At 63.0% G+C, this 45030-nt stretch carries 47 protein-coding genes (1 of these 47 running past the window's edge); 29 read left to right on the plus strand and 18 right to left on the minus strand.

Going from position 1 to position 45030, the window contains the following annotated elements:
• The 6 genes from NKJ72_RS25565 to lpxK form a co-directional block, all read left to right on the plus strand.
• Nucleotides 1-548, plus strand: the end of a protein-coding gene (locus tag NKJ72_RS25565; protein ID WP_352479936.1) for a TldD/PmbA family protein. The gene continues 796 nt to the left of window position 1, outside the view; only the last 548 of its 1344 coding nucleotides appear in the window; the start codon falls outside the window, past its left edge; it ends in the stop codon at nucleotides 546-548.
• Nucleotides 535-1341 (plus strand): 3'(2'),5'-bisphosphate nucleotidase CysQ, encoded by an 807-nt coding sequence (locus tag NKJ72_RS25570; protein WP_352479937.1) that lies wholly within the window; start codon nucleotides 535-537, stop codon nucleotides 1339-1341. Before NKJ72_RS25565 ends, NKJ72_RS25570 begins: the two co-directional genes overlap by 14 nt.
• A 74-nt stretch (nucleotides 1342-1415) precedes the next feature.
• The gene (locus NKJ72_RS25575; RefSeq protein WP_023674378.1) at nucleotides 1416-1661 is read left to right on the plus strand and encodes a DUF4170 domain-containing protein; all 246 of its coding nucleotides are present in this window, start codon (nucleotides 1416-1418) and stop codon (nucleotides 1659-1661) included.
• A 5-nt stretch (nucleotides 1662-1666) separates the two neighbouring features.
• Nucleotides 1667-2446, plus strand: coding sequence for a lysophospholipid acyltransferase family protein (locus tag NKJ72_RS25580; protein WP_023717166.1), 780 nt, complete (start codon nucleotides 1667-1669; stop codon nucleotides 2444-2446).
• A complete protein-coding gene (gene waaA / locus NKJ72_RS25585; protein WP_254817457.1) occupies nucleotides 2443-3759 on the plus strand; it encodes a lipid IV(A) 3-deoxy-D-manno-octulosonic acid transferase in 1317 nt (438 codons plus the stop codon). Before NKJ72_RS25580 ends, waaA begins: the two co-directional genes overlap by 4 nt.
• 1 nt (nucleotide 3760) lies before the next feature.
• On the plus strand, nucleotides 3761-4801 hold the full coding sequence (gene lpxK / locus NKJ72_RS25590) for a tetraacyldisaccharide 4'-kinase (RefSeq protein ID WP_352479938.1): 1041 nt from the start codon (nucleotides 3761-3763) through the stop codon (nucleotides 4799-4801).
• 242 nt (nucleotides 4802-5043) lie between these two features.
• Here the strand turns inward: lpxK and NKJ72_RS25595 are convergent, their stop codons facing one another.
• Both NKJ72_RS25595 and NKJ72_RS25600 read right to left on the minus strand, forming a co-directional pair.
• A complete protein-coding gene (locus NKJ72_RS25595) occupies nucleotides 5044-5277 on the minus strand; it encodes a DUF2093 domain-containing protein (RefSeq protein WP_031211156.1) in 234 nt (77 codons plus the stop codon).
• A 220-nt stretch (nucleotides 5278-5497) separates the two neighbouring features.
• Nucleotides 5498-6433 carry a LysR family transcriptional regulator gene (locus tag NKJ72_RS25600; RefSeq protein WP_352479939.1) on the minus strand — a complete coding sequence of 312 codons (936 nt, stop codon included), beginning with the start codon at nucleotides 6431-6433 and terminating at the stop codon, nucleotides 5498-5500.
• Nucleotides 6434-6523: 90 nt separating this feature from the next.
• On the opposite strand from NKJ72_RS25600, the gene NKJ72_RS25605 reads away from it, so the two are divergent.
• Nucleotides 6524-7417, plus strand: a complete 894-nt coding sequence (locus NKJ72_RS25605; RefSeq protein ID WP_352479940.1) for a DMT family transporter — start codon at nucleotides 6524-6526, stop codon at nucleotides 7415-7417.
• Nucleotides 7418-7541: 124 nt separating this feature from the next.
• On the plus strand, nucleotides 7542-8297 hold the full coding sequence (locus NKJ72_RS25610; RefSeq protein ID WP_352479941.1) for a hypothetical protein: 756 nt from the start codon (nucleotides 7542-7544) through the stop codon (nucleotides 8295-8297).
• 34 nt (nucleotides 8298-8331) lie between these two features.
• On the opposite strand, the gene mutL is transcribed toward NKJ72_RS25610, so the two are convergent.
• Entirely contained in the window at nucleotides 8332-10182 is a 1851-nt protein-coding gene (gene mutL / locus NKJ72_RS25615; protein WP_352479969.1) for a DNA mismatch repair endonuclease MutL, read from the minus strand.
• Nucleotides 10183-10785: 603 nt separating this feature from the next.
• Complete coding sequence (locus NKJ72_RS25620; protein WP_352479942.1) at nucleotides 10786-11688, minus strand: LysR family transcriptional regulator; 903 nt, start codon at nucleotides 11686-11688, stop codon at nucleotides 10786-10788.
• 103 nt (nucleotides 11689-11791) lie between these two features.
• Between NKJ72_RS25620 and NKJ72_RS25625 the strand changes: the two genes are divergently transcribed.
• A complete protein-coding gene (locus tag NKJ72_RS25625) occupies nucleotides 11792-12781 on the plus strand; it encodes a zinc-dependent alcohol dehydrogenase family protein (protein ID WP_352479943.1) in 990 nt (329 codons plus the stop codon).
• Between the two features lie 22 nt (nucleotides 12782-12803).
• On the opposite strand, the gene NKJ72_RS25630 is transcribed toward NKJ72_RS25625, so the two are convergent.
• Nucleotides 12804-13706: a LysR substrate-binding domain-containing protein gene (locus NKJ72_RS25630; protein ID WP_254817464.1), complete on the minus strand. Its 903-nt coding sequence runs from the start codon at nucleotides 13704-13706 to the stop codon at nucleotides 12804-12806.
• A gap of 91 nt (nucleotides 13707-13797) precedes the next feature.
• On the opposite strand from NKJ72_RS25630, the gene NKJ72_RS25635 reads away from it, so the two are divergent.
• From NKJ72_RS25635 to NKJ72_RS25660, 6 genes are all read left to right on the plus strand, one after another.
• Nucleotides 13798-15348, plus strand: coding sequence for a trimethylamine methyltransferase family protein (locus tag NKJ72_RS25635; RefSeq protein WP_352479944.1), 1551 nt, complete (start codon nucleotides 13798-13800; stop codon nucleotides 15346-15348).
• Nucleotides 15349-15389: 41 nt separating this feature from the next.
• Complete coding sequence (locus NKJ72_RS25640) at nucleotides 15390-17039, plus strand: ABC transporter substrate-binding protein (protein ID WP_352479945.1); 1650 nt, start codon at nucleotides 15390-15392, stop codon at nucleotides 17037-17039.
• A gap of 105 nt (nucleotides 17040-17144) precedes the next feature.
• Nucleotides 17145-17624, plus strand: coding sequence for a DUF3828 domain-containing protein (locus NKJ72_RS25645; protein WP_352479946.1), 480 nt, complete (start codon nucleotides 17145-17147; stop codon nucleotides 17622-17624).
• Between the two features lie 4 nt (nucleotides 17625-17628).
• Nucleotides 17629-18186: a hypothetical protein gene (locus NKJ72_RS25650; protein WP_352479947.1), complete on the plus strand. Its 558-nt coding sequence runs from the start codon at nucleotides 17629-17631 to the stop codon at nucleotides 18184-18186.
• Nucleotides 18187-18197: 11 nt separating this feature from the next.
• On the plus strand, nucleotides 18198-19382 hold the full coding sequence (locus NKJ72_RS25655) for a mandelate racemase/muconate lactonizing enzyme family protein (protein WP_352479948.1): 1185 nt from the start codon (nucleotides 18198-18200) through the stop codon (nucleotides 19380-19382).
• A gap of 23 nt (nucleotides 19383-19405) precedes the next feature.
• Complete coding sequence (locus NKJ72_RS25660; RefSeq protein WP_352479949.1) at nucleotides 19406-20278, plus strand: alpha/beta hydrolase; 873 nt, start codon at nucleotides 19406-19408, stop codon at nucleotides 20276-20278.
• 14 nt (nucleotides 20279-20292) lie between these two features.
• Here NKJ72_RS25660 and queF read toward each other — a convergent pair whose 3' ends face one another.
• The gene (queF, locus tag NKJ72_RS25665) at nucleotides 20293-20754 is read right to left on the minus strand and encodes a preQ(1) synthase (RefSeq protein ID WP_023674394.1); all 462 of its coding nucleotides are present in this window, start codon (nucleotides 20752-20754) and stop codon (nucleotides 20293-20295) included.
• Nucleotides 20755-20868: 114 nt separating this feature from the next.
• On the opposite strand from queF, the gene NKJ72_RS25670 reads away from it, so the two are divergent.
• On the plus strand, nucleotides 20869-22914 hold the full coding sequence (locus NKJ72_RS25670; protein ID WP_352479950.1) for an oxidoreductase: 2046 nt from the start codon (nucleotides 20869-20871) through the stop codon (nucleotides 22912-22914).
• Between the two features lie 140 nt (nucleotides 22915-23054).
• Here the strand turns inward: NKJ72_RS25670 and NKJ72_RS25675 are convergent, their stop codons facing one another.
• Nucleotides 23055-23462, minus strand: coding sequence for a hypothetical protein (locus NKJ72_RS25675; protein ID WP_023674396.1), 408 nt, complete (start codon nucleotides 23460-23462; stop codon nucleotides 23055-23057).
• 147 nt (nucleotides 23463-23609) lie between these two features.
• On the opposite strand from NKJ72_RS25675, the gene NKJ72_RS25680 reads away from it, so the two are divergent.
• The gene (locus tag NKJ72_RS25680; protein WP_352479951.1) at nucleotides 23610-24008 is read left to right on the plus strand and encodes a MarR family winged helix-turn-helix transcriptional regulator; all 399 of its coding nucleotides are present in this window, start codon (nucleotides 23610-23612) and stop codon (nucleotides 24006-24008) included.
• 20 nt (nucleotides 24009-24028) lie between these two features.
• Entirely contained in the window at nucleotides 24029-24271 is a 243-nt protein-coding gene (locus NKJ72_RS25685; RefSeq protein ID WP_352479952.1) for a type II toxin-antitoxin system Phd/YefM family antitoxin, read from the plus strand.
• Between the two features lie 5 nt (nucleotides 24272-24276).
• Here the strand turns inward: NKJ72_RS25685 and NKJ72_RS25690 are convergent, their stop codons facing one another.
• Nucleotides 24277-26349, minus strand: a complete 2073-nt coding sequence (locus tag NKJ72_RS25690) for a putative bifunctional diguanylate cyclase/phosphodiesterase (RefSeq protein WP_352479953.1) — start codon at nucleotides 26347-26349, stop codon at nucleotides 24277-24279.
• A 264-nt stretch (nucleotides 26350-26613) separates the two neighbouring features.
• Between NKJ72_RS25690 and NKJ72_RS25695 the strand changes: the two genes are divergently transcribed.
• On the plus strand, nucleotides 26614-27801 hold the full coding sequence (locus NKJ72_RS25695; protein WP_352479954.1) for a glycine C-acetyltransferase: 1188 nt from the start codon (nucleotides 26614-26616) through the stop codon (nucleotides 27799-27801).
• Between the two features lie 53 nt (nucleotides 27802-27854).
• Nucleotides 27855-28889 (plus strand): L-threonine 3-dehydrogenase, encoded by a 1035-nt coding sequence (tdh, locus tag NKJ72_RS25700; RefSeq protein WP_254817478.1) that lies wholly within the window; start codon nucleotides 27855-27857, stop codon nucleotides 28887-28889.
• Nucleotides 28890-28956: 67 nt separating this feature from the next.
• On the opposite strand, the gene NKJ72_RS25705 is transcribed toward tdh, so the two are convergent.
• Nucleotides 28957-29394, minus strand: coding sequence for a MarR family winged helix-turn-helix transcriptional regulator (locus NKJ72_RS25705; RefSeq protein WP_352479970.1), 438 nt, complete (start codon nucleotides 29392-29394; stop codon nucleotides 28957-28959).
• Between the two features lie 153 nt (nucleotides 29395-29547).
• Here NKJ72_RS25705 and hmgA point away from each other — a divergent pair, with 153 nt between their 5' ends.
• From hmgA to NKJ72_RS25730, 5 genes are read left to right on the plus strand one after another with little or no spacing between them, the layout of a single operon-like run.
• Nucleotides 29548-30861: a homogentisate 1,2-dioxygenase gene (hmgA, locus tag NKJ72_RS25710; protein ID WP_352479955.1), complete on the plus strand. Its 1314-nt coding sequence runs from the start codon at nucleotides 29548-29550 to the stop codon at nucleotides 30859-30861.
• Between the two features lie 10 nt (nucleotides 30862-30871).
• Nucleotides 30872-31771, plus strand: coding sequence for an MBL fold metallo-hydrolase (locus NKJ72_RS25715; RefSeq protein ID WP_352479956.1), 900 nt, complete (start codon nucleotides 30872-30874; stop codon nucleotides 31769-31771).
• A gap of 48 nt (nucleotides 31772-31819) precedes the next feature.
• A complete protein-coding gene (locus NKJ72_RS25720; protein WP_352479957.1) occupies nucleotides 31820-32842 on the plus strand; it encodes a fumarylacetoacetate hydrolase family protein in 1023 nt (340 codons plus the stop codon).
• Nucleotides 32839-33132: a hypothetical protein gene (locus NKJ72_RS25725; protein WP_352479958.1), complete on the plus strand. Its 294-nt coding sequence runs from the start codon at nucleotides 32839-32841 to the stop codon at nucleotides 33130-33132. Before NKJ72_RS25720 ends, NKJ72_RS25725 begins: the two co-directional genes overlap by 4 nt.
• A gap of 4 nt (nucleotides 33133-33136) precedes the next feature.
• Complete coding sequence (locus NKJ72_RS25730) at nucleotides 33137-33691, plus strand: DinB family protein (RefSeq protein WP_352479959.1); 555 nt, start codon at nucleotides 33137-33139, stop codon at nucleotides 33689-33691.
• Here NKJ72_RS25730 and NKJ72_RS25735 read toward each other — a convergent pair whose 3' ends face one another.
• The 3 genes from NKJ72_RS25735 to hppD all read right to left on the minus strand — a co-directional run bounded on the left by NKJ72_RS25735 (nucleotide 33692) and on the right by hppD (nucleotide 35475).
• Nucleotides 33692-34069 carry a type II toxin-antitoxin system VapC family toxin gene (locus NKJ72_RS25735; protein WP_352479960.1) on the minus strand — a complete coding sequence of 126 codons (378 nt, stop codon included), beginning with the start codon at nucleotides 34067-34069 and terminating at the stop codon, nucleotides 33692-33694.
• Nucleotides 34066-34290 (minus strand): type II toxin-antitoxin system Phd/YefM family antitoxin, encoded by a 225-nt coding sequence (locus NKJ72_RS25740; protein WP_254817725.1) that lies wholly within the window; start codon nucleotides 34288-34290, stop codon nucleotides 34066-34068. The genes NKJ72_RS25735 and NKJ72_RS25740 overlap by 4 nt, the downstream gene beginning before the upstream one ends.
• A 69-nt stretch (nucleotides 34291-34359) precedes the next feature.
• A complete protein-coding gene (gene hppD / locus NKJ72_RS25745; protein ID WP_352479961.1) occupies nucleotides 34360-35475 on the minus strand; it encodes a 4-hydroxyphenylpyruvate dioxygenase in 1116 nt (371 codons plus the stop codon).
• A 139-nt stretch (nucleotides 35476-35614) separates the two neighbouring features.
• On the opposite strand from hppD, the gene NKJ72_RS25750 reads away from it, so the two are divergent.
• Nucleotides 35615-36082 carry an Lrp/AsnC family transcriptional regulator gene (locus tag NKJ72_RS25750; protein WP_254817488.1) on the plus strand — a complete coding sequence of 156 codons (468 nt, stop codon included), beginning with the start codon at nucleotides 35615-35617 and terminating at the stop codon, nucleotides 36080-36082.
• Nucleotides 36083-36091: 9 nt separating this feature from the next.
• On the opposite strand, the gene NKJ72_RS25755 is transcribed toward NKJ72_RS25750, so the two are convergent.
• From NKJ72_RS25755 to aztA, 4 genes are all read right to left on the minus strand, one after another.
• Nucleotides 36092-36430 carry a protein tyrosine phosphatase family protein gene (locus NKJ72_RS25755; RefSeq protein WP_254817489.1) on the minus strand — a complete coding sequence of 113 codons (339 nt, stop codon included), beginning with the start codon at nucleotides 36428-36430 and terminating at the stop codon, nucleotides 36092-36094.
• Nucleotides 36431-36612: 182 nt separating this feature from the next.
• Nucleotides 36613-37554 carry a zinc ABC transporter substrate-binding protein AztC gene (gene aztC / locus NKJ72_RS25760; protein WP_352479962.1) on the minus strand — a complete coding sequence of 314 codons (942 nt, stop codon included), beginning with the start codon at nucleotides 37552-37554 and terminating at the stop codon, nucleotides 36613-36615.
• A gap of 22 nt (nucleotides 37555-37576) precedes the next feature.
• Entirely contained in the window at nucleotides 37577-38452 is an 876-nt protein-coding gene (gene aztB / locus NKJ72_RS25765) for a zinc ABC transporter permease AztB (RefSeq protein WP_352479971.1), read from the minus strand.
• The gene (gene aztA / locus NKJ72_RS25770; protein ID WP_352479963.1) at nucleotides 38452-39258 is read right to left on the minus strand and encodes a zinc ABC transporter ATP-binding protein AztA; all 807 of its coding nucleotides are present in this window, start codon (nucleotides 39256-39258) and stop codon (nucleotides 38452-38454) included. The genes aztB and aztA overlap by 1 nt, the downstream gene beginning before the upstream one ends.
• Nucleotides 39259-39469: 211 nt before the next feature.
• Here aztA and NKJ72_RS25775 point away from each other — a divergent pair, with 211 nt between their 5' ends.
• Nucleotides 39470-39814, plus strand: coding sequence for a RidA family protein (locus NKJ72_RS25775; protein ID WP_023674415.1), 345 nt, complete (start codon nucleotides 39470-39472; stop codon nucleotides 39812-39814).
• 176 nt (nucleotides 39815-39990) lie between these two features.
• On the opposite strand, the gene hutC is transcribed toward NKJ72_RS25775, so the two are convergent.
• Both hutC and NKJ72_RS25785 read right to left on the minus strand, forming a co-directional pair.
• Nucleotides 39991-40752, minus strand: a complete 762-nt coding sequence (gene hutC, locus NKJ72_RS25780) for a histidine utilization transcriptional repressor HutC (RefSeq protein ID WP_352479964.1) — start codon at nucleotides 40750-40752, stop codon at nucleotides 39991-39993.
• Nucleotides 40749-42101, minus strand: a complete 1353-nt coding sequence (locus tag NKJ72_RS25785) for a formimidoylglutamate deiminase (RefSeq protein ID WP_352479965.1) — start codon at nucleotides 42099-42101, stop codon at nucleotides 40749-40751. The genes hutC and NKJ72_RS25785 overlap by 4 nt, the downstream gene beginning before the upstream one ends.
• Nucleotides 42102-42199: 98 nt before the next feature.
• Here NKJ72_RS25785 and hutI point away from each other — a divergent pair, with 98 nt between their 5' ends.
• Together hutI and hutH are read left to right on the plus strand one after the other, a co-directional pair.
• Nucleotides 42200-43435, plus strand: a complete 1236-nt coding sequence (gene hutI / locus NKJ72_RS25790; protein ID WP_352479966.1) for an imidazolonepropionase — start codon at nucleotides 42200-42202, stop codon at nucleotides 43433-43435.
• On the plus strand, nucleotides 43432-44967 hold the full coding sequence (hutH, locus tag NKJ72_RS25795) for a histidine ammonia-lyase (protein WP_352479967.1): 1536 nt from the start codon (nucleotides 43432-43434) through the stop codon (nucleotides 44965-44967). Before hutI ends, hutH begins: the two co-directional genes overlap by 4 nt.
• The last annotated feature ends 63 nt before the right edge of the window (nucleotides 44968-45030 follow it).

The following is a 45030-nucleotide window of genomic DNA, read 5'->3' on the forward strand; positions in this document are numbered from 1 at the left end:
TGCGCGACATGATGGGCAAGAAGGTGGCTTCGGCCGCAATTACCGTCACCGACGAGCCGCTCCGGCGCCGCGGCCAGGCCTCGCGCCCGTTCGACGGCGAAGGCGTCGAGGGCGAAAAACTGTTCATGGTCGACAAGGGCGTGCTCAACCACTGGTTCCTGTCGACTTCCGCAGCGCGGGAACTCGGCCTCGTCACCAATGGGCGCGGCTCGCGCAACGGCTCGTCGGTCTCCCCGTCATCGACCAATCTTGCAATCGAGCCTGGCGAACGGACGCCGGAAGAGCTGATCAAGTCGCTCAAGACCGGCTTCTACGTCACCGAAGTGTTCGGCCAGGGCGTCGACATGGTGACGGGCGAATATAGCCGCGGCGCTTCCGGCTTCTGGATCGATAACGGCGAGCTGGCCTATCCCGTCGCCGAGGTGACCATCGCCTCCAATTTGAAAACCATGTTCCTCAACATGGTTCCGGCGAGCGATCTCGACCGCAATTTCGGCACTGCCGCGCCCACGCTTTTGATCGAAGGAATGACCCTTGCCGGAGCTTGATCCGGCCGTCTCGGCCGGCGCTACTGAAGACCTGCAGCTGCTGCTCGACGCTGCCCGCGAGGCAGGGCTCATCGTCATGCAGTACTTCAACAACAATCCGCAGGTGTGGATGAAGGGCGGCACCTCGCCGGTCAGCGAAGCCGATCACGCCGCCGACAAATATCTGCGCGAAACCTTGCTGGCGGCCCGGCCGGACTATGGCTGGCTGTCCGAGGAAACCGTCGACGACCCGGTAAGGCTTATCGCGCGCCGCACCTTCGTCGTCGATCCGATCGACGGCACGCGCGGCTTCCTCGAGGGCTTGCCCACATGGTGCGTCAGCGTCGCGGTGGTCGAGAACGGCCGCACGCTTGCCGGCGTGCTCGACTGCCCGGCGAAGGGCGAGATCTATTGGGCGCTGCCCGGCGAGGGCGCGTTCCTGAATGGCAAGCGCATCAGCGTGCGTCCGCCGGCGGAAACGGCCGAAATCGCCGGACCGAAGCCGATGATCGACCTGCTGCCGGCGAAATGGCACAAACGGCTGAAGCGGGTGCCCTATATTCCGTCGCTCGCCTACCGGCTGGCCATGATCGCCGGCGGCCAGCTCGATGCCACCTTCGTCAAGGCCAACGCGCATGACTGGGACATCGCCGCGGCCGATCTCATCCTGCGCGAGGCAGGCGGCGCCGTGCTCGATCGGCACGGCCGCGCGCCGCTCTATGCCGGCGAAGTGATCCGTCACGGACCGCTCGCCGCCGGCAGCGGCGAACTCCTCGCCGTGCTCGCCGGCGTCATCGCCGGGCTGGACAATTGAACATTATCAATAGTTCCAAAGTCGGCGGCTTTGGTCTAGACCTGTCCCAAACTCACGATATGTGAAGGATCGACATGGCCGCTGAAGACGGAAAGAAACAGCTTTTGCACCTGGTGTTCGGCGGCGAACTCAAGAAGCTGGGCGGCACCGAATTCCGCGATCTCGACGCGCTCGACATCGTCGGCATTTATCCGGACTATCAATCGGCGCACGCCGTCTGGAAGGCCAAGGCGCAAGCTAGTGTCGACAATGCCCATATGCGCTATTTCGTCGTTCACCTGCACCGCCTGCTCGACCCCGAAAACAAGGCTGTCGGTTGACATCGATGAACCATGAAGCGGTCAAGCGTTCAGCCCCGCGGTCGGCGGTCAGACGTCGCAAGCCGAAGACGTTCTGGCGCAAGATCCGCGAACCGCTGGCGCAGTCGCGATTCGTCAAGAATGCGCTTGCCGCGCTGTTTGCGTATTTCGTCCGCCTTGTCCGCTTGACCAACCGCATGGTCGACGGATCGGCCAAGTTTTCCGGCGGCGCCTATGCGCAGCTCGAGCCTGGCATCATCGCGCTTTGGCACGGCCAGCATTTGCTGACCCCGGCCTATTATCCCAAGGGACGGCCGCTGGTTGCCATGGTGTCGCGCAGCGCCGATGCCGAGCTCAACGCGCTGATGGTCGAGAAATTCGGCATCGAGGCGGTGCGCGGCTCTGGCGGGCGTGAAAGCGCAAGGCATCTCGACAAGGGCGGGGCCAAGGCGCTCATCGCCCTCAAAAAGTCGCTCGCCACCGGTAAGAATGTCGCCATGATTGCTGATATTCCCCACGGCACGCCGCGCGATGCGGGGCTCGGTGTCGTCCTCCTGGCGCGGCTGTCCGGCCGGCCGATCCTGCCTGCCGCGATAGCCACCAGCCGCCGCAAGGTGATCGAGGGCAGCTGGGACAAGACGACGATCAACTTGCCCTTCGGCCGCTCCTCGATCGTCGTCGGCACGCCTGTCTTCGTGCCGGCCAACGCCGACGCCGCGGAAATGGAACGCAAGCGCCAGGAGGTCACGGCCTCGCTCAATGCCGCGACTGCCGAGGCCTATCGCCTTGTGGACGGTTCGAAATGAGTATGCGCTGGGCGCGCGCCTTCCTGACGGCATACCGTTTCGCCGGCGCCGCCGCTTACCCGCTGGTCGGACCTTACGTCGCCTGGCGCACATCCAGAGGCAAGGAGGACCGCATTCGCCGGCGTGAACGCTACGGCGTCGCCGGACGCGAGCGCCCCGAAGGCCCGGTGATCTGGATCCATGCAGCCAGCGTCGGCGAGACCATCGCCGTCGTGCCGCTGGTCGAGAGCATTCTCGATTACGGCGTCAACATCGTGCTGACCACAGGCACCGTCACCTCGGCGCAGGTCGCCGAAGAACGGCTGGGCGACCGCATCATCCACCAATATGTGCCGCTCGACCTCAAGCCGGCGGTCAGCCGCTTCCTCGACCATTGGCAGCCGGACCTGGCGATCATCGCCGAATCGGAGATCTGGCCGATGACCATCCTGGAACTCGGCGCCCGCCGCGTGCCGCAGGTTCTGGTCAACGGCAGGCTGTCCGACCGCTCTTTCAAATCCTGGAAGAAGCGCGCCAACATTGCCGAAGCATTGTTCGAAAATCTCGCCCATGTCGTTGCCCAATCGGATCTCGATGGCGAGCGCTTCCTTTCGCTCGGCGCCCGGCCGGTCACCGTGTCCGGCAATCTCAAGGTCGACACCGCGCCGCCGCCGGCCGACGAGCGAGCACTGGCGGCGCTGAAACGCCAGATCGGCGGTCGCCCGACCTGGGCGGCGATCTCGACCCATGATGGCGAAGAGGCGGTCGCCGCCGAAGTTCATGCGATGCTGCACAAGCGCCACCACGGGCTTTTGACGATCATCGTGCCGCGCCATCCCGATCGCGCCGGGCAGCTGGCCGCCCAGATTTCCGGCATGGGCCTGAAGCTGGCGCAGCGCAGCAAGGGCGACAGGATCACTGCCGACACCGATATACTGCTCGGCGACACGATCGGCGAAATGGGGCTTTATCTGAGACTGACGGAAATCGCCTTTGTCGGCCGTTCGCTGACTTCCGAGGGCGGTCAGAACCCGCTGGAACCGGCCATGCTGGAGACGGCGGTGCTTGCCGGCCGCAATGTCCAGAATTTTCGCGAGGCCTATCAGCGCCTGCTCGATAGCGGCGGCGCTAAGCTGGTGCGCGACCGCGATATGCTGGCCGGCGCCGTCAATTTCCTTTTGACCAACGAGGCGGCCCGCCATGAGATGATGGCGGCGGGCGCGGCGACCGTCGACGAGATGCGCGGTGCGCTGGCACATACGCTCAGGTCGCTCGAGCCCTATATCCAGCCGCTGGTCGTCAAGTCGCGCCTGAAGGGCGCGAACGGGCGCTGACGTGACCTCGGAAGCGCCGCCCTTCTGGTGGGAAGAGCCCGACTGGCGGGTCACGGCGCTGTCGCCGCTCTCCGCCATCTATGCGCTTGTCGCCGGTCGCCGCATGCGGCATGCACCGCGCGAAAAGGTCGAGGCGCCGGTGCTCTGCGTCGGCAACTTCACCGTCGGCGGCACCGGCAAGACGCCGGTGGCCATCGCATTGGCCGAGCAGGCCCGGCGCATGCAGCTCAATCCGGGTTTCCTGTCACGCGGCCATGGCGGCTCCTTCGCGCAGCCGCATATCGTCGATCCGCACCACGACGCCGCCAAGCATGTCGGCGACGAGCCGCTGCTTCTGGCCGAACACGCGCCGGTCGCGGTGACGCCGAATCGGGCCGCCGGCGCCAGGCTTCTGCTGGAGAAGCTCGGCTGCGATTTCCTGATCATGGATGACGGTTTTCAGAGCGCGCGCATCCACATCGACTATGCGCTCGTCGTCGTCGACGCGCGCCATGGCATCGGCAATGGCCGCGTCATCCCCGGTGGGCCGCTGCGGGCAAACATCGTCGACCAATTGGTCTTCACCAGCGCCTTGCTGAAAATGGGCGAGGGCACAGCGGCCGATACGGTTGTGCGCCAGGCAGCGCGCGCCGGCAGGCCGATCTTCGAGGCGCATACCGTGCCGAGCAGCAAGGTGACGCTGGCCGGCAGGCGGTTCCTGGCGTTCGCCGGCATCGGTCATCCCGACAGGTTTTTCGACACCGTAAGCGAGGCCGGGGGCGAGCTTGCGCTGACCCGACCATTTCCAGACCATCATTTCTACAGTGCGGACGAGCTTGCCGAATTGGCGGCGACAGCACGTAAAGCCGGGCTTGGCCTCATTACCACCGCCAAGGACGCTGCCCGCCTGCGTCACGGCGCAGCACCGCCAGAATTCCTCGACGGGCTCGATGTGCTGAAGATCGACACTGTGTTCGAGCTTGACCACGTGCCGCAGCGCATTATCGACGAGACGCTGGATGCCTGGCGGCAGCGCAGGCTGAGGGGTCGATCAGCAGCTTGAGCACCGAGGCGGTGTAGGACTGGAATTTGCAGCTTTCCGCCGGTCGAGCGTATTTTGTTCTTGCTTTGTGCCGGCAGCTATGCTACTGATTTCGGTATGGTGATGATTCGCCGGTGACCCGCCTTCGAGCCTGAGGCGGGTTTTTTATTTCAAGATAGGCTCTAAAGTTTCGGTGTTGCCGGCCTGACCCGGGGGGCAGAGGGCGCAGGATCGCAACGGGGCGACTCCCCATCTGCGCTAGACTAGCGTCGGCGGCGCAGTTCCGGATGCGCTTCGATCTCGCGGCGCAGCGAGGCGGCGGCATTCACATAGGGTTCCTGCCTGGCGACACTCCAGTATTTGAGCTCGTCGAGCGGGATGCTCTCGCCGGTCACCGCGCAGCGCACGAAGGCGCCGGGGCTGGTCACCTGGAAGTCGCCATCGAGATAGCGGATGCGGGCTTCCTTGCCGCCGGGACCTTCGAAACGGTTCATCATGGGGTGGTGCCGAAATTCATGACGATGTCATCGCCACAAATTGCGGCGAGGTCAAGCTTGGTTGGCCTTGCCTGGTTCTGTTTCTGGTGACACTTGCTCAAACAAGCCGGCAAAGCGAATGCCAATGCATGTCGCGCAAAGTGTGCGGCGGTTTTGCGCGACATGCATAAACACAAGAACCTGAAGCACGTCGCATGATGCCGGTCGAACGCGACGCGTCTTAGGCATCTCCTTCCTCGGCCGTGATAAACTGCTCGATCTTCTCCGCTGGCAGCCCTGCCTGGACGGCGATGCGCCGGGCGAGCTCGGCGGCGGCTGCGCGCGGCCGCCCCAGCGGCCGGTCGAGCCAGTAGGATATCGGGCTGAGAACGCTGCGTTCGTCGACGGCGACGATGCGGCCCGACTTCAATTGGTCCACCGTCAACGGCGGACGTGCCAGCGCAATGCCGAGCCCGTGCGCGGCGGCGTCGAGCACGAGGTTGTAGTCCTCGAAACGGCGGTCGTGCGGCCGCGGCCGATAGTCCATCTCCTGCGCCGCAAACCAGGCGCGCCAGGCCGAAGCGTCGGAATCGTTGATCACCGGAAATTCGAGCAGCCGGGCAGGATCTCCGCGGCCGATCTCCCTGGCCAATTCCGGCGAGGCGACCGGGAACACATATTCTTCGAAAAGCTGCACCGAGATCCGGCCCGGAATGCGGCCGCGCCCGCAGCGGATCGACAGGTCGATGCCTTCGTCGGCAAGATCGCCCTGGCGGATGTCGACGTCGAGCATGATCCGCAGCTTGGACGGGTGATTCTCCAGCGCCGCCATGCGCGGCATCAGCCACAGCCCGCTGACCGAGGGGATCGAGGTCAGCCGCACCACCGCCGTGCCGCGCGGCTCAACCCAGCGATCCGAATTGCTGGCGATCAGGGCGAAGGCTTCGGTGGTGCGCAGATGCAGGCGGTTGCCTTCGACGGTCAGCGAGACGCCGCGCGCGCCGCGGTCGAAGACTTTCAGCCCGAGCCAACCCTCGAGCTTGGCGATCTGCCGGCTGACGGCGCCATGGGTGATATTGAGCTTCTCGGCCGCAGCCGAAAAGCTGCCGGTCCGAGCCGCGGCGTCGAAGGCGCGCAGCGTTTCGAGCGGCAGCATCGGGTCTAAGCTGTGATCCATAGTCACAGGTGATCCTCGATTTGTTCGTTTGTCAACCGACCCGCAATAGCGTTTCTCTACTTCATGGCATTGGATCGCGAGGACACCCAGATGAGCGCTTACACCGGCACGTTGAATACGACACAGCGCATGGATGCCGCGGCTGCCATCGCGGTGGCGCTGACGGTGGTCGGCTGGGCCTCGGCCTTTCCGGCGATCCGCGCCGGCCTTGCCGCTTTCGGGCCGCTGGAACTTGGCGCGCTGCGCTTTGCCATCGCCGCGGTTCCGGCGGCGATCTTTCTCGCTGTCAAGCGGCCGGCACTGCCCAGGCTCGATGAACTCTGGCGCTTTGTCTTCGGTGGCGCCGTCTTCGTCGCGCTGTACACGGTGATGCTCAATTTCGGTGAACTGACCGTTTCGGCCGGTGCCGCCGGCTTCATCATCAATGTCAGTCCGATCTTCACCGCCATCATGGCCATGGCGCTGCTCGGCGAACGCTTCTCGGGCCTGGCCTGGGCCGGCACATTCCTGTCCTTCGCCGGTATCGGCATCATCGCCATGGGCGAGGGGCAAGGGCTCCATTTCAACAGTGGTGCGCTGCTTGTCCTCGGCTCGGCATTGTGCTCGGCCGTCAACACCATCGTCCAGAAGCCGCTGTTTGGCCGCCACCACCCGCTGACGATCTCTGCCTCGAACATGGTGCTTGGCGCGCTCTGCCTGTCGCCCTTCCTGCCGAGCGGTCTGGCGCAGGCGGCGGTCGCCGACACCGCCGGGCTCGGCGCGGTCATCTTTCTTGGCATCGTGCCCAGCCTCATCGCCTATGCCGCGTGGGCAACAGCACTTTCCCGGCTGCCCGCCGCGCGCGCTTCCAATTTCCTCTACCTGGTCTCGCCGGTCGCGACGCTGATCGGCTTCTTCTGGCTGGGCGAAGTGCCGACAGTGCTCGGCATCATCGGCGGCGCGCTGGCGCTTGGTGGCGTCATCGTGGTGAATTTGAAGAGATGAATCAGATGGTTGAGGCCTTTTGCCGACTCAAACCGGCTACTGACGGCCATTGCGATGCAGACACGAGCCAGGCGGGTGTCTATGTTGATCGCGTTGGCGAAGCGCAGTAAGGGTCGACATGGGAATGCAGTTTATCTCCGCAGTGTTTTTCTTGCTGCTGCTCAGCCAAAAAGCCGCCGCGGGTTGGTATCAGGTCGAAAATTACGAAGGTTTCATTGGGCCTAACCCAGTCCATCTGTCGCTGCAGAGGAATGACAGTTTCGGCAGCGGGATTACGGTCGAGGGGAGCTATTTCTACGACGCGAAGCAAAGCCCGATAGCCGTGTACGGCAAGATCAACGGCACCAGCGTGTCCCTTTGCGAGGTTGCGGACGACAAGGAATTCGACCGGGTCCTGGTCATGGGATCGAAAACGCCCGTCGACACTACTGGATGCCCATTTTCTCTGGACATTGGTGAAAGCGGTGCAACGGGGGCATGGAGCAAGGGTGCGGACAAACATCCCGTTACGCTCAAGAAAGTTGCGAGCCTGGACGATACCGGCGACGGGAAGATTGATGGAACCGTTGAGATCCCGTTCTGGGCGCAGACCGCCACCGATAGATTTGCGGGAATCTACGCGAAAACCGACGCCGGCATTTGCATGGAAAAGTTGCTAGTCATCAGCAAGCGCAGCAAGAAAGTCGTTCAAGAGATCGTTTTCGATGACGAAGATTGCGACGCGGGTATGCTGATGACACCAATCTATATGAACGTTCAAAAACACACGGAAAAAACCGTCGAGATTATTTCTGTAAGCTTTCGCGGCGGCGGCGCCGGCTATAGCATGGACTATGCTTTCTCTCCTAAAACCAAAAAGTATCATAAATTGGTGAACTGAGCGGGTGCCCGCTTGGCATTGCGCAGGGTAAGGCTTACCGCCTGCCGAACAGCCTCTCGATATCCGACAGCTTGAGCTCGATGTAGGTGGGGCGGCCGTGGTTGCAGGTGCCGGAGCCGGGCGTCGCCTCCATCTGGCGCAGCAGCGCGTTCATCTCTTCGGGCTTGAGCAGACGGCCGGAACGCACCGAGCCGTGGCAGGCCATGGTCGCGGCTATTTTGTCCAGCCGCTCCTTCAGCGTGTCGACCGTATCGTTGTCGGCGATCTCGTCGGCGAGGTCGCGCACCAGCTGCTGGACGTTGGTCTCACCAAGCATCGACGGCGTCTCGCGCACCGCGACGGCACCGGGGCCGAAGCGCTCGATGCCGAGGCCGAAGCGGGCCAGCGTCTCGGAGTGCATGGCGAGCCGCTCGGCATCTTCCTCCGACAGATCGACGATTTCGGGCAGCAGCAACATCTGTGACGGCACCGCGCGTGAGTGCAGCGCATTTTTCAAGGCCTCATAGACCAGCCGCTCATGCGCCGCATGCTGGTCGACGATGACGAGCGAATCCCTAGTCTGGGCGACGATGTAGTTCTCATGCACTTGTGCGCGCGCCGCGCCCAATGCCGTGCCGAGCAGCGTCTCTGCCGCCTGGTCCTGTCCGGCGCGCGCGTCGGCACTGTGCAGCGGCCCGGCATCGAACGCCGCCTGCTCGTCCTCGCCCAAGCCGCCGCCCATAGCGAGCGGCCGCTGCGGCGAACGGGCCGGATCGAACCCGGCAAAGCCTGAGGCCCGATAGGCGGCCTCGTAACTGCGGTGACCGTTGGCCGGCCCGCCATGCGCATAGGATGCCGCGCCTGGCCGGAACGCCGCCATCATGCCGGCGGCCCCCGTGGTGGCGGCGCGGATGCCGGCATGGGCCAGTGCTTCACGGATGGCGCCGACGATCAGCCCGCGCACCAGCCCCGGGTCGCGGAAGCGCACGTCTGCCTTGGCCGGGTGGACGTTGACGTCGACGATCGCCGGATCGAGCGTCAGGAATAGCACGGTGACGGCATGGCGGTCGCGCGGCAGCACGTCGGCGAAGGCGCCGCGAATGGCGCCGGCGATCAATTTGTCACGCACCGGGCGGCCGTTGACATAGGCGTATTGCTGTAGCGCGTTGGCGCGGGTGAAGGAGGGGACCGAGACATGGCCGGCGAGGTGCACGCCGTCCCGCATCGCGTCGATGGCGATCGCATTGTCCGGAAAGTCGGCGCCCATCACCTGTGCCACCCGGCGCAGCCGGCCTTCCGGGCTGTCGTCGGTCGCCGGCAGTTCCAGCGTCGAGCGGTCCGGGCCGGCCAGAGTGAAGCGCACGGCGGGGAAGGCGATGGCGATGCGCTTGACCACGTCGCCGATGGCCGAGCTTTCGGCGCGCTCGCCCTTCATGAATTTGAGCCGCGCCGGCGTGGCGAAGAACAGGTCGCGCACCTCGACCGTGGTGCCGCGATTGGCGGCGGCCGGCCTGACGGCGGAGACGCGACCGCCGTCGATGCCGATCTCGGCGGCGTTGTCACTGGACACGGTGCGCGAGCGGATCGACAGCCGCGCCACCGAGCCGATCGAAGGCAAGGCCTCGCCGCGAAAGCCGAGCGAGCGGATGTCGTGAATGTCGTCGGCGAGCTTGGAGGTGCAATGGCGCGCGATCGCCAGCGCCAGTTCCTTTTCCGGAATGCCCGAGCCGTCATCGCTGACGCGGATCAGGTTCAGCCCGCCGCCGGCGGTGACGATCTCGACTCTGGTAGCGCCGGCATCGAGCGCGTTCTCGACCAGTTCCTTGACCACGCTTGCCGGACGCTCGATGACTTCGCCGGCGGCGATCTGGTTGATCATCGTTTCGGAAAGCTGGCGGATGGGCATGGCAGCACTATAGGCGGATTCGTGGCCGATGCGGGAGGGGGAGAATAGCGTTGATTGTTGCAAGGCAGGGAGACTGCTCCGTTGCGCTCCGTCCCACCCCCCTCTGGCCTGCCGGCCATCTCCCCCGCAAGGGGGGAGATCGGATGTCGCCTCGGCCTCCGCCAGTCTCCAATGTCTCAAAGGTTGGCGGGACGCATGAACCGCCAATCTCCCCCCTTGCGGGGGAGATGGCCGGCAGGCCAGAGGGGGGTGCTGTCCCGCCACGATGTAGAGATAGGAAAATTGTTGAAGTGAATGGGCTTGGCCCCCAATTGACTTAGTGGATTTAGTCGGGCGAAGGCCAAAATCTGAAGCGAATGGCCGTTGGAGGCGACATTTGGACGTCATCCTAGATTACTTAATGGTAAAGTTCGCTCGATGGATACAGCGTCGAAAGAGTCGTATTGCAAGAGTAATTTTGTTCACTATTTGGACGATTATTTCAATATCGCTAACAGTTGTTCTGGTTTACCTCCTGTATATTCGAAATCTTACCATATAGATTATTGTTCAATCGTCGGGTCGTTCTCGAGGAAATCCGCGCAGCTGACCGCGAGCGTGCCTTCAACTCAGGAGCTTGGGCAGCGCTGCCGCCAGTGCATCGACGGCAAGGCGGACTTTCATCGGCAGATGAGGCGTCTGCAACCAAAGGGCATGAACGTCGTAGAGAAACCGGGATTGTTCCGGCAATAGCAGGACAAGCGCGCCTGCCTGGATGCGCCGGCGAACCAGCCAGTACGGCAGCCAGGCGAGCCCCATGCCAGCGGCCGCGGCATCGGCAATGGCATCGAGATCGTCGAGCCGCAATCTGCTGACGGGCCGGATCTCCATCGCGGGCTGGCCGTTGCGCGGAAACAGCCACGGCTGAACGGCGCGCCCGGAACGGCGGTAGATGATCGCGTGATGGCGGCCCAGGTCATCTATTTCCTGCGGCTGGCCGTGCCGGTCGAGATAGGACGGCGACGCGCAGACGACCATGTGCTGGCGCGCGATGCGACGCGCCATTGCCTCGGCCTGGTCCTCCAGGTCGCCCGTTCTAATGGCAAGATCGCAGCCGTCCTCGGCGAGGTCGGCGAGGGTGTCGCTGAACGACAGATCAAGTTCCAGCGCCGGATATTGCTGCGCAAGCCCGAACAGGATCGGGGCAACGCAGCGCCGGCCGAAATGCACCGGCATGAGCACGCGCAGCTTTCCGCGCGGTTCGGCAAGCTGGTCGGCGGCGAGTGCATCCGCGGCCTCCGCTTCGGCAAGCACCAGCCGGCAGCGTTCGTAATAGGCGCGCCCGAAATCCGTCAGGCTTTGGCGGCGTGTGGTCCGGTTGATGAGGCGCACGCTCAGGCGCTCCTCGAGAAACCGGACATGTTTGCCGACCATCGGCCCGGACAGATCGAGAGCGGCCGCCGCGGCCGCGAACGAGCCAAGGTCGACGGCTTTGACGAACACGGCCATGCTCGTAAGGCGATCCATATTCAAAACCTACAGTTTCTGCTGATCTACTCAAGCGGCTATTTATCCGCCTGATCGCCACTGGCATAGCTGATTCAGTTCAAATATTTTGGAGTTGTGACCGATGGCGCGTGTCGTTCGTTTTCATGAGCTTGGTGGTCCCGAGGTTCTGCGCATCGAGAATGTCGACATGCCTGCGCCCGGGCGAGGCGAGGTCCAGATCCGTGTCAAGGCGTTGGGTCTCAACCGGGCCGAGGCGCTGCTCCGTTCAGGCAGATACATCCAGACCGCGCCCTTACCTTCGGGTCTTGGGCTTGAGGCGGCGGGGATCGTCGAGGTGGTCGGCCAAGGCGTGAGCGGTTTTGCGCCGGGCGATGCCGTCAGCATCGTGCCGCCATTGTCGATGGTCCGCTGGCCTGCCTATGGTGAGATTGCCACATACCCCGCCGAGCTCGTCGTCAAGCACCCGCCGGCGCTGAGCTGGGAAGAGGCCGCCGCCGCGTGGATGCAATATCTCACGGCCTATGGTGCGCTGATCGACATTGCCCAACTTGGCCGGGACGACTTTGTTGTTATCACTGCGGCCTCGAGCAGTGTCGGACTTGCGGCGATCCAGATCGCCAACCTGGTTGGCGCGACCCCGATCGCGGTCACACGGACGTCTGCCAAGAAGCGGGCTTTGGTTGCATTCGGCGCGGCCCACGTCATCGCTTCGGCGGAAGAAGATCTGGAGGCCAGGCTGAAGCAAATCGCCGGCCCGGACGGCGTGCGCGTGGTGTTCGACGCCGTCGGCGGTCCGATTTTCGAGCCTCTGACGGCAGTGATGGCAGCGGGTGGCATTCTCATCGAATATGGCGGCTTGAGCCTCGACCCGACACCCTTTCCGCTACCTGCAGTGCTGGCGAAGACACTGACGCTGCGCGGTTATCTCATGCATGAGATCGTGCGCGATCCGGTCCGGCTGCAGGCCGCCAAGGCGTTCATCCTTGACGGACTAAGCTCGGGTTCGCTGAAGCCGGCAATCGCCAGAACCTTTCCGTTCGACCAGATCGTCGAGGCGCATCGTTATCTCGAAGCGAACGAACAATTCGGCAAGATTGTCGTGACGGTTTGACCGGGGCATTGATGGGATAGCCTCATGCTTGCGCCGCCAGCCAGTCCCGTACCTTGCGGGCGTTGTCGCTGAGCTCGCGGTTCCTCGACCAGATGACATGAAAGCCCTTGCCGGTCGTCATCGTGTGGCCGGTGACGCGCACCAGCAGCCCTGATGCCAGCAGCCGCTCGGCGAGGTGACCCCAGCCGAGCGCGATGCCTTGCCCTTCCATGACTGCCTGGATCACCAGCGCATAGTCGTTGATGCGCAAGCCACGTCCGGCATCGGCGATGTCGACACCGGCCGAGGCGAACCACTCGTCCCAGCTCGCGGCCTCGCGAAACGGCTCTTCGAGATGGATGAGGCGGTGCGATTGAAGGTCCGCGACACGCTCCGGCAGCCCGAACCGGGCCACATAACTCGCGCCGGCGACGGGGAATATCACTTCATCGGCCAGCGGCAGGGAATGATAATCCGGCCATTCCCTGGGCTCGCCGCCGCGGACGCCGAGCGGGATGTCCTCGGCGATGATGTCGAGATCGCGGTCGGCGGTCTGGATGCGCAGGTCGATGCCCGGCAATTCGTCGCGAAACTGCTGCAGGCGCGGCATCATCCAGAATGAGGCGAAGGCGGTCGAGGCGGCGAGCGTCACATGCGCGCCGACGGCGATCTGGCGCAGATCCTCCGCCGACTTGCGAATGTGCGACAGGCCGAGCGAGACGTCGGCATGGAAGCGGTCGCCGGCCTCGGTAAGGCTGACTTGCCGGTGGCGGCGCTGGAAGAGTTTGGCGCCGAGCTGTTCTTCGAGCCCGCGGATCGCATAGGACACGGCAGCCTGCGTCATGCCGAGCTCCCGTCCGGCGGCGGTAAAGCTCGACAGCCGCCCGGCGGCCTCGAAAACGATCAGGCTGCCCGCCGACGGCAGCAGGTGGCGCAAGCTTCGCATAAGCTGACCTTATACAAGAGATCAGGATTTTCCAGCGTCACAGCTGCATTTTGTCTGGCTAGATTGGTCGAGACAGGAAGATGGAGCCTCCATGAACGCACCGGCCGTTGAAGTGAGCGAACATACCAATCGTCGCGCGGGTGGCCGCCTGGGGCGCAAGGCGCTGCGAGGCGCACCCGTTGCGTCATTTCCGACCCTGGTCCGCAAGATTCCGGTGTATCAGATGGTTCCGGACGAGGCGGTGGAACTGATCCACCAGGAATCGCTCTCGATCCTCGAAGAGGTGGGATGCGAGTTCCGCGACGACGAGGCGATCGCAATGTGGAAGGCGGCGGGCGCCGATGTCTCGGAGACAAGGGTCCGCATCGACCGCGCCCTGCTCATGGAGCTCATCTCGAAGGTCCCGTCGGAATTTACGCTCAATGCGAGGAATCCCCAGCGTTCGGTACGTGTGGGCGGCAACAACTCCATCTTCGTGCCGATGTATGGCGCGCCATACGTGCGCGACCTCGACAACAACAGGCGCTACGGCACACTCGCCGACCTCCACAATTTCCACAAGCTCGCCTACATGGCGCCGGCGCTGCACTCGTCGAGCTCGATCATCTGCGAGCCGATGGAAATTCCAGTGCCGAAGCGTCACCTCCACATCATCCATTCGGCGCTGAAGCACTCCGACAAGCCGTTCATGGGCATCGTGACGTCCAGGGATCGGGCCGAAGACACGATGGCGATGGCGGGCATCGTGTTCGGCGAGGACTATGTCCGCGACAACCCGGTCCTGGTGGCGATCACCAACTGCAATTCGCCGCTGGTCTGGGATGCCACCATGCTGGACGCGATGAAAGTCTATGCGCGCCACAACCAGCCGCTGATCCTCGCGCCCTTCGCTCTTTGCGGCGCCTCGACTTCGGCCTCTGCCGTCGGTGCGGTCGCGCAGGTCAATGCCGAAGCGCTGGCGGGTGTCGCGTTCACACAGCTGTTGCGTCCGGGTTCGCCGCAGATCTACGGACAGTTCATGGTGACGGTCGACATGAAGACCGGCGCTCCCATGGGCGGCACGCCGGAGGCGGCCCAGATGATGTATCTCATGGGCGCGCTGGCGCGGAAGTATCGGCTGCCGTGGCGCACGTCCGGTTTCCATGTCGGCTCGAAGCTGAACGACGCCCAGGCGGGCTACGAGGCGAACATGCTGATGCATGCCGCCATCCTTGCCGGCGCCAACTACATCTGGCACTCCGCCGGTTGGCTCGAGGCCGGCCTGACCTGCGGCTATTCGAAATTTGCCACCGACTGCGAGCAGCTTGTCGGCTGGTACAAATATGCCGGCGGGCTGCCATTCGACGATTTCAAGGAGGCTATGGCGGCTATCCGCGAGGTCGGACCGCAGGGCCATTTCCTCGGCACCCAGCACACGCTCGAACATTTCGAGTCCGCCTTCTTCATACCGAGCATCATGGACTTCAATTCGTTCGAACAGTGGAAGGCGGAAGGAGCAAAGGACCACGACACCCGCGGCCGCGAGAAAGCGCGCAACATGCTCGCCGATTACGAGGAGCCGAAGCTCGATGAGGGCATCGCCGATGGTCTCAAAGATTTGATTGCGCGGCGCGAGGAGAAACTGCCGGACAGCGTTAGTTGATAACGGGCGAAGACCCGATGGGAACCATAACGGAGGAAAAAATGACACTCTTCAGAAGCAACGGTGATCGGGTGCCGAGCGCCATCGAAGCGATGGCCAGCGAGGCGCGTGCAGGTCGTGTGGATCGGCGCGAGTTTCTGGCTCTGGCAAGCGCCTTCGGCGCATCGACGGCCTTTGCCTACGGCATGATCGGCCTTGCCATGCCGCAGCGGGCTTTGGCTGAAGAGCCGAAGAAAGGCGGCACGCTCCACGTTTCGATGTCGGTGAAGGCACAAAAGGATCCGCGCACCTACGACTGGGTGGAACTCGCGAACATTTCACGCTGCTGGCTGGAGCCGCTTGTCCGCTACACGCGCCAGTTCACTTTCGAGCCGGTTCTGCTCGAAAGCTGGGAGGTCAACGACGACGCCACCGAATATGTGCTGCATGTTCGCAAGGGCATCGCCTGGAACAACGGCGATGCTTTTAGCGCCGATGACGTGGTCTACAATCTGACGCGCTGGTGCGAGAAGGCTGCCGCCGGCAATTCTATGGCCGCGCGCGTCGGTGCGCTGATCGATGCAAAGACCGGCAAGGCCAGGGAAGGGGCGATCACCAAGGTCGACGACAACACGGTGAAGCTGAAGCTGAACGAACCGGACATCTCGCTGATCCCGAACTTCACCGACTATCCGGCGCTGGTGGTCCATCGCAACTTCGACGCCGACGGCGCCAATCCGATCGAGAAGCCGGTTGGCACCGGGCCGTTCGAGCTGGTGTCTTATGCGGTCGGCCAGAAAGCGGTCGTCAAACGTCGCGAAAATGGCAAATGGTGGGGCGGTGAAGCGCTTCTCGACGGCGTCGAATTCATCGACTACGGAACCGATTTCAATGCGTCCGTAAACGCATTCGACTCCGGCGAAATCGATCTCAACTTCGAGACGCCTGCCGACTTCATAGACATCCTCGACAAGATGGGGCTGGTGAAATCGGAGGTCGCGACAGCGACCACGCTCGTTGCCCGCACCAACATCACGCACAAACCCTACGATGACAAGCGGGTCCGCAACGCCCTCCAGATGGCCGTCGACAACAATGCGGTGCTCGAACTTGGCTATGCCGGGCGAGGCACCGTCGGTGAAAACCACCACGTCAGCCCGATTCATCCGGAATACTACGCGCTGCCCAAGAAGACACGCGACGCAGCGGGCGCCAAGAAGCTGATGGCGGAGGCCGGGCAGGCCGACTTCGAGCATGAACTGATCACCGTCGAGGACGATTGGCAAAAGAACACCGGCGACGCGATTGCCGGCCAGTTGCGCGATGCCGGGATCAAAGTGAAGCGCACGGTGCTGCCGGGTTCGACCTTCTGGAACGACTGGACGAAATATCCTTATTCCATGACCATCTGGTACATGCGCCCGCTTGGCGTCCAGGTGTTGGCGCTCGGCTATCGCACCGGCGAGGCCTGGAACGAAACCGGCTACTCGAACCCTGATTTTGACGCCAAGCTCAAGCAGGCTCTCTCGCTCATCGACGTCGAGAAACGCCGCGAGGTCATGAAGGACATCCAGCAGATCCTGCAGGATTCGGGCGTCATCATTCAGCCGTTCTGGCAGAAGCTGTTCAGCCACATGAACGAGAAGGTGAAGAACTACGGTGTGCACCAAACCTTCGAAATGGATCTCCAGAACGTCTGGCTGAACGCCTGAGTTGCCAGCAGAGGACGCGTTGCAGGATTTCATGGACCGCAAGAAAGCTGACGGGCAAGATGCGTGGTACTGATAGCTTCCGTCAGTGAACAATCGGGGACACGCATGAAACTGCCACTTTTTGTTGCCGCGCTTTCGATGGCCTTGCCGGCGGCCGCGTTTGCCGGCCCTGCTGCCAATGCCGTGAAGTTCTTTTATGTCCCGTCGGTCAAATTCGAGGCCGATGCGCAATATCGCGACCGCTTCACCGCACCGGTGACGAAACTGTTCGAACTGAACGACAATGCGGCAAAGAACCATCCGGATGAAGTTCCCTGCATCGACTTCGCCCCTGGTCTCGATGCGCAGGACTATGACGAGAAGACCGTGGCCAAGACGCTGACGCTGGCCGAAACGCTGGATGGCGACAGCGCCGAGGTGACGGCGACCTTCAACCTTTTTCCGGAAGGGGATGATTCCAAACGCGAAATGGTCTGGTCGTTGAAGAAGATCGACGGCCAGTGGAAGGTCGCCGACATCACCTCGAAGACCAGCGGGCGGACGCTGAGTGCGCTCGAATGCCTGGCCGGGCAGTCGCCGGAGTGATGCCGTGCTCCGCTGTCATCCCTGGCTTTTGGCGACTGCGTGCCTGCTGGCCGGATTGAGCAGCGCCGCCGCTCAGGGCCTGTTCGGCGCGCCGCCCGCAAACGCGCCGGCCGACAGTGCGGCACCGCCGAAGGCAGTTTTGCCGCCGGCAGAAAACGCGCCGGCCGCACCCGTGCAGCCGGGCTCGCCGACCGCGGTGGTGAAGCCGTTCTACGAGCATGCCGGGCTCGAGGTCGATCCGGCTCAGCGGGGCCATTTCACCGACCCGGCAAAGTCGGTGCTCGACAAGAGCGACGCGCTGCGGAAGTCGGGGCAGGGCGAATGCCTCGATCCCAACATGGCGCTCGACAATTCCGAATACGACAAGGCGGAGATCGACAAAAGCCTGAAGACCATCGAAGCGATCAAGGGCGACGAGGCCAAGGTCGTCGTCGCCTTCGTCGTCGCCGGCAACCCGCACCGGCTGGAGTGGAAATTCAGGAAAGTCGACGGCGACTGGAAGATATCGGACCTTCTCTCGGTGACCGGCGAATGGGCGCTAAGCCAATACCAGTGTGAGTGAGAACGGAACCGATGAAGATCACCAACATCCGCGTCACCCACGTCAACGTCCCGCTCGATGCTCCGTTCTGGTGGACGGCTGGTCTCTACGGCGGCGCCTCGAAATCGATCATCGAGGTCGAGACGGACGAAGGCGTGGTCGGACTGGGCGAGGCGCCATGGTGGCATTTCGGCGAGGTGATCAAGGCCGAGATCGCGCCGGTGCTGATTGGCGCCGATCCGCTCGACATCGCCGACTGCGAGGCGCGCTGTGTGCCGCCCTGGCAGATCACCGCCAACACCGGCGAGAACGCAGCCACGGTGGCGTTCGGCGCCGTCGACCTGGCGCTGTGGGATATAAGAGGCAAGGTCTTCGGTATGCCGCTCTATAAGCTGCTCGGCGGCGCGGTGCGCAAGGACATTCCGTTTTCGGAATATTTCGCCTTTCGCCCCGCTCAAGGCGGAGCCGGCGGCGAGATGACCGCCGAAGCGATCGTCGACTACTGTCTCGGCATGCGAGAACAGCACGGCTCGACGATCTTCGAGGGCAAGCTGATCATGGGCGATCCCGAGCTCGAGATCAGGACAGTGCGCATGCTGCGCGAGGCGCTTGGCGACAAGGCGCAGATCAAACTCGATTCCAACATGCAGTGGTCGCTAACCACAGCGCGCTGGGTGCTGCGCGAGATCGAGCCGTTCAACATCCGCAATTACGAGGATCCGGTCGCGACCTTCGAGGAGATGGCGGCGCTGCGCCAGCATTCGCGCATTCCGTTCTCCACGCACATCCCGGATCTCAGGCGGGCAGTCGCGCTCGGTGCGCCGGATTACTTCGTCTGCAATTTCGCAGCACTCGGCGGATTGTCGAAAACTCTGAAATTCATCGCCGCCTGTGAGGCGATGGGCAAGGGGTTCTGGTGCTATTCGAACGATCTCGGCATCATGACATCGGCTTATTTGCACGTCGTGGCGGCGACACCGTGGATCACCGAAGCATCGCAGTCGCTGTTTCGCTGGCAGATCGGCGATGTCATCAAGGACGGCCCATTCCGGCAGACCGGCAATACGGTGCGCGTGCCGGAGGGGCATGGCCTGGGCGTCGAACTCGATCCGGCTTCGATGAAGCGCTGGGCGGGCCACTTCGCCGAACACGGGCCGATGGGCCATTTCAGCGACCCGAACAATCCCAGCCGCTACCGGCGGCTGCCGCTCAACTGATGCGAAGTGCACGTGACCGATCGATGAGAAGAGGTCCTGTCGTGGTTGCTTTATTCGCGGCGGTTTGCGTCCTGGCCTGCGCTGTCAGCTGGGAGGCAGGAAGCCGCGCGGTGGCCCGCGTGCCTCGGCAAAGCTTCACGCTGCCTGTGGGGTTACCGGTGGAGCGCAGCGTTCTGAAGCAGGAGGGCGCGCCCGACCTTGCCGGTTGGGTGGCGGATCGGCAGGACAGTTGCGGAACAATCGTGCTGTTACACGGACGCGGTTCAAACAAGCTGGCCATGGTTCCAAGAGCGAAGCTGCTTTTCGAAAGCGGCTACTCGATCGTGCTGTTCGATCTGTCGGGACATGGCGAAAGCGGCGGCGATATCAGAGGCTTTGGTTACATCGAACGGCAGGACGCCAGTCGCATCCTCGCCTTTGCGCGGCAACGCTTCGCTGGTCGCAAGGTGGCGGCCATCGGTTCGTCGCTCGGTGCGGCTGCTTTTGTGTTTGGCGCTCAGCAGGAGCATGCCGATGCCTATGTCCTGGAGCAGCTCTACGCGACTTTGCTGGAAACCACGGCGTTGCGAGCGCCCTTGCCTATGTTACGCGACGTACAGGCGACCGTCCTCTTGGCGCAGATGCAGCTCCGCCTTGGCTTCGGGGTAGAGGATGTCAGGCCGGTCGATCGCATCGGCACGATTGATCGGCCGATCTTGCTGCTAGCAGGCAATTCGGATCCGTTTGTCGCTCGCAGCCAGACACTGGCGTTGAAAGATGCGGCGGGCGCTCACGCAAAGCTGGTGTGGTTCGACGGCGCGCGGCATGTCGATCTCTATCGCTATGACCAACAGCGGTACCGCGACGCGGTGATGCCTTTCCTGGAGACCAACCTGTGCCGGACCGGGATCAGATGAGCCGCTCCGTCCGATTAGCCGCGTCCACGATAGGGGGCGACGCCGGTGTCGGGCAGCCACACACCTTCCGGCGGCGCGCCGGTTTGCCAGAACACGTCGATCGGAATGCCGCCCCGCGGATACCAGTAGCCGCCGATGCGCAACCACAATGGCTTGGTCGCGGCGATGATGCGGCGGCCGATCATGACGGTGCATTCTTCGTGGAAGGCGCCATGGTTGCGAAACGAGGTCATGAACAGCTTGAGCGACTTCGATTCCACCAGCAGCGCATCGGGTGCGTAGTCGATGACGATATGGGCGAAGTCCGGCTGGCCGGTGACCGGGCAGAGCGAAGTAAATTCCGGGCAGGTGAAGCGAACGATGGCCGGCGGGCCGTCGCCGCGCGAAAACGGCACGGTTTCCAGGACGGCCGCTTCAGGGCTCTGTGGCGCCTCGACGTTGGTGCCGAGCTGGGTGAGGTTTTTCGTATCAGTCATGAGCAGGTTCCTTGCTGCATGTCGCCCAAAACTGCGCAGCGATTTTGGGACAGCGACATGCGTAAAAACAAAAATTTGCCGCTCATTAGCACAATTTGAAACAGCAGGAAGACAATGACTAGCAACGACCCGCTCCTCCAGCCCTATCGGCTCAAGCATCTGACGCTGAAGAACCGGGTGATGTCGACCAGCCATGAGCCGGCCTATTCAGAGGACGGCATGCCGAAAGAGCGGTACCGGCTCTACCATGCCGAAAAGGCCAAGGGCGGCATGGCGCTGACCATGACCGCCGGTTCGGCGATCGTCTCGCGCGACAGCCCGGCCGCTTTTGGCAATCTGCATGTCTATGACGACCGCATCGTGCCATGGCTCGCCGAGCTTGCCGATGCCTGCCACGAGCACGATTGCAAGGTGATGATACAGATCACCCATCTCGGCCGCCGTACCGGCTGGAACAAGGCCGACTGGCTGCCGGTGCTGTCGGCCTCGCCGGTGCGCGAATCGGCGCATCGCGCCTTCCCCAAGACCATCGAGGACTGGGACATCGAGCGCATCGTCGCCGACTACGCGGCGGCCGCCCAGCGCTGCCAGGCTGCCGGCCTCGACGGCATCGAATTCGAGGCCTACGGCCACCTGATGGACGGTTTCTGGTCGCCGGCCACCAACCAGCGCGACGATGATTTCGGCGGCTCGCTCGACAACCGCTTGCGCTTCACCGGCATGGTGCTCGATGCGGTGCGTGCCGCGGTCGGCCAAAAATTCGTCGTCGGCATCCGCATGGTCGCCGACGAGGATTTCGAGAAAGGCCTGTCGAAACAGGAGGGTGTCGAAATCGCCAGGCGGCTGGCTGGTTCAGGCAAGGTCGATTTCCTCAACATCATCCGCGGCTCGATCGAGACCGACGCGGCGCTGACCAAGGTCATCCCGGTGACCGGCATGCGTTCGTCGCCGCATCTCGACTTTGCCGGCGAGATCAGGGCGGCGACGAAATTCCCGACCTTCCACGCGGCGCGGATTTCCGACGTCGCCACCGCGCGTCACGCCATCGCCACCGGCAAGCTCGACATGGTCGGCATGACGCGTGCCCACATTGCCGACCCGCATATCGTCAAAAAAGTGATGGAGGGCCGCGAGCACGAGATCCGTCCTTGCGTCGGCGCCACCTATTGCCTCGACCGCATCTATGAGGGCGGCGAGGCGCTGTGCATCCACAATGCGGCGACGGGCCGCGAGGCGTCGATACCGCATATTATTCCGAGGACCAAGGGACCAAAGCGGAAGGTGGTCGTCGTCGGCGCCGGCGCCGGCGGGTTGGAGGCGGCGCGCGTCGCCGCCGAGCGCGGGCACCAGGTGACGGTGCTGGAAGCATCGAGCCAAGCCGGCGGCCAGGTGCGGCTGGCAACGCAAAACCCGCGCCGCAAGGAATTGATCGGCATCATCGACTGGCGCCTGGCCGAACTCGACCGGCTCGGCGTCGAGATCCGCTACGATACCTGGGCGGACAAGGACGACGTGCTGGCGCTGTCGCCGGACGTGGTGGTGATCGCCACCGGCGGCCTGCCGCAGAACCCGCCTCTGACAGCGGGCGACGATCTCGTCACCTCGAGCTGGGACATCATGGCCGGCAGCGTCAAGCCGGCCGAGAACGTGCTGCTCTATGACGACAATGGCGGCCATCAGGGCATGGGTGCCGCCGAACTGATCGCCAATAGCGGCGCCAGGCTGGAGCTGGTCTCACCGGAGCGCTTCTTCGCCCCGGAAATGGGCGGGATGAACCATGTGCCCTACATGCGCGCCTTCCAGGAAAAGGGTGTCACGGTGACCATCAACACACGGCTACGTTCTGTGCGGCGCGAAGGCAACCAGCTGATCGCCGAGCTCGCCTCCGACTTCGCCGATGGCTGGCGCGGCGAGCGGCGCGTCGACCAGGTGGTGGTCGAGCATGGCACGCTGCCGCTCGACGATCTCTATCTGGCGCTGAAGCCGCTGTCGAAGAACGCCGGCGCGATCGATTACGAAAAACTGGTCAATGGCGGCGACATCTTTCCCGTGCGCAATCCGCAAAGTGGCTTCGTGCTCTTCCGCATCGGCGACGCAGTTGCCTCGCGTAACATCCATGCCGCAATCTATGACGGCATCAGGTTCGGCTTGCGGATCTGAGGAATATTTTGGATTGATTGGTGGCGCGCAGCCGAACCTCCGTACGGAGAGCCACCACGGTACTTTGGTCCGGGCTGCGCGCCGCGCACGCCGCCGGCCATCGCCGGGCACCGTACGATCTTGCGATTGCGGCAGGACGTTCAAAACATCCTGGCGGTGGCCATGCAGAACACGGTGATGACCAGCAGCCCGCCGGCGATGCGTTCGCCTTTTGTCATCTTGGCGCGCAACTGGGTTTGTTTCGCCGCATCAGCGCCGGCCAACTGCCTGCTGGCGGAACCCACCAGTGCGCCCTGAACCCCGGCGGCAATCAAGGCAGTCAAGATGCCGAGCGCCAACACCTTCTCCATCGAGCCGAAAGAGCCGTTGTGGAAGAAATACCACAGCAGCAGACCCGTGAGGAAAACCACGCCGGCCGCGCCCATTTGCGGCCGGAAGAAACGTTCCGCCCTGATCTCCGGTTCGCGGGCAACCGCGATGGTGGTGCCGGCCCAGAACACACCCGCCATGACGTGAAGGCCGAGGACGATAATGTAGACATATTGCATGACCGCATTTCCTCTCTTGCCCACCGCTAGGCACATTGATAGATATCAAATGATTAGATGTCAACGCATAAGCTCGAGCCGGTTCCATCGGCTTTGCCCTTGTTCTAGTGTCCGACCATGACACCCTTTGACCGCCCGCCAATCGGGATGAATCTCGCCCGCACCGCAAAGCTGGTCGCGCAGGCTTTCGACGCTGCCTTGGTCGAGGCCGGCGGCACGCTGCCGGTCTGGGTCACTCTGCTGTCGGTCAAGTCGCGGGAGCTGGCCAACCAACGCGAGCTCGCCGGGATGATCGGCATCCGGGGCGCAACGCTGACCCACCATCTCAACGCCATGGAGACGCAAGGCCTGCTGATGCGCCGCCGCGATCCCGAGAACCGCCGGGTTCACCAGGTGGAGCTGACCCAGGCCGGAGAGGCGTTGTTCCTGAAATTGCGCACGGCCGCGTTAGTCTTCGACAAACGGCTGCGGAAAGGGCTGTCCGACGACAGGCTGGCGGAGTTTGCACAGGTGCTGGCTGCGCTGCGGGCCAATGTCGAGAGCTAGAAATTAGGCTAGGAGACGCCATGCGCGAAATTTCGCTGAAGGATGCCAGGGCTAAACTCTCGGCGGTGCTCGATCAGGTCATCGCGGGAGAACCGGCCGTCATCACCCGGCGTGGCCGCAAGCAGGCGGTCATTCTGTCGTTCCAGGACTATGAAAAACTGGCGCGTGTGCCCAGCTTTGGACAATTGCTGGCAGCATTTCCCGGTGATGAGGATGACCTTCCGCCTCGGCCCATCAGGTCGGTTCGCAAGGCCGAACCATGACGGATCTACGCCCGGCTGCCCTGCAGCACTGTCAGCCTGGCCTTTTTCGGCGTCCGTGCCACCAGCCATTCACGCACCCTGTCCGGCGGCATGGGGAAAGCGATGGAATAGCCTTGCACCTGGTCGCAGCCGATCGCCATCAGCGAGTCGAGCTCGGCTTCGGTTTCGGCGCCCTCGGCAACGATCGAGATGCCGAGACCGCGGGCGAGCTCGGTGAGGGCACGCACGATCTTTGTGTTGCCGCTGTTCTCGTTGATGTTCTGGACGAAGCGGCGGTCGATCTTCAGCCGGTCGATCTCGTTTGGATTGACATGGCTGAGCGATGCGTAACCAGTGCCGAAATCATCGAGCTCAAGATGGATGCCGGCGGCGCGGATGTGCCGCAGCTTTGCCGCGATACCGGTCTTCTCGTCGTCGAGAATGACGGATTCGACGATCTCCAGCGATAGCTTGTGCGCGGGCAGGCCGGTCCTTTCCAGCGTCCCGAACAGGAAGACTTCGAAATCTGTCTCGCGCAGCTCCGAACCGGACACGTTGACGGCGATCCGTCCGAAGGCGATGCCTGCGCGGTTCCATTCAGCTGCTTCGTTGATCGCCTTGGCAATGACGATGCGGCCAATCTCGGACGTCAAGCCGCATTTTTCCGCTATTGGAATGAACTCGCCCGGCGCGATCATGCCGCGTTCGGCATGCCTCCAGCGAGCCAAAGCTTCGATGCCACTGATGGTGCCGTCCGACAGCGACACCTGCGGTTGGAAATAGACTTCGAACGCCTTCTCCGAGATGGCGACCCTGATGTCGAGCTCGAGCTGCTTTCGGTTGTCGAGTTCGCGCCTCAGCTCATCGGAGAAGAACGACAAACTGCCGCCGCCCTGCTTCTTGGCGGAATACAACGCCAGATCGGCATGGACGAGCAGATCCTGCGCATTGTCGGCGTCGACAGGATAGACCGCAATCCCCGCACTTACGCCCGGATGGATCGTCGTGCCTCGGAATATGACCGGTTCATTGAGTTTGGCCAGCATGCGCCTGGCGACGATATCGATGTCCTCGGTGCTGCCGGCGTCGTTGAGGACGACGACGAATTCATCGCCTCCGAGACGCACGTTGAGATCCGACGTACGGCACGAATCACGCATGCGTTGCGCAGCCGTCACCAGCACATAATCGCCGGCGGCGTGGCCGAACGTGTCGTTGATCTGCTTGAACCGGTCGAGATCGAACTGCACCACGGCAACCCGTTCACGCCGTCGCTGCGCGGCATTGATCAACATATCGAAATGCTCGGTCAGGAAGGTGCGGTTGTGCAGGCCGGTCAGCCCGTCATGCACGGCAATAAAGGCCATGGAATTGCGCGCATCGACCAGCTCACGCGTCCTGCGCAGGATGGCGTTCGACATCGGCCTGAAAATGAAAAGCGCCACCAGCACGATGACGCCGACGGTCGAGTAGAACAATGTGCGGTTAAGCTCGAGAAGTGTTTCGGATCGGCGGTCTGCAAAGGCGCTGATGCGCTGGCCAAGTGCGGCATAGCCCGACAATGTTGCGTTGGCAACGGAAGCGTTCAGGTTGACGCGCTCCTCTCCGCCCTTGTAGCCACCATTGCCGGCCATGTTGAGCCGCGATTCGAATGACGAGATCAGGCGTTCGCCGTTGGCGATAAGCCCGACCGAGAAATAGTCGAGATGGAACGGCTTGGCGAAAAGCACGCTCTCGATCGATTTCGGATCGAACCTTGCCGGCGACGCCGGATCGGCGGCGGTCCGCTCGAGCAGCAGATCGTAGTTCTTCTCGAACTCTACCGTCGCTTGCTTGAGCGCGCTGATCAGGGCCGGCTGCTGGTCGCGTGGGGCGGTACCGGTCGCGCCGGCAAGGAAGACGATGCGTTGCGACAGGGCTTTTTGTGTGCTGACCACATCGAGCAGCGCCTGGTTGTGTTGCTGGGCCGCCATCATCTGTTGCAGCAGGATGAAGGAGGCCACGACCATGGCGGCGATGATCAGCAGAGCCAGCCAGTAGCCGGATTTGATGAGGAGTATGAGCCTGCCTGAAACGGCGTGCACCGGCTGCTGCGACATTTTCTGAGTCGGCCCTCTCGCCAACGAATTCTCGTGCGACAACCTTTGGCTTCAAAGTGTTAACAGGTTAGGACGGCAACAGGCCGGCAGCGGCGACCGTGGCGGGAAATCCGCAAGGTGGTTATTGCAATCTTTCGCAGCACCTCCGCATTTGAACATCGTGGCCTCTGCCGTGCCATTGCCGCCACCGAAGCGGTCGCTTTTGCGATGGATTTTTCGTCCGCGCGGCGCGACAGTCCTCATCGATCTCAACAGGGCCTGATCATGACCGCAGCATTCCTCTCCCACATCGACAGCGAGCTTGAAGGGCTGAAATCGGCAGGTCTCTATAAATCCGAGCGGGTGATAACCTCGACCCAATCGGCCGAGATCGAGGTGGGCGGCGAGAAGGTGCTGAATTTCTGCGCCAATAATTATCTCGGCCTCGCCGACAGCGCCGAACTGCGCGAGGCGGCCAAGCAGGCGCTCGATCGTTACGGCTATGGCATGGCGTCGGTGCGCTTCATCTGCGGCACACAGGAGGAACACAAGCAACTCGAGGCGACCATTTCTGATTTCCTCGGCATGGAGGACACTATCCTCTACGGCTCCTGCTTCGACGCCAATGGCGGCCTGTTCGAGACGCTGCTCGGCGAAGAGGATGCGGTCATCTCCGATGCGCTGAACCACGCCTCGATCATCGACGGGGTACGGCTGTCGAAGGCAAAGCGCTTCCGCTACGCCAACAACGACATGGCCGATCTCGAAGCGCGGTTGCAAGAGGCGCGCGACTGTCGGTTCCGGCTGATCGCCACCGACGGCGTGTTCTCTATGGATGGCATCATCGCCAATCTGAAGGGCGTCTGCGACCTCGCCGACAAATATGACGCAATGGTCATGGTCGACGACAGCCATGCAGTTGGTTTCGTCGGCAGGAATGGCCGTGGCTCGGCCGAACATTGCGGCGTCGAGGGCAGGGTGGACATCATCACCGGCACGCTCGGCAAGGCATTGGGTGGCGCGTCGGGCGGCTATACGTCGGGCAGGAAGCAGGTGGTCGACTGGCTGCGCCAGCGCTCGCGGCCCTATCTGTTTTCCAACACGCTGATGCCGGCGATAGCCGGCGCCTCGATCCGGGTTTTCGAACTGGTCCGCAATGGCGATGCGTTGCGTCAGCGCCTATATGCCAACGCAGCGCGGTTTCGCTCCGAGATGGGCAGCCTCGGCTTTACACTGGCCGGCGCCGACCATCCGATCATCCCGGTGATGTTGGGCGACGCGACGCTGGCGCAGGAAATGGCCGCGCGCATGCTCAAGCGCGGCATCTATGTCATCGGCTTCTCCTTCCCGGTGGTGCCGAAGGGCCAGGCGCGCATTCGCACACAGATGTCTGCCGCCCATTCCAGCGCCGACATTGACCGTGCGATTGAGGCGTTCGCCGCAGTCGGTCGCGAGCTCGGCGTGATTTCCTGAATGACCGGCAGTCGAAAAGCGATTCCGGATCAAGACCTTCAAGGGACTGCAGAATGTCGAACATGATGAAGGCGCTGGTGAAGGCCAAGGCCGAGCCGGGCATCTGGATGGAAGAGGTGCCGGTGCCGGAGATCGGCCCCAACGACGTGCTGATCAAGATCAGGAAGACCGCGATCTGCGGCACCGACGTCCACATCTACAATTGGGACCAGTGGGCGCAAAAGACCGTGCCGGTGCCGATGGTGACCGGGCATGAATTCGTTGGTACGGTCGCCGATTTTGGCGCGGCGGTGACTGAATACAAGGTCGGACAGCGTGTGTCCGGTGAAGGCCATATCGTCTGCGGCCATTGCCGCAACTGCCGGGCGGGCAGGGGGCATCTGTGCCGCAACACGCTCGGCGTCGGCGTCAATCGCCCCGGCGCCTTCGGCGAATATCTGGCTATCCCGCAGCACAATGTCGTGCCGATCCCCGACGACGTGCCGGACGAGATCGCCGCGATCTTCGATCCCCTGGGCAATGCGGTTCACACCGCACTATCTTTCGACCTCGTCGGCGAGGACGTGCTGGTCACCGGCGCCGGGCCGATCGGCATCATGGGCGCATTGGTGGCGCAATGCGTCGGCGCGCGAAAAGTGGTCATCACCGACATCAACCCGGTGCGCCTGGCACTGGCAAAAAAGCTCGGCGTCCAGCATGTCGTCGATGCGTCGAAAGAAAAGCTACGCGATATCATGCCGGCGCTCGGTATGACCGAGGGGTTTGACGTCGGCCTCGAAATGTCGGGCGCAGCCCCTGCTTTCCGCGACATGATCGACACGATGAACAATGGCGGCAAGATCGCCATTCTCGGCATCGCGCCGACCGGCTTCGAGATCGACTGGAACAAGGTCATCTTCAAGATGCTGCATCTGAAGGGCATCTACGGCCGCGAGATGTTCGAGACCTGGTACAAGATGATTGCGCTGGTGCAGGGTCCTCTCGATGTCAGCGGCCTGATCACCCACCGCATCGGCATCGACGACTACATCTCCGGCTTCGAAGCGATGAAGAGCGGCAATTCCGGCAAGGTGGTCATGGACTGGTGAAGGCCCGAAGGAACACGGTGCGAACTGAAAGCTGTCCCGCCAAGGTGCCTGTAATTCTGGCAGGAACCTAGCTTTTCCCCAATGCCGCCTCTAGTGCTGCCACTCCGCCGGCAATGGCCACACGCTCGGCGGGGCTCAATCTTGCCAGCAATTCCCGTTCGAACTCCTTCGCCAGCGGCACCATCTCGCGATAGGCGGCAACGCCAGCCTTGGTCAGCGCCAGATGCTCGACACGGCGGTCTTTTACGTCGGGCGTCCGGCTGAGCCAGCGGCGCCGTTCGAGCTCGGCGACCGCGCGCGAAACCTTGGTCTTGTGCATGGCCGATTGCTCGCCGAGCGCCATCGCCGTCATCGTGCCGTGCTGTCCAAGCCCGGCCAGCGTGCGCCATTCGGGCCGGGTCAGGCCGTGGCGGTCCTTGTAGACCCTTGAGAATTCGCGGCTGACGGCATCGGCAAGCCGGTAGAGCCGGTAAGGCAGGAACGATTCCAGCTCGAGGATTTCCATGGTTGGCCCTGACTGGGCATGCTGGCGGCTCATGCCGAAATCCCGTTGATGGTTACATTTTCAATGGTTACAAACGAAACCAGTATGGTCAACTCGGAGCATCTTTGCGGATGCGCAAACGATGCTCCGAGACCATGAATTCGGGAGGGTTCCATGGCCTACTCCTACATGCCGGGTTTCGGCAATGACTTCGAAACCGAGACTTTGCCGGGCTCGCTGCCGCAAGGGCGAAACTCGCCGCAGCGGCCGGCCTACGGCCTCTATGCCGAGCAGCTTTCGGGCTCTCCTTTCACCGCGCCGCGCGGCACCAATGAGCGCTCCTGGCTTTATCGGATAAGGCCGAGCGTCAGGCACACCGGTCGCTTCAAAGCGGCGAATTATCCTCTTTGGAAAAGCGCGCCGAACGTCGGCGACCACCAGCTCGCACTCGGCCAGTATCGCTGGAGCCCGGTGCCGATGCCCAAGGAGCCGACCGATTTCATTGCCGGCATGCGCTCGATCACCACCGCCGGCGACGTGCTCGGCCAGACCGGCATGGCGGCACATGTCTATGTCGCTAACCGTTCGATGGTCGACGATCATTTCTTCAACGCCGACGGCGAGTTACTGGTCGTCCCGCAGGTTGGAGCCTTGCGCTTTGTCACCGAGATGGGGGTCATCGAACTCAGGCCGGGCGAGATCGCCGTGCTGCCGCGTGGTCTGGTGTTCAAGGTCGAACTGGTGGATGCCGAAGTGCGCGGCTATGTCTGCGAGAATTACGGCGCCAAGCTGACGCTGCCGGATCGTGGCCCCATCGGCGCCAATTGCCTGGCCAATCCGCGCGATTTCAAGACGCCCTGTGCCTGGTTCGAGGACAAGGAGACACCGTGCCGGCTGATCGCGAAATGGTGTGGTCAGTTCCATGTCACCGAGCTCGACCATTCGCCGCTGGATGTAGTGGCGTGGCACGGCAATTATTCGCCCTACAAATATGATCTTGCGACCTTCTCGCCGGTCGGTGCGATCCTGTTCGACCACCCCGATCCGTCGATCTTCACCGTGCTGAGCGCGCCGAGCGGCGAGGAAGGCACCGCCAATATCGATTTCGTCATCTTCCCGCCGCGCTGGCTTGTGGCGGAAAACACTTTCCGGCCGCCCTGGTATCACCGCAACATCATGAGCGAGTTCATGGGCCTCATACATGGTCAGTACGATGCCAAGGAAGAGGGCTTCGTGCCCGGCGGCATCAGTCTGCACAACATGATGCTGGCTCACGGACCCGATGCATCTGGCTTCGAAAAAGCCTCGCGCGCGGAGCTGAAACCGGTCAAGCTCGACAACACCATGGCCTTCATGTTCGAGACACGCTTTCCGCAGATGGTGACCCGCTATGGCGCCGAGCTCGAAACCCGGCAGGACAATTACATCGACTGCTGGGCCGGCCTGAAGAAGCGCTTCAACGGCACGCCCGAGGGCGACTGGTCTTGAGCGCCGTCGCGTGACGGATCGTCTGGTGCTTCTTGGCTCGAAGGGTGGTCCCGCGCTGCGGCCGGGCGGGCCGTGGCCGAGTTCGTCACTGCTGGAGATTGGCGGCCGCACCATCGTCGTCGATTGCGGGCTGGGCGTAACGCGCGGGCTGACCGGTGCCGGCATCAGCCTTCAGGCGCTCGAACTGATCTTCATCACGCATTTGCATTCCGACCATGTGCTGGAACTCGGACCGTTGATCCACACTGCATGGACGGGCGGCCTGGCAACAAAGGTCACCGTATTCGGCCCGCCCGGCACCGGCTACTATTGGCAGCGCTTTTGCCAGGCGATGGAGTTCGACATCGAGATCCGCATCGCCGATGAAGGCAGGCCGGATCTCCGCGACCTGGTCTCGATCGTCGAGTTTGGTGAAGGCCAGGTGGCGGAAGAGCGCGGTCTCAAAATATCGGCGCTGCGCGTCGACCACCCGCCAGTGACGGACTGCTTTGCGCTGCGCTTCGACCATGCGGGGCAAAGCATCGTCTTCTCGTCGGATACGGCGTTCTTTCCGCCATTGGCGGATTTCGCCCAAGGCGCCGACGTGCTGGTCCACGAGGCCATGCTGGAAGAGGGTATCGAGCGGCTGGTCGCGAAGACCGGCAACGGCGCAAGGCTGAGGGAACACCTGCTTGCCAGCCACAGCTTTGCCGAGGAAGCGGGCCGCATCGCCAGTGATGCAGGCGTCAAAAGACTGGTCCTCAACCATCTCATTCCCGCCGACGATCCCGAGATCGACGAGGCCGACTGGATTGCCGCCGTCAGGAAAACATGGGCCGGCGACTTGACGATCGCACGCGACGGCCTTGTTGTGGGGCTGGAGCATGATCCCGAAAAGTGGAAACCGGTTTTCGGAAGAGATCATGCGTAGAACAAAAAATCAAAGCAGCACCAAAGCTGCACCAGGAGAGGAAACCGCATGAAGCTTGCCACCTTGAAGGACGGGACGCGCGATGGAAAGCTTGTCGTCGTCTCGCGCGACCTGACACGGTTCACCGATGCTTCATTTCTGGTGCGGACGCTGCAGGCCGCGCTTGACGACTGGCTTCGGATCGCGCCGCATCTCGCTGCCATGGCCGAATCGCTGGAGAATAATGCGGTGCCGTCTGCCCGCTTTCACGAGCATGACGCCCATTCGCCGCTGCCGCGCGCCTACCAATGGGCCGATGGCTCGGCCTATGTGAACCATGTCGAACTGGTGCGGAAGGCGCGCGGCGCCGAGATGCCGGCAAGCTTCTGGACCGATCCGCTGATCTACCAAGGGGGCTCGGACGCTTTCCTCGCACCGCGGGACCCAATCCGCATGACCGACGAGACCCTTGGCATCGACATGGAAGGAGAGGTCGCGGTCATAGTTGACGATGTGCCGATGGGCGCAAGCCTCGAAGAGGCGCGGGCAGCGATCCGCCTGGTCGTGCTGGTCAACGATGTGACGCTGCGCAGCCTGACCGGACCTGAGCTTGCCAAGGGGTTCGGCTTCTACCAGTCGAAGCCGTCATCGGCCTTTTCGCCGGTTGCGGTGACGCCGGACGAACTGGGCGACGCCTGGGACGGCGGCAAGGTCGCCCTGCCGCTGCTGGTCGATCTCAACGGCAAGCCGTTCGGCCGGGCAAACGCCGGCATCGACATGACCTTCGATTTTCCGGCGCTGATTGTTCATGCCGCAAAAACGCGGCCGTTGGCCGCCGGCACCATCATCGGTTCGGGCACCGTCTCCAACAAGCTCGACGGCGGGCCGGGCAAGCCTGTCTCGGCAGGCGGCGCTGGCTATTCCTGTATCGCTGAGTTGCGCATGATCGAGACTATTGAGGCCGGCGGACCGAAAACGCCCTTCCTGCGCTTTGGCGATACCGTGCGCATCGAGATGAAGGACAGGGGCGGGCATTCGATCTTCGGCGCCATCGAGCAGAAGGTCGAGAAATACGAGGGGGCAAGAGAATGACGGGCGAGACATTCTACCTGCTGTGCGGTGTCTGGGCCCTTGTCATGCTGGCGATCTTCATCCAGGCAATCAGACTGAGCTACCGCATCGAGGCTCGCTCGCCTGACCTGACCAACCGCAGCGGCTTTCCGCGCAAGGCGATGATGTTTCACACCGTCACCAACACGAATGTCGCGCTGGACCAGGAAACGCAAGCCATGCGGCGGCACATGATCCGGCTTCTGCTGATCGTCATCGCTGGATTCGCGTTCATGTGGGCGGGCTTGTCTTTGGTCCGGTCAGCGGCGTGAAGTCATGGACCTGCTGAACCATTTCCGCCGCATGGCAGCTAACAATCTGTGGTCCAACGACCGGCTCTATCGTGCCGTGCTGCAGCTTGAGCCCGGCGAATTCGAAGCTGAAAGGATAAGCTTCTTCCCATCGATCAAGGCGACGCTGAACCACATCCTGGCGGTCGATTATCTCTATCTTGACTTTCTCGAAGAAGGCGGCATCGGCGCCGCCGCCCATGACGATTTTGTGCCGTTCAATGATGCCAAGGCGCTTTTTGTTGCACAGGCGGAGGCCGACCGGCGGCTGATCGCCTTTTGCGACCGCCTTTCGGCGGACGATCTCGAGCGCCGCGTTCTCACCGACCGGCGCGAGGACGGCATGATACCGGAGCGGATCGGCGATTTGCTCGCCCATCTCTTCATCCACGACATCCATCATCGCGGCCAGGTGCACGCGATGCTGTCCGGCACCTCGGTGAAACCGCCGCAACTCGACGAGTTCTTCCTCGATTACGATGTGAAACTCAGGAAAGCGGAGGTTGAGCGGCTGGGCTTGCGAGACCAACTGCCTGGGTAATCATGCCAAAGCCACATCGTAACGGGCGAAATGCGGGTTGGATGTCAGGATGGTGAGGTTCTCCACTTGCGCCTGCGCAATCAGAAGCCTGTCGAACGGATCACCATGGTGGTGGGGTAGGCCGCCGACGGCGTTCGCATGCTGGAAGGTTACGGCGAGCGGCTGAAATTGCATCCTTGGAAGCAGCGTTGGCAGATCGTCCGGCGCATTAAGTTTTCTGATCGAACGTTTGATGGCAATTTCCCAGACGCTTGCCGCGCTCGCGAACACCACCGCTTCCGAAGCCAGAATAGCGCGGTGGTGCTCGCTGAGACGCCGATCGTCCGAAATCGACCAGAGGATGATGTGTGTGTCGGCGAGAAACGGGCCGACCGTCATTTCACGTACTCATCCCACTCGGGACCGAGTTCATCAAAATCGTCCGCAATCCAGATCTTGCCCTTCAACGCGCCTATACGCGGCAGGGGTTCGGCCACCGCCGGAGCTACGATACGCGCCGCCACCTTGCCGTGGCGTGTGAGCACGATCTCCTCGCCGGCTTCCGCGCGGCTGACGAGTTCCGACAATTTGGCCTTGGCTTCGGCAATAGAAACATTCATGACTCGATCCTTTATGACCATAATTTAGGTCATAATTGATCAAACCACAAGACACCTCGGCCGAGCTGGCTACGCTGCCTTGCCGTCCACCTTCAGCACGCCGCGCTTGATCTGGTCCTGCTCGATCGATTCGAACAAAGCGCGGAAATTGCCCTCGCCAAAGCCTTCGTCGCCCTTTCTCTGGATGAATTCGAAGAAAATCGGCCCGATCACGGTTTTCGAAAAAATCTGCAGCAGGATCTTGGTCGTGCCGCCATCGACGACGCCTTCGCCGTCGATCAGGATGCCGTGCTTTTTCATGCGCTCGATCGGCTCTTCATGGCCGTTCACGCGGGCAAAGGACATGTCGTAATAGGTCTCCGGCGGACCCGGCATGAACTTCAGGCCGTTGGCGGCCAGCCTGTCGGTGGCGCCATAGATGTCGTCGGTGCCGACGGCGATGTGCTGGATGCCTTCGCCATTGTACTTCTTCAGATATTCGGCGATCTGGCTGGTCTCGTCCTTGGACTCGTTGAGCGGGATGCGGATCTTGCCGCACGGCGAGGTGATGGCGCGGCTGACCAACCCGGTGATCTTGCCGTCGATGTCGAAGAAATGGATCTGCTTGAAACCGAACAGGTCGCGGTAGAAATCCCACCATTTGTCCATGTTGCCGCGATAGACATTGTGGGTGAGGTGGTCAAGATAGTAGAAGCCGACGCCTTCCGGCCTGGGGTTGCGCTCGCCCAGCCAGTCGAACTCGGCGTCGTAAGCCGACCCCTTCTCGCCGTAGGTTTCGATGAAATAGAGGAGCGATCCGCCGATCCCGACGATCGCCGGCACATCGAGCGTCTTGTCGTTGCCTTCATAGGGCGTCGCGCCCTTGGCTACCGCGTGGTCGAAGGCATGCCTGGCATCGACCACCCGCCACGCCATCGAGGCGGCGCAAGGGCCGTGCTTGTCGACGAATTTCATGGCATGCGAGCCCGGCTCGGCATTGACGACATAGTTGATGTCGCCCTGCCGCCAGACGGTGATGTCCTTGCTGCGGTGCTTGGCCACCGGCACATAGCCCATGCGGGTGAAAAGCTCGGCGAGCTTTTCTGGCTCGGCATGCGCGAACTCGACGAATTCGAAGCCGTCGGTGCCGGCGGGATTGGTCTTGCTGATCTTGGCGGGCGGTGCGTCGTGCGGAAAGGGACCCATGGCAGTGTCCTCCAAAGCTGTTTGGCCTGGAAAGGCCATCTCAACCTAATGATAGCAAGGACGCAGTGCACGGTGCTTGCATTCAAACGCTTGAAATGATCAGGTAATGCGTGAATTGTGCATGTATGGAGAGAAACCCATGGATGAGGCGCGCATCGACCAGTTTGACCGCAAGATAATGGCTCTGCTGCAGGGCGATGCACGGCTGACCAACAACGATCTGTCGGAACGGGTGAACCTGTCCGCTTCGCAATGCTCGCGCCGTCGCCAGCGGCTGGAGGAGGACGGCTACATCAAGGGCTACCGGGCGGTGCTCGACCGCGACAAGCTCGGCTTTTCCCTTGTCAACGTCATCTCGGTGACGCTTGCCACACACAACCGCGACAATGCGCGGCGTTTCGGCGAATTGGTGGCGCGGCTGCCGCAAGTGCAGGAAGCGCACGCGCTGACGGGCGAGATGGACTATATATTGAAAGTGGTGACGCCCGACCTGAAGTCGCTGTCGGAATTCGTCAACAGCGTGCTGCTGCCGCACGAATCCGTGCAGCACGTGAAGACGGCGATCGTGCTGGAGACGCTAAAGGAAACCGGCGCGCTACCGATCTGAGGGCGAATGTCACCCCTTCGACTGCTGGATCAGCCCATAAAGATTGGTGCAGCGGGCGCCGGAACGGCAGTAAGCGAAGACCGGGCCTTCGAGTTCCTCAAGCGCCTCGGCCTGATCCTCGACATTCTCGGCCGTGATCTGGCCGCTGATGACGGGGATGTAGCGGAAGGCGAGCCCGGCGCCCTCGACCGCCGCCTTGACGGTGTCGGCCGATGGCTGGCCGGGCTGCTCGTCGTCCGGCCGGTTGCAGATCACGCTCTTGAAGCCGGCGGCCTTGATGGTCGCGACGTCCTCGGGCTGGATCTGGCCCGAGACCGAATAGTCCTCGCTGATCTGTCGGTATTCCATGGCGGTGTCCTCGCAATCTGGTTAGCGGCAGTCTTGCCACTCCCTGACCCGGTCGGCAATCCGCGCGAAAAGAAATCCATCCGCGCAGATAGAGATTTCGATGCCGGAAATCCAGCCGGACGGCGCCGCGTGTGCTTGGATGCGCCATACGCCAGCCCGGCTGGGTGAACGAGGTCGATCGCTCAGCTTCCGAGGATCGCGCCTTTGATCTGGGCGATGTTGTTGTGCATCAGGTCGATATAGGTCGCGGCCGGGCCGTCGGGCTGCGACAGCGCATCGGAATAGAGCGTGCCGCCCACCTTGATGCCGGTCTCGCTGGCGATCTGCTCGATCAGCCGCGGGTTGGTGATGTTCTCGACGAAGATCGCCGCCGCCTTGTCCTGCTTCACCTGGCTGACCAGCTTGGCCACGTCGGCGGCGGAAGGCTCCGACTCGGTCGACACGCCTTCCGGGGCCAGGAAGGTCAAGCCATAGGCCTTCTCGAAATAGCCGAAGGCATCATGCGAGGTGATGACGACGCGCTTCTCTTGCGGGATCGACTGGATCGCCGCCTGCACTTCGCCCTCGAGCGCATCGAGCTTTTGCGTATAGGCAGCTGCATTGGCCATGTAGCTGTCGCAACCCGCAGCGTCGGCCGTGCAAAAGGCGTCGGCGATGTTCTTCACATAGATCTTGGCATTGGCGATCGACTGGAAGGCATGCGGATCGGTGACCGTCTTGCCGCCATCGGTTTCCGCGCCTTCGGCGGCGTCGGCCTCGGCGAATTCGGGTTTGAAATTGATCGGCGTGACCCCCTTTGTCAGCACGGCAATCGAAGCCTTGGTGGCGCTGGCGTCGACCAGGCGCTGCAGAAAACCTTCGAAATGCAGGCCGTTGACCAGCACGATGTCGGCCTTGGCCATGGCCACCGCATCGGCGGGGCTCGGCTCGTAGACGTGGGCGTCGCCGTCCGGCCCGACGATGGTGGTCAGATCGATGCGGTCGCCGCCGACATTCTTGGCGAAATCGGCGATGATCGTGAAGCTGGCGACCACTTTCAACGGCTCAGCAAAGGCCGACGAAGCGCCAAGGGCGGTTAATGTTATAACGCTCATGGCCAACGCGGCGCGGATCGATTTCAGCATGGACAGTCTCTCCTTGTTGGGATCAGGCAGTTCTGTGGCGGTGATGAACGATGCGGGCGCGCAGGATGCCGCGCGTGCCGAACAGGATCGAGGCGAAATAGACGACGCCGGCGGACAGGATGATGGCCGGGCCCGAGGGCAGTGACGCATGGTAGGACAACAGCAGCCCGGCAATGCAGGAGGCAAAGCCGATCACTGTGGCCAACACGCACATCGGCTCGACGCGCGACGTCCAGAAGCGGGCCGCCGCCGCCGGCAGCATCATCAGCCCGACCGACAGCAGGGTGCCGAGCGCCTGGAAACCACCCACGAGATTGAGCACGACGAGGCCGAGAAAGATGAAATGCACCGGGCTGCCCATCCGGCTGACCGAGCGCAGGAACAAAGGGTCGAGGCATTCGGCGACCAGCGCCCGCCAGAAGATGGCGAGGCTGGCCAAGGTCACTAGCACGATGCCGCCGATCAGCGTCAGCGCCTCGTTGTTGAGCGCCAATACGGTGCCGAACAGCACATGCATGAGATCGACGCTGGAACCGCGGATCGACACCATAAGCACGCCGATGGCCAGCGAAATCAGATAGAAGGCCGCCATCGAGGCGTCCTCGCGCTGAATGGTGAAGCGCGAGACGGCGCCGGCGCCGAGCGCCACGATGATACCGGCGATCAGTCCGCCGATCGTCATCGGCAGGATTTCCAGGCCATAAAACAGGAAGCCGGCGGCGGCACCGGGCAGGATGGCATGCGCCATGGCGTCGCCGGACAGGCTCATGCGCCGCAGCATCAGGAACACGCCGACCGGGCAAGCGCCGAGCGACAGCATCATTGAACCGGCGAGCGCCCGCTGCATGAAGGCGTAGTCGGCGAACGGAGCGACGAACAGACCGTAGAGCACGTCCATCACGCCGCCCTCGGCCCCGGGCCGTGATGATGGTCATGGCCGTGTTCGTGGCCACTGTGCTGGTGATCATGCTCGCCGGGCTCACACCATGGCGCGTTGTCCTCCCAGGCCTCGTGGAAGCGGCGCGCACGCAACAGATTCTCCGGCCGCAGCGTCTCCCTGGTCTCTCCCCAAGCGATCGGCCGGCGCGCCAGCAGCAGTGTTTCGGGGAAATTCTGCCGCACCAGATCGAGATCGTGGACCACAACCATGATCGTGCGTTCCTCGCCGTGCCAGCGCTTGATCAGCGCGATCAGGTCACCGACCGTCTTGGCATCGACGGCGTTGAACGGCTCGTCGAGCAGGATGAGCTCGGCATCCTGCAACAGCACGCGGGCAAACAGCGTGCGCTGCAGCTGGCCGCCCGACAACGTGTCGATCGGGCGCTTCTCGAAGCCGCCGAGGCCGACGGCCATCAGCGCCTCGCTGACCGAATCGCGATCTTCCCTTGTATAACGGCCGAGCATGCCGCGCCGCGGCCACAGGCCAAGTGAAACCAGGTCGACGACACGGGCCGGAAAGGAGCGGTCGAGCTCCGATTGCTGCGGAAGGTAGGCGGCGCGCACGCCGGGCGCCCGGATCACCGCGCCGGCCATCGGCTTCAGAACGCCGACGATGCCCTTCATCAGCGTCGACTTGCCGGAGCCGTTGGCGCCGACGACCGCCGTCAGCGATCCCTTGCGGATCGTACCATTGAGGTGGTGGACCGCAGGGTGGCTGTTGTAGCCCAGCGTCAGGTCGCGGAAGGTCAGGCAGGTTTGGCTCATGTGACGATCCATGGGGCGACGATCGGTGCTGCAGGGGCGGATTCGATATGTGATGTTATTACATTAGTCAACAAGCCAATCGGGCGGAATTGCGGCCAGGCCGTCATGTTGTCTGCTTTGGCTTGGCTCAAGCGGTTCCGCTCGAGCGGTCTTGCCCCCGGCGAACCCGGCCCCTAAACAGGCGCACCGACAAGAGGAGAAGGAATATCCAATGAGCATTCGTCGCATCGATGTGGGCCCGCGCATGAGCCAGATCGTCATCCACGGCAACACCGTCTATCTGGCGGGTCAGGTCGGCAAGCCGGGCGGAAACGTCGGTGCCCAGACCAGGGACATTCTGGCGGCGATCGACGAATTGCTGGCCAAGGCCGGCACCGACAAGACCAAGATCCTGCAGGCGATCATCTGGCTGGCCGACATGAGCACCTTTGCCGAGATGAACGCGGAATGGGACAAATGGGTGCCGCAGGGCAACACGCCGGCCCGCGCCACGGGCGAAGCGAAACTTGCCGGACCGGAATATCTGGTCGAGATCATTGTTACCGCGGCGATTTGAGAATGCGGCTCTAACCCTCCCCCTCGAGGGGAGGGTCGGCGAGTAGTCGAAGCGAAGCGGAGACTGCGAGACGGGGTGGGGTCGGCGAGGTTGCTCCGACCCCACCCCGCGTCACAAAATGCCGCCGCGCGGCAATTTGCTCCGCGACCCTCCCCTCAAGGGGGAGGGTTAGGAGCTCACCCCTGCGACGGCGTGAACCGCGCCACCAGCGTGTGGTTCTCTGCCGCATAGGTGAACCGGACATGGGTGACGGGGTGCTCGGCGCTCCATGTCCGCCGCTCGATCACCAGGCACGGCGCGCCGGTCTCGATGTCGAGCGCCGCCGCGATGTGCTTTTCGGCGGCAACCGCGCGGATGCGATGCTCGGCGGCACTCCACGGCACGCGCCCGATCAGCCACGGACCGGGCGCGGTCTCGAAAAACGCCTCTTCGGCGGCCTCCGGCACGGCAGCCAGGTTGATCAGCCGCTGCTCATGGGCAAACGGCCGCTTGCCGGCGAAATGCAGGCATTCCAGCCCCAGCACCGGCCCGGCGACGTCGAGTTCCAGCAGGGCGCGGTCGTCGGCGCTGCTGCGCCTTCTGCTTCGCGCCATGCGCTCATAGCGGTAGGGTAGGCCAAGTGCCTCGACCTCGATCCGGATGTCGTGGATTTCGAGAACGGCCGCCTGCGATTGCGGCCGGCGGACAAAGCTGCCCGAACGACGCCGGCGCTCGATCAGCCCAGCCTTGGCCAGTTGCGACAGCGCCTTGTTCACTGTCATGCGCGAACAATTGTATTCGGCCGTCAGTTCATGCTCGAACGGAATGCGGTGGCCGGGCGCCCAAGCACCCGACAGGATCCGTTCGCTGATGTCCGACAGGATGCGCTGGTGCAGCGAAAGAACCTCGCCGCCGTCCGCGCTTCCAGAATCCGCGCCTATTGTCGCGATCATGCTCATGCCGAAAGCGCCGTCATCACCTGGCGGAACCGCTCGGCGATAGCATCGCGCCTGGCATGCATGCCGCCGCTGACCAGTTTCCTGCCATGCACCCAGACGCAATCGATCTTGGTGCCATTGGCAAAAATCCAGGCGTCAAGGATTGCATCGCCCGTCTTGCCGGCCAGCGATGGATGCTTGCCGTCGAGCGAGACGAAATCGGCCGAGGCACCTGCTGCGATCTGCGAGGGGCCGGCGCCCAGCGCGGCACTGCCACCATCGAGCGCTGCATCGAACAAAGCACGGCCGGTCGACCCGCCGGCGACCGCCAGCACATTGCGGGCGCGGTGGGCGAGGCGTTGCGAATATTCGAGCTGCCGCAACTCGTCCGGCAGGCCGATCAGGACGTTTGAATCCGAGCCGATGCCAAAGCGGCCGCCATGCTGCATGAACAAGGGCGCGGCAAAGGTGCCGTCGCCGAGATTGGCCTCGGTGATCGGACAAAGGCCGGCAACGGCGCCGCTTTTCGCCATTTGCACCGTCTCTGTGTCAGTCATGTGGGTGGCGTGGATCAGGCACCAGCGCCGGTCGACCTTGGCATTGGCAAGCAGCCACTCGACCGGCCGCGTCCCGGACCAGGCAAGGCAGTCCTCGACCTCCTTCATCTGCTCGGCGATGTGGATGTGGATCGGCCCCTCCGGCGCCATCACCGTGATGTTTTCCAGTTCCTCCGGTGTCACGGCACGCAGGCTGTGCGGGGCGACGCCGACAACGCCTTGATTCAAGCTGCGAACGGATTCGCGGCATTTCTCAACAAGCCGCGAGAACTGGTTCACATTGTTGATGAACCGCCGCTGGCCATCATTTGGCGCAGCGCCGCCGAAAGAGGAATGCGCGTAGAACACCGGCAGCAGCGTCAGCCCGATGCCCGTCTCGGACGCTGCGGCAATGATGCGTTCCGCCATCTCGGCGATGTTGGCATAGGGCCGGCCGTCGCGGTCGTGGTGTAAATAGTGAAACTCGCCGACACGCGAGAACCCGGCCTCCAGCATCTCGACATAGAGCTGGGCCGCGACCGCCTCGACCTGGTCCGGCGTCATCGAAAGCGCGAAACGGTACATCACCTCGCGCCAGCTCCAGAAACTGTCGGCGGAAGGCCCGCGCAATTCGGCAAGGCCGGCCATGCCGCGCTGGAAGGCGTGGCTGTGCAGGTTCGGCATGCCGGATAGAAGGATGGCCTGGCGCTCGTCGCCAGGCAGGAGCGAGGTATTCGCCTCGACCGCGGCGATCCTGCCGTCGGAGATGACGATCCGCACATTGCTGTGCCAGCCGTCGGGCAGAAGTGCGTGTTCCGCGAAGATTGCCGTCACGTTTTTCTCCAAATCCCGGTCTGCCATGCGATGATAACGCTTGCAGTGCCTTTTGATATGTATATACATAATCGTCACCGATTGAAACGGAAAAGATGATGGCTGCAGAGAGCAAAAGCCGGGCAGGGGAGGTTCGCCTGTGGCGCAATGCGCGCCTCGCGACCATGGCCGAAAGCAGCACCGGGTTAGGCGTCGTAGAGCACGGTGCGATCGCCGTGCGCGATGGCAGGATCGTTTATGCCGGGTCGGAAGCCGACATGCCGGCAGCACTCCGCGAGGGCGCCGAGGCGACCGACTGCGAAGGCCGCTGGATTACGCCCGGCCTGATCGACTGCCACACTCATCTGGTCCACGCCGGCAACCGTGCCAATGAATTCGAGATGCGGTTGGCCGGCGCCACCTATGAAGAGGTTGCCAAGGCCGGCGGCGGCATCGTTTCCTCGGTCAAGGCACTGCGCGCGGCCAGCGAGGACGAGCTGGTCGCCCAGTCGCTGCCGCGCCTCGATGCGCTGATCGCCGAAGGTGTCACCACCGTCGAGATCAAATCCGGCTACGGTCTCGACCTCGAAAACGAGAGGAAGTCGCTGCGCGCCGCGCGACGGCTGGGCGGTGAGCGGCCGGTGACGGTCAGGACCACTTTCCTCGGCGCCCATGCGCTGCCGCCCGAAGCAAAAGGCGACAAGGATGCCTTCATCGATCTTGTCGCCAACGAGATTTTGCCGGCCATCGCTGCCGAGGGCCTGGCCGATGCCGTCGACGGTTTTTGCGAAGGCATTGCATTTTGGCCGGAGCAGATCGCCCGCGTGTTCGATGCCGCGAAGGCGGCGGGCCTGCCGGTCAAGCTCCATGCGGACCAGCTGTCCAATCTGCACGGCGCGGAACTTGCTGCGCGCTATGGTGCGCTGTCGGCCGACCACCTCGAATACACCGACGAGGCCGGTGCGGCGGCGATGGCGAAGGCAGGATCCGTGGCGACCATCCTGCCCGGCGCCTACTATTTCATCCGCGAGACCAAGAAGCCGCCAATCGCCCTGTTTCGCCAGCATGGCGTCAGGATGGCCGTTGCCACCGATAACAATCCCGGCACGTCGCCGCTGACCTCGCTGCTGCTGACGATGAACATGGCGGCGACGTTGTTCGGCCTGACGGTCGATGAATGCCTTGCCGGCGTCACGCGCGAGGCTGCCCGCGCGCTCGGGCTGCTTGGACAGACCGGTACGCTGGAGGCCGGAAAATCCGCCGATCTGGCGATCTGGGACGTCGAACGCCCGGCCGAACTCGTCTACCGCATGGGCTTCAACCCGCTGCATGCCCGCATCTGGAGGGGACAATGACCGAACTCAAGCTAAGGCCAGGCAATGCCACGCTGACCGATTGGCGCGCCATCTATCGCGGCGCCGCACTGAGGCTCGACGATGCCTGCCGGCCGAAGATCAAGGCCAGCGCCGAGGCTGTCGCCAGGATCGTTGCCAAAGGCGAGCCGGTCTATGGCATCAACACCGGCTTCGGCAAGCTGGCCAGTGTTCGCATCCCCGCCGCCGACCTGGAAACGCTGCAGCGAAACATCGTATTGTCGCATGCCGCCGGCGTCGGCGAGCCGATGCCCGTCGCAATTTGCCGGCTGATGATGGCGCTGAAGCTGGCCAGCCTGGCACAGGGCGCCTCCGGCGTGCGGCCGCGGACCATCGAACTGCTCGAGGCGATGCTGGCCAACGACGTGATCCCCGTGGTGCCGGCGCAAGGCTCAGTTGGCGCTTCCGGCGACCTTGCGCCGCTGTCGCACATGACCGCGGTGATGATCGGTGTCGGCGAGTGCTTTACCCCGCATGGCCGCTTTCCCGCCAAGGTCGCCTTCGTTTCGCACGGCCTGGAGCCGGTGATACTGGGCGCCAAGGAAGGCCTGGCGCTGCTCAACGGCACCCAGTTCTCGACCGCGTATGCGCTTGCCGCTTTGTTCGAAGCGGAGGTGCTCTACCAGTCGGCACTGGTCGCCGGCGCGCTGTCGACCGATGCCGCCAAAGGCTCCGACGCTCCGTTCGATCCACGCATCCATCTGCTCCGGAAACATCGCGGCCAGATCGAGACGGCCGAGGCGTTGCGCAATTTGATGGCCGGCAGCGCCATCCGTGAATCGCACCGCGTCGGCGACGAGCGCGTGCAGGATCCGTATTGCCTGCGCTGCCAGCCGCAGGTGATGGGCGCTGCACTCGACGTGCTCCGCAAGGCTGCGGACACGCTCGCCACCGAGGCCAACGGCGTCACCGACAATCCGCTGATCTTTGCCGAGGACGACTCCGCGCTTTCGGGTGGCAATTTCCACGCCGAGCCGGTGGCCTTCGCCGCCGACATGATCGCGCTCGCCGTCTGCGAAATCGGCTCGCTGTCGGAGCGGCGCATCGCCATGCTGGTCGACCCGGCGCTGTCGGGCATGCCGGCCTTTCTCACGCCCAAGCCGGGTTTGAATTCCGGTTTCATGATCCCTCAGGTCACGGCCGCGGCACTGGTTTCTGAAAACAAGCAAAAAGCCTATCCGGCCAGCGTCGATTCGATCCCGACCTCGGCCAACCAGGAAGACCATGTCTCGATGGCGGCGCATGGGGCGCGCCGGCTCATCGGCATGGTCGAGAATGCGACGGCCGTCATCGGCATCGAATTGCTGGCCGCCGCACAGGGCTGCGATTTCCATGCGCCTCTGGCCTCGAGCGCGGCACTGGAGGCGGTGCGCCGGCTGGTCAGGGCAGAGGTGCCGCATCTCGACAACGACCGGCACTTCCACCCGGACATGGAGAAGGCCATCGCCATGGTACGCAGCGGCGCGGCGGTGGAAGCGGCAAGCGCGGTGAAACTGCCGGGGATTGCGTCATGAGACTGTTATCGCCGCGTTACGCCGCGATGGGTCGTGTTCCGTCGCGCCCCCCTCTGTCCTGCC

This window comes from Mesorhizobium sp. M0045 (genome assembly GCF_040323385.1).
Taxonomy (GTDB): Bacteria; Pseudomonadota; Alphaproteobacteria; order Rhizobiales; family Rhizobiaceae; genus Mesorhizobium.

Coding starts and splice junctions, on each gene's coding strand:
- NKJ72_RS25575 (WP_023674378.1), top strand. CDS start 1,416: ATGGCCGCTGAAGACGGAAAGAAACAGCTTTTGCACCTGGTGTTCGGC.
- NKJ72_RS25580 (WP_023717166.1), top strand. CDS start 1,667: ATGAACCATGAAGCGGTCAAGCGTTCAGCCCCGCGGTCGGCGGTCAGA.
- waaA (WP_254817457.1), top strand. CDS start 2,443: ATGAGTATGCGCTGGGCGCGCGCCTTCCTGACGGCATACCGTTTCGCC.
- NKJ72_RS25595 (WP_031211156.1), bottom strand. CDS start 5,277: ATGATGAACCGTTTCGAAGGTCCCGGCGGCAAGGAAGCCCGCATCCGC.
- NKJ72_RS25600 (WP_352479939.1), bottom strand. CDS start 6,433: ATGGATCACAGCTTAGACCCGATGCTGCCGCTCGAAACGCTGCGCGCC.
- NKJ72_RS25605 (WP_352479940.1), top strand. CDS start 6,524: ATGAGCGCTTACACCGGCACGTTGAATACGACACAGCGCATGGATGCC.
- NKJ72_RS25610 (WP_352479941.1), top strand. CDS start 7,542: ATGCAGTTTATCTCCGCAGTGTTTTTCTTGCTGCTGCTCAGCCAAAAA.
- mutL (WP_352479969.1), bottom strand. CDS start 10,182: ATGCCCATCCGCCAGCTTTCCGAAACGATGATCAACCAGATCGCCGCC.
- NKJ72_RS25620 (WP_352479942.1), bottom strand. CDS start 11,688: ATGGATCGCCTTACGAGCATGGCCGTGTTCGTCAAAGCCGTCGACCTT.
- NKJ72_RS25625 (WP_352479943.1), top strand. CDS start 11,792: ATGGCGCGTGTCGTTCGTTTTCATGAGCTTGGTGGTCCCGAGGTTCTG.
- NKJ72_RS25630 (WP_254817464.1), bottom strand. CDS start 13,706: ATGCGAAGCTTGCGCCACCTGCTGCCGTCGGCGGGCAGCCTGATCGTT.
- NKJ72_RS25635 (WP_352479944.1), top strand. CDS start 13,798: ATGAACGCACCGGCCGTTGAAGTGAGCGAACATACCAATCGTCGCGCG.
- NKJ72_RS25640 (WP_352479945.1), top strand. CDS start 15,390: ATGACACTCTTCAGAAGCAACGGTGATCGGGTGCCGAGCGCCATCGAA.
- NKJ72_RS25645 (WP_352479946.1), top strand. CDS start 17,145: ATGAAACTGCCACTTTTTGTTGCCGCGCTTTCGATGGCCTTGCCGGCG.
- NKJ72_RS25655 (WP_352479948.1), top strand. CDS start 18,198: ATGAAGATCACCAACATCCGCGTCACCCACGTCAACGTCCCGCTCGAT.
- NKJ72_RS25660 (WP_352479949.1), top strand. CDS start 19,406: ATGAGAAGAGGTCCTGTCGTGGTTGCTTTATTCGCGGCGGTTTGCGTC.
- queF (WP_023674394.1), bottom strand. CDS start 20,754: ATGACTGATACGAAAAACCTCACCCAGCTCGGCACCAACGTCGAGGCG.
- NKJ72_RS25670 (WP_352479950.1), top strand. CDS start 20,869: ATGACTAGCAACGACCCGCTCCTCCAGCCCTATCGGCTCAAGCATCTG.
- NKJ72_RS25675 (WP_023674396.1), bottom strand. CDS start 23,462: ATGCAATATGTCTACATTATCGTCCTCGGCCTTCACGTCATGGCGGGT.
- NKJ72_RS25680 (WP_352479951.1), top strand. CDS start 23,610: ATGAATCTCGCCCGCACCGCAAAGCTGGTCGCGCAGGCTTTCGACGCT.
- NKJ72_RS25685 (WP_352479952.1), top strand. CDS start 24,029: ATGCGCGAAATTTCGCTGAAGGATGCCAGGGCTAAACTCTCGGCGGTG.
- NKJ72_RS25690 (WP_352479953.1), bottom strand. CDS start 26,349: ATGTCGCAGCAGCCGGTGCACGCCGTTTCAGGCAGGCTCATACTCCTC.
- NKJ72_RS25695 (WP_352479954.1), top strand. CDS start 26,614: ATGACCGCAGCATTCCTCTCCCACATCGACAGCGAGCTTGAAGGGCTG.
- tdh (WP_254817478.1), top strand. CDS start 27,855: ATGTCGAACATGATGAAGGCGCTGGTGAAGGCCAAGGCCGAGCCGGGC.
- NKJ72_RS25705 (WP_352479970.1), bottom strand. CDS start 29,394: ATGGAAATCCTCGAGCTGGAATCGTTCCTGCCTTACCGGCTCTACCGG.
- hmgA (WP_352479955.1), top strand. CDS start 29,548: ATGGCCTACTCCTACATGCCGGGTTTCGGCAATGACTTCGAAACCGAG.
- NKJ72_RS25720 (WP_352479957.1), top strand. CDS start 31,820: ATGAAGCTTGCCACCTTGAAGGACGGGACGCGCGATGGAAAGCTTGTC.
- NKJ72_RS25725 (WP_352479958.1), top strand. CDS start 32,839: ATGACGGGCGAGACATTCTACCTGCTGTGCGGTGTCTGGGCCCTTGTC.
- NKJ72_RS25730 (WP_352479959.1), top strand. CDS start 33,137: ATGGACCTGCTGAACCATTTCCGCCGCATGGCAGCTAACAATCTGTGG.
- NKJ72_RS25735 (WP_352479960.1), bottom strand. CDS start 34,069: ATGACGGTCGGCCCGTTTCTCGCCGACACACACATCATCCTCTGGTCG.
- NKJ72_RS25740 (WP_254817725.1), bottom strand. CDS start 34,290: ATGAATGTTTCTATTGCCGAAGCCAAGGCCAAATTGTCGGAACTCGTC.
- hppD (WP_352479961.1), bottom strand. CDS start 35,475: ATGGGTCCCTTTCCGCACGACGCACCGCCCGCCAAGATCAGCAAGACC.
- NKJ72_RS25750 (WP_254817488.1), top strand. CDS start 35,615: ATGGATGAGGCGCGCATCGACCAGTTTGACCGCAAGATAATGGCTCTG.
- NKJ72_RS25755 (WP_254817489.1), bottom strand. CDS start 36,430: ATGGAATACCGACAGATCAGCGAGGACTATTCGGTCTCGGGCCAGATC.
- aztC (WP_352479962.1), bottom strand. CDS start 37,554: ATGCTGAAATCGATCCGCGCCGCGTTGGCCATGAGCGTTATAACATTA.
- aztB (WP_352479971.1), bottom strand. CDS start 38,452: ATGGACGTGCTCTACGGTCTGTTCGTCGCTCCGTTCGCCGACTACGCC.
- aztA (WP_352479963.1), bottom strand. CDS start 39,258: ATGAGCCAAACCTGCCTGACCTTCCGCGACCTGACGCTGGGCTACAAC.
- NKJ72_RS25775 (WP_023674415.1), top strand. CDS start 39,470: ATGAGCATTCGTCGCATCGATGTGGGCCCGCGCATGAGCCAGATCGTC.
- hutC (WP_352479964.1), bottom strand. CDS start 40,752: ATGAGCATGATCGCGACAATAGGCGCGGATTCTGGAAGCGCGGACGGC.
- hutI (WP_352479966.1), top strand. CDS start 42,200: ATGGCTGCAGAGAGCAAAAGCCGGGCAGGGGAGGTTCGCCTGTGGCGC.
- hutH (WP_352479967.1), top strand. CDS start 43,432: ATGACCGAACTCAAGCTAAGGCCAGGCAATGCCACGCTGACCGATTGG.